Annotated in this window: 46 protein-coding genes and 3 pseudogenes (1 of these 49 cut by a window edge); 26 read left to right on the top strand and 23 right to left on the bottom strand. The window is 70.0% G+C overall.

Annotation, left to right across the window (positions count from 1 at the left end; translation table 11 throughout):
* Positions 1-488 precede the first annotated feature (488 nt).
* The 4 genes and pseudogenes from OHO83_RS41540 (at position 489) to OHO83_RS41525 (ending at position 6,688) form a co-directional block, all read left to right on the top strand.
* Positions 489-1,033 (top strand): annotated as a pseudogene (locus tag OHO83_RS41540) (flavoprotein).
* A gap of 405 nt (positions 1,034-1,438) precedes the next feature.
* Positions 1,439-2,269 carry a transporter substrate-binding domain-containing protein gene (locus tag OHO83_RS41535; RefSeq protein ID WP_266666378.1) on the top strand — a complete coding sequence of 277 codons (831 nt, stop codon included), beginning with the start codon at positions 1,439-1,441 and terminating at the stop codon, positions 2,267-2,269.
* Positions 2,270-2,699: 430 nt separating this feature from the next.
* Positions 2,700-4,535, top strand: coding sequence for a TerD family protein (locus OHO83_RS41530; protein WP_266666380.1), 1,836 nt, complete (start codon positions 2,700-2,702; stop codon positions 4,533-4,535).
* A gap of 1,937 nt (positions 4,536-6,472) precedes the next feature.
* Positions 6,473-6,688: a hypothetical protein gene (locus tag OHO83_RS41525; RefSeq protein WP_266666382.1), complete on the top strand. Its 216-nt coding sequence runs from the start codon at positions 6,473-6,475 to the stop codon at positions 6,686-6,688.
* Between the two features lie 114 nt (positions 6,689-6,802).
* On the opposite strand, the gene OHO83_RS41520 is transcribed toward OHO83_RS41525, so the two are convergent.
* The gene (locus OHO83_RS41520; RefSeq protein WP_266666384.1) at positions 6,803-7,330 is read right to left on the bottom strand and encodes a hypothetical protein; all 528 of its coding nucleotides are present in this window, start codon (positions 7,328-7,330) and stop codon (positions 6,803-6,805) included.
* A gap of 506 nt (positions 7,331-7,836) precedes the next feature.
* On the opposite strand from OHO83_RS41520, the gene helR reads away from it, so the two are divergent.
* Positions 7,837-10,020, top strand: coding sequence for an RNA polymerase recycling motor ATPase HelR (gene helR / locus OHO83_RS41515; RefSeq protein WP_266676075.1), 2,184 nt, complete (start codon positions 7,837-7,839; stop codon positions 10,018-10,020).
* Positions 10,021-10,135: 115 nt separating this feature from the next.
* Here helR and OHO83_RS41510 read toward each other — a convergent pair.
* Positions 10,136-10,293, bottom strand: a pseudogene (locus OHO83_RS41510) (transposase); the annotation flags it as partial.
* Positions 10,294-10,349: 56 nt separating this feature from the next.
* Here OHO83_RS41510 and OHO83_RS41505 point away from each other — a divergent pair.
* Positions 10,350-11,669, top strand: coding sequence for an RNA-guided endonuclease InsQ/TnpB family protein (locus OHO83_RS41505; protein ID WP_266666386.1), 1,320 nt, complete (start codon positions 10,350-10,352; stop codon positions 11,667-11,669).
* Between the two features lie 462 nt (positions 11,670-12,131).
* Positions 12,132-14,444, top strand: a complete 2,313-nt coding sequence (locus tag OHO83_RS41500; protein ID WP_266666388.1) for an MMPL family transporter — start codon at positions 12,132-12,134, stop codon at positions 14,442-14,444.
* Positions 14,445-14,532: 88 nt separating this feature from the next.
* Here the strand turns inward: OHO83_RS41500 and OHO83_RS41495 are convergent, their stop codons facing one another.
* From OHO83_RS41495 to OHO83_RS41440, 12 genes are all read right to left on the bottom strand, one after another.
* Positions 14,533-15,324, bottom strand: a complete 792-nt coding sequence (locus OHO83_RS41495) for an inositol monophosphatase family protein (protein WP_330280634.1) — start codon at positions 15,322-15,324, stop codon at positions 14,533-14,535.
* A 92-nt stretch (positions 15,325-15,416) separates the two neighbouring features.
* Positions 15,417-16,790, bottom strand: coding sequence for an NtaA/DmoA family FMN-dependent monooxygenase (locus OHO83_RS41490; protein ID WP_266666390.1), 1,374 nt, complete (start codon positions 16,788-16,790; stop codon positions 15,417-15,419).
* A 21-nt stretch (positions 16,791-16,811) separates the two neighbouring features.
* Entirely contained in the window at positions 16,812-18,044 is a 1,233-nt protein-coding gene (locus tag OHO83_RS41485; protein WP_266666392.1) for an LLM class flavin-dependent oxidoreductase, read from the bottom strand.
* Between the two features lie 74 nt (positions 18,045-18,118).
* Positions 18,119-18,235, bottom strand: a complete 117-nt coding sequence (locus OHO83_RS41480; RefSeq protein WP_323186825.1) for a putative leader peptide — start codon at positions 18,233-18,235, stop codon at positions 18,119-18,121.
* Positions 18,236-18,378: 143 nt separating this feature from the next.
* Complete coding sequence (locus OHO83_RS41475) at positions 18,379-18,603, bottom strand: hypothetical protein (RefSeq protein ID WP_100594425.1); 225 nt, start codon at positions 18,601-18,603, stop codon at positions 18,379-18,381.
* Positions 18,604-18,750: 147 nt separating this feature from the next.
* The gene (locus OHO83_RS41470; RefSeq protein WP_266666394.1) at positions 18,751-19,326 is read right to left on the bottom strand and encodes a cysteine hydrolase family protein; all 576 of its coding nucleotides are present in this window, start codon (positions 19,324-19,326) and stop codon (positions 18,751-18,753) included.
* Between the two features lie 91 nt (positions 19,327-19,417).
* The gene (locus OHO83_RS41465; protein WP_266666396.1) at positions 19,418-20,530 is read right to left on the bottom strand and encodes a C45 family autoproteolytic acyltransferase/hydolase; all 1,113 of its coding nucleotides are present in this window, start codon (positions 20,528-20,530) and stop codon (positions 19,418-19,420) included.
* 77 nt (positions 20,531-20,607) lie between these two features.
* Complete coding sequence (locus OHO83_RS41460; RefSeq protein ID WP_266666399.1) at positions 20,608-22,041, bottom strand: purine-cytosine permease family protein; 1,434 nt, start codon at positions 22,039-22,041, stop codon at positions 20,608-20,610.
* A gap of 402 nt (positions 22,042-22,443) precedes the next feature.
* A complete protein-coding gene (locus OHO83_RS41455; RefSeq protein ID WP_266676077.1) occupies positions 22,444-23,589 on the bottom strand; it encodes an agmatine deiminase family protein in 1,146 nt (381 codons plus the stop codon).
* A gap of 193 nt (positions 23,590-23,782) precedes the next feature.
* A complete protein-coding gene (locus OHO83_RS41450; RefSeq protein ID WP_266666401.1) occupies positions 23,783-24,877 on the bottom strand; it encodes an agmatine deiminase family protein in 1,095 nt (364 codons plus the stop codon).
* 399 nt (positions 24,878-25,276) lie between these two features.
* Positions 25,277-25,861 carry a TetR/AcrR family transcriptional regulator gene (locus OHO83_RS41445; RefSeq protein WP_266666403.1) on the bottom strand — a complete coding sequence of 195 codons (585 nt, stop codon included), beginning with the start codon at positions 25,859-25,861 and terminating at the stop codon, positions 25,277-25,279.
* 63 nt (positions 25,862-25,924) lie between these two features.
* Positions 25,925-26,482, bottom strand: coding sequence for a TetR/AcrR family transcriptional regulator (locus tag OHO83_RS41440; RefSeq protein ID WP_227300213.1), 558 nt, complete (start codon positions 26,480-26,482; stop codon positions 25,925-25,927).
* A 173-nt stretch (positions 26,483-26,655) separates the two neighbouring features.
* On the opposite strand from OHO83_RS41440, the gene OHO83_RS41435 reads away from it, so the two are divergent.
* The 11 genes from OHO83_RS41435 to OHO83_RS41385 all read left to right on the top strand — a co-directional run bounded on the left by OHO83_RS41435 (position 26,656) and on the right by OHO83_RS41385 (position 39,783).
* Positions 26,656-28,254 (top strand): serine/threonine-protein kinase, encoded by a 1,599-nt coding sequence (locus tag OHO83_RS41435; RefSeq protein ID WP_266666405.1) that lies wholly within the window; start codon positions 26,656-26,658, stop codon positions 28,252-28,254.
* Between the two features lie 201 nt (positions 28,255-28,455).
* The gene (gene ureA / locus OHO83_RS41430) at positions 28,456-29,169 is read left to right on the top strand and encodes an urease subunit gamma (protein ID WP_266666406.1); all 714 of its coding nucleotides are present in this window, start codon (positions 28,456-28,458) and stop codon (positions 29,167-29,169) included.
* The gene (locus OHO83_RS41425) at positions 29,166-30,875 is read left to right on the top strand and encodes an urease subunit alpha (protein ID WP_330280633.1); all 1,710 of its coding nucleotides are present in this window, start codon (positions 29,166-29,168) and stop codon (positions 30,873-30,875) included. The genes ureA and OHO83_RS41425 overlap by 4 nt, the downstream gene beginning before the upstream one ends.
* A 122-nt stretch (positions 30,876-30,997) precedes the next feature.
* Entirely contained in the window at positions 30,998-32,008 is a 1,011-nt protein-coding gene (locus OHO83_RS41420) for an agmatine deiminase family protein (protein WP_330280632.1), read from the top strand.
* Between the two features lie 47 nt (positions 32,009-32,055).
* Positions 32,056-33,711: an ABC transporter substrate-binding protein gene (locus OHO83_RS41415; RefSeq protein WP_266666411.1), complete on the top strand. Its 1,656-nt coding sequence runs from the start codon at positions 32,056-32,058 to the stop codon at positions 33,709-33,711.
* Positions 33,708-34,667: an ABC transporter permease gene (locus OHO83_RS41410; RefSeq protein WP_266666413.1), complete on the top strand. Its 960-nt coding sequence runs from the start codon at positions 33,708-33,710 to the stop codon at positions 34,665-34,667. The genes OHO83_RS41415 and OHO83_RS41410 overlap by 4 nt, the downstream gene beginning before the upstream one ends.
* Complete coding sequence (locus OHO83_RS41405; RefSeq protein WP_266666415.1) at positions 34,664-35,518, top strand: ABC transporter permease; 855 nt, start codon at positions 34,664-34,666, stop codon at positions 35,516-35,518. Before OHO83_RS41410 ends, OHO83_RS41405 begins: the two co-directional genes overlap by 4 nt.
* Positions 35,515-36,513 (top strand): ABC transporter ATP-binding protein, encoded by a 999-nt coding sequence (locus OHO83_RS41400; RefSeq protein WP_266666417.1) that lies wholly within the window; start codon positions 35,515-35,517, stop codon positions 36,511-36,513. The genes OHO83_RS41405 and OHO83_RS41400 overlap by 4 nt, the downstream gene beginning before the upstream one ends.
* On the top strand, positions 36,506-37,303 hold the full coding sequence (locus OHO83_RS41395) for an ABC transporter ATP-binding protein (protein ID WP_266666419.1): 798 nt from the start codon (positions 36,506-36,508) through the stop codon (positions 37,301-37,303). The genes OHO83_RS41400 and OHO83_RS41395 overlap by 8 nt, the downstream gene beginning before the upstream one ends.
* Before the next feature lie 56 nt (positions 37,304-37,359).
* Entirely contained in the window at positions 37,360-38,517 is a 1,158-nt protein-coding gene (locus tag OHO83_RS41390) for an agmatine deiminase family protein (RefSeq protein ID WP_266666421.1), read from the top strand.
* Positions 38,518-38,691: 174 nt separating this feature from the next.
* Positions 38,692-39,783 carry a hypothetical protein gene (locus tag OHO83_RS41385; RefSeq protein WP_266666423.1) on the top strand — a complete coding sequence of 364 codons (1,092 nt, stop codon included), beginning with the start codon at positions 38,692-38,694 and terminating at the stop codon, positions 39,781-39,783.
* Positions 39,784-39,816: 33 nt separating this feature from the next.
* Here OHO83_RS41385 and OHO83_RS41380 read toward each other — a convergent pair whose 3' ends face one another.
* Entirely contained in the window at positions 39,817-40,455 is a 639-nt protein-coding gene (locus tag OHO83_RS41380) for a maleylpyruvate isomerase N-terminal domain-containing protein (RefSeq protein ID WP_266666425.1), read from the bottom strand.
* A gap of 126 nt (positions 40,456-40,581) precedes the next feature.
* On the opposite strand from OHO83_RS41380, the pseudogene OHO83_RS41375 reads away from it, so the two are divergent.
* A pseudogene (locus tag OHO83_RS41375) lies at positions 40,582-41,491 on the top strand (endonuclease/exonuclease/phosphatase family protein).
* Positions 41,492-41,536: 45 nt separating this feature from the next.
* Here OHO83_RS41375 and OHO83_RS41370 read toward each other — a convergent pair.
* Positions 41,537-41,833 (bottom strand): YciI family protein, encoded by a 297-nt coding sequence (locus tag OHO83_RS41370; protein ID WP_266666427.1) that lies wholly within the window; start codon positions 41,831-41,833, stop codon positions 41,537-41,539.
* A 231-nt stretch (positions 41,834-42,064) separates the two neighbouring features.
* Between OHO83_RS41370 and OHO83_RS41365 the strand changes: the two genes are divergently transcribed.
* A complete protein-coding gene (locus OHO83_RS41365) occupies positions 42,065-42,394 on the top strand; it encodes a hypothetical protein (protein ID WP_330280631.1) in 330 nt (109 codons plus the stop codon).
* Positions 42,395-42,443: 49 nt separating this feature from the next.
* Here OHO83_RS41365 and OHO83_RS41360 read toward each other — a convergent pair whose 3' ends face one another.
* The 3 genes from OHO83_RS41360 to OHO83_RS41350 all read right to left on the bottom strand — a co-directional run bounded on the left by OHO83_RS41360 (position 42,444) and on the right by OHO83_RS41350 (position 45,642).
* Positions 42,444-43,370 (bottom strand): NAD-dependent epimerase/dehydratase family protein, encoded by a 927-nt coding sequence (locus OHO83_RS41360; protein WP_266666431.1) that lies wholly within the window; start codon positions 43,368-43,370, stop codon positions 42,444-42,446.
* Between the two features lie 152 nt (positions 43,371-43,522).
* Positions 43,523-44,749 carry a cytochrome P450 family protein gene (locus OHO83_RS41355; protein WP_266666433.1) on the bottom strand — a complete coding sequence of 409 codons (1,227 nt, stop codon included), beginning with the start codon at positions 44,747-44,749 and terminating at the stop codon, positions 43,523-43,525.
* A gap of 5 nt (positions 44,750-44,754) precedes the next feature.
* The gene (locus tag OHO83_RS41350) at positions 44,755-45,642 is read right to left on the bottom strand and encodes a patatin-like phospholipase family protein (protein ID WP_266666434.1); all 888 of its coding nucleotides are present in this window, start codon (positions 45,640-45,642) and stop codon (positions 44,755-44,757) included.
* Positions 45,643-45,741: 99 nt separating this feature from the next.
* Between OHO83_RS41350 and OHO83_RS41345 the strand changes: the two genes are divergently transcribed.
* The 4 genes from OHO83_RS41345 to OHO83_RS41330 all read left to right on the top strand — a co-directional run bounded on the left by OHO83_RS41345 (position 45,742) and on the right by OHO83_RS41330 (position 51,797).
* The gene (locus OHO83_RS41345; protein WP_266666436.1) at positions 45,742-46,479 is read left to right on the top strand and encodes a TetR/AcrR family transcriptional regulator; all 738 of its coding nucleotides are present in this window, start codon (positions 45,742-45,744) and stop codon (positions 46,477-46,479) included.
* Positions 46,480-46,807: 328 nt separating this feature from the next.
* Entirely contained in the window at positions 46,808-47,623 is an 816-nt protein-coding gene (locus OHO83_RS41340; protein WP_266666437.1) for an SAM-dependent methyltransferase, read from the top strand.
* Positions 47,624-48,415: 792 nt separating this feature from the next.
* Positions 48,416-49,573: a D-alanyl-D-alanine carboxypeptidase family protein gene (locus OHO83_RS41335; protein WP_266666438.1), complete on the top strand. Its 1,158-nt coding sequence runs from the start codon at positions 48,416-48,418 to the stop codon at positions 49,571-49,573.
* A gap of 142 nt (positions 49,574-49,715) precedes the next feature.
* Positions 49,716-51,797 (top strand): SpoIIE family protein phosphatase, encoded by a 2,082-nt coding sequence (locus tag OHO83_RS41330; RefSeq protein WP_330280630.1) that lies wholly within the window; start codon positions 49,716-49,718, stop codon positions 51,795-51,797.
* Positions 51,798-51,806: 9 nt separating this feature from the next.
* Here OHO83_RS41330 and OHO83_RS41325 read toward each other — a convergent pair whose 3' ends face one another.
* The gene (locus OHO83_RS41325) at positions 51,807-53,135 is read right to left on the bottom strand and encodes an APC family permease (RefSeq protein WP_266666440.1); all 1,329 of its coding nucleotides are present in this window, start codon (positions 53,133-53,135) and stop codon (positions 51,807-51,809) included.
* Positions 53,128-54,063 (bottom strand): carbon-nitrogen hydrolase family protein, encoded by a 936-nt coding sequence (locus OHO83_RS41320; RefSeq protein ID WP_266666442.1) that lies wholly within the window; start codon positions 54,061-54,063, stop codon positions 53,128-53,130. Before OHO83_RS41320 ends, OHO83_RS41325 begins: the two co-directional genes overlap by 8 nt.
* 141 nt (positions 54,064-54,204) lie before the next feature.
* On the opposite strand from OHO83_RS41320, the gene OHO83_RS41315 reads away from it, so the two are divergent.
* Entirely contained in the window at positions 54,205-54,936 is a 732-nt protein-coding gene (locus tag OHO83_RS41315; protein WP_266666443.1) for a TetR/AcrR family transcriptional regulator, read from the top strand.
* A gap of 31 nt (positions 54,937-54,967) precedes the next feature.
* On the opposite strand, the gene OHO83_RS41310 is transcribed toward OHO83_RS41315, so the two are convergent.
* Together OHO83_RS41310 and OHO83_RS41305 are read right to left on the bottom strand one after the other, a co-directional pair.
* Positions 54,968-55,858, bottom strand: a complete 891-nt coding sequence (locus OHO83_RS41310) for a TetR/AcrR family transcriptional regulator (RefSeq protein ID WP_266666445.1) — start codon at positions 55,856-55,858, stop codon at positions 54,968-54,970.
* A gap of 14 nt (positions 55,859-55,872) precedes the next feature.
* Positions 55,873-57,267 (bottom strand): flavin monoamine oxidase family protein, encoded by a 1,395-nt coding sequence (locus OHO83_RS41305; protein ID WP_266666447.1) that lies wholly within the window; start codon positions 57,265-57,267, stop codon positions 55,873-55,875.
* Positions 57,268-57,415: 148 nt separating this feature from the next.
* Here OHO83_RS41305 and OHO83_RS41300 point away from each other — a divergent pair, with 148 nt between their 5' ends.
* A protein-coding gene (locus tag OHO83_RS41300; protein WP_266666449.1) for an APC family permease crosses the window boundary here: on the top strand, positions 57,416-57,528 show its 5' portion. Its footprint extends 1,471 nt past the window's final position; the window shows 113 of its 1,584 coding nt (coding positions 1-113); it begins with the start codon at positions 57,416-57,418; its stop codon lies beyond the right edge, outside the window.

Below are 57,528 nucleotides of genomic sequence, written 5' to 3'. Positions count from 1 at the left end.
CTGCCCGGTGCTTGAGCTGTTTTACTGGCCTTCAACTGCACGAGGTCTGTTCAGCGCTTGGCCGCAGGTTGGAGTCATGCCGGGGCCCTGCTGACAGGCTCTGCTTCGGGAGGCCTTTTTGCTGGTCAGGGGCGTGATACGCAGGCAGCCGACCGGATGAGGTCTGCCAGACGGGCGCAGAGAGGGCTCCGGTTGGAAACGACTCCAGGCGGCTTCTGGCTTCCCGAAAAAGGCCGCCCTCGACTTGGTGGAGCTGGCTGTAGGAGAAGCCGATCACGTCGGCGAACCCGCGTTGCGTATATCCGCCGAGCTTGCGACCTTCCGCGATGCGCGCCCCTGCATGGTCGTCTCTGGGCATACTGGAACTCCGTTTCTGACTCACCGCCTGGAACAACACCCGCGCTCCGTGGCCGGACCGGCAATCGCCCTCGTTGCCCTCGGAGCGGGTGCGGTTGCGTGTGATCAACGGTGCGGGATGAGATGAGGGCATGCCCTCACGGACCTTGTACCTGTTCGTGTCAGCCGCACCCCCTGCGTTCGACGTGGCGCGAGTCATCGAGACAGCACAGGCCGACGGGTGGGACGTCTGCCTCGGGCTGACGCCGACCGCGGCGCGTTGGCTCGACGAGAGCCTTGACGGCTTGGAGCAATGACCAATCAACCAATGCGTAGCGAGTACAAGTTGCCGGGTCAGCCGGATGTCTGGCCCAAAGCCGACGTCATCCTGTTCGCCCCGGCTACCTTCAGCAGCATCAACTCGTGGGCGCTCGGCATCACGTCGTCATTCGTGGTCGGTGTCGTCGCCGAAGGCATCGGCAAGGGCATTCCGACAGTGACGATGCCGTGCGTGAATGCCGTGTATGCCCAGCACCGGCAGCTTGACCGCAGCGTCACCGAACTGCGCGAGCAGGGCGTCACGGTCTTGTGCGGCGATGGCGGGTTTGAGCCCAACCCGGCTGGATCCGGGAAGCCGAAGGCATACCCGTGGGATGCGGCGCTCGCCGCCGCGCGGGAGTTGGCCGAGCGGGCATGACGAAACGGCCCCCGTCGTCCGAGCGCGATGGGGGCTGCGCTGACGCTGGAAGGTGGCGTCCTGTCCGGCGTGGCGGGCGGGCCGGTTGGCGTCGGCCTGGTTGTCCATCGCGTCGTAGGCGCAGGTCTCGGTCGCCAGTTCGCCGCTCGCACGGGGCGTGACGCGGCCTGGGGGTCGAGGTCAAAGCGGCGCCAGTCGGCGTGGAGGTCGTCGATGCCGGTGAGGTGTCCGTCGGTGCGGTGTGTGTAGTAGCGGCGCCTCCATGCGCGTCATGCTTCTGTGTCCCAGGTAGGACGCGCCCCGCGCGGCTCAGTCTTCCCGACCCGTGGACGCCGTCTTCACCTGCGTGAACTCTTCTGTCAGGGTGATCACTTCATGCTGCAACTATTGTGCCGAGGAGTCGCGATGAGCCGCCGTGCGTCCAGACAACGTGCTGCCACCCTGTCCGCACTGGCCTGCCTGCTGGCCGTGACCGCCGCAGCGCCCGGCGAGCCGTCGGGAGTGGACCGCCCCGCGAAGAAGCAGCAGGGGAGCCTGCTGGACGCCGTGCCGAAGTCCAAGGTGCTGCGCGTGTGCACCACGGGCGACTACCGCCCATTCACGTACAAGGATCCGAAGGACGGTTCGTACAGCGGCATCGACATCGACATGGCCCGGGACCTCGCGAAGAGCCTGGACGCCAAGGCCCGTTTCGTAGACACCACATGGGCGAATCTCACGAAGGACCTGGCGGGCGGGAAGTGTGAAATCGGCGTCGGCGGCGTCTCGATCACGCTTGCCCGCGCCCGCCAGGTGTACTTCAGCGAGCCGACCCGCGAGGACGGCAAGACGCCGATCGTGCGCTGCGCGGACAAGGACAAGTACCAGACGCTCAAGGACATCGACCAGGCCGGGACGACCGTGGTCGTCAACCCGGGCGGCACGAACGAGCAGTTCGCCCGCGCGAACATCAAGCACGCCACCATCAAGGTCCACCCGGACAACACCACGATCTTCGACGAGATCGTGGCGGGCCGGGCGGACGTGATGATGACCGACGCGAGCGAGACGCTCTACCAGGCGAAGCTCCATCCGGAGCTGTGCTCGGTCCACCCCGACAAGCCGTTCACGTTCGCCGAGAAGGCGTACGCGACGCCGCGCGGCGACCGCGACTTCCAGGAGTACGTGACCCAGTTCGCGCATCTGGCGACGCACGACGGAACGTACGCCAAGTACGAAGCGAAGTGGATGAGTTGAGCCGAGTCGTGCTCCTCAGGGCACCATCAAAGTCACCCGGCTCGACCGGCTCTTCCACGCCATCCAGTACCTCATCATCGTGGGCATCGAACTAGGAGACCGCGGTATCCGCATCCAGGCCGTCGCGCAGAACGTCGGCTGCAACACTCTCGAGGGACGCGACTTGATGCCGCCATGGCAGATAATTCAAGACGTCCCCTCAGCGAGCTTCGCCAAGGCGAGACAGCCAAGCAATGATCACTGGTCACGAGCTGTGGGGGCTGTCCGCCAGCATGAGTCGCACGACCTGCCGGGGGCGCCTCATTCCAGAAGACGTCCCGAAGTTTCAGCGCACCCCCTTGGTTGCCGGGCCACCGTCGCCCTGTCTCATATTGAGATAAAAGTGCATGCCGGTTGAAGGTGGCGTGTATGCCCGTTCATCCTTGGCCTCATGAGTCTCGCCTCGCCCTTCTTCGACCTCATCTCTGGGGACGGTTACGCCCACGACTGGGCTCTCGTCGACGTGGAGACCTCCGGGCTGATACCTCGGCGGGACCGTGTGCTGTCGGTCGCCGTGGTCACCGTCGGGCCGGATGGCGAGCAGACCGGGGAGTTCTCCACGCTGCTTGATCCGGGGTGCGATCCGGGGCCGGTCGATGTGCACGGGCTGACCGCTGAGCGGCTGCGCGGGGCGCCGACCTTCGACCAGGTGGCCGAACGCATCGGCGCAATGCTGCAGAACCGCATCCTGGTCGCCCACAACGCACAGTTCGACTACGACTTCCTCGCCTACGAATTTGCCCGGGCCCGCATGTGGCTGCCCGTCTCGCAGCGGCTGTGCACCCTCACCTTGAACCGCCAAGTGGATCCGCCGACGCACGACATGAAGCTGGGCACGCTGGCCGCCCACTACGGCGTACCGCAGCAGCACGCGCACGACGCGCTGGACGACACCCGGGTGCTGGCCGGGATCCTGCGGGCGTCATTGCGTGAGGCGGCACGGCTCGCGCTGCCGTTGCCTTTCGTGAGCTGCCCGCCCCGGGCCGAGTCTCAGTTCACGCCGAAGCCGCCCAAGACACCCTGCGCCTACCGCAATCCCGGCCGGCTGACTCCGGGAGCACCGCTTCGGCAGGGCATGAAGGTCGCGATCACCGGTGAAACCGCCTGTGCCCGGGCCGAGTTGATCGGCCGGGGCGTTGCCGCCGGACTCAATATGATGGGCTCGGTCAGCCACCACACCAGCGTCCTCGTCACCAACGAGCCCACGTCCGGATCGGCGAAGGCTCGGCGGGCCGCCGCCGAGGGGGTGCCCGTCCTCGACGAGGACATCTTCCTCCAACTGCTCAGCCACGTAGAACCCGGAGCGACGCATCAGGCGCCCGGACCGGCACCGGCCATCCCTGCCCCACGCCAGACCAAGCCCGTTTCCGTCGGGTCGGGCGACAGGCCACTGGCCGGACATCGCGTACTCGTCCTGGGTGGTGCGCACGCGGAGGCAGCCGACGCGCGCGGCCGCGTCGTCGAGCTCGGCGGATCCGCAGCGGTCAATCTCTCGCGCAGCGTCACCGACGTCGTCGTCCTCTCCGGTGGGGAGAACGACCGTCGCATGCCCCGGATCACGCAACTGGGGCTCTCGGTGCGCGATGAGCGGTGGCTCGTCGATCCGTCTGTGACCGCCGCCACCGCGACCATCTCCGTCGCCAATGCCGGTGCCCAGGTGGCAGGGGCCAGAGCAGCGGAGACGTCCATCAATGCTGCGGCACCCCGCGTCCTTCCCCGCGGCGGCGTCATCGACCTGCCCACGTCTGTTTCCCAGTGGCATGTCACCGCGTCCTGGGCACCCCGGGAACACGGTGAGGTCGACGTCGTCGCCTTCGTGCTCGACGAGGACGAACAGATCACCTTCGACGAGGACTTCGTGTTCTACGGCGCCCCGGAGAACCCCGGCGGCACCGTTCACCTGCTCACCAACGGCCCGGCCGAACAGACCATCACCGTCGATGTCGCTTCCCTGCCCCCGTCCTCACGTCGGGTGGTGATCGCCGCGGCCATCGACGGCAGCCTGTCCTTCGGCGACGTCGGCGCTGTCCAAGTGGCCGCGGCGCCCGGCAGCAGCGCCGCCCCGCTGATGCGCGCGACACTGGACGCCGCCACCAGCGAGCGCACGCTGATCCTGGCCGAGCTCTACCGCCGTGGACCGCTCTGGCGGTTCCGCGCCGTCGGACAGGGATACGACCACGGACTCGACACCCTCGCGCGCGGCTACGGAGTCGACATCAACGACTGACGAGTACGGAGACGGCAAGGAATGACCCATGGGGACTTAGATCATGGCCGCCATCAGCCGGACAAGCCGATCCCTCGCCGCCAGGCTGGCAGGGCGCGTTGCGCGGCCAGCGCCACGTGGAGGCGCGTGGCTGGGAGAGCTGAGGGCGCTCGGCATCGATCCTGACATCGTCGGGCCGCCGGGTGCCTGCCGAAGCAGGGTGAAGGTGGTGGCCTCCCCCAAGACAGATCGCGGCTCCGAACCCCGAGCACGCACGCGCCGGCCCGGTCCTGCCGCCTGCTCTTTCTCTTCTTTCCCCACCTGGTGCCGGGCCGGAGTGTGCGTGAGAGGGGTTGTCGGCGAGACCGGTACGCCCGTACCAGTGGGCCTGACCTGCCGCTTTCCTGTTTCAGGCGGTGAAGGTTGCACTAGGGGCTTTGAGGACTGGTTTGCGGGTGACTTTGCTCCTGATTTTGAGGGTTACTTTGTCGGCGATGCCGGTTCCGGCGGCCGGGGTCGCCGGCGAGCGTTAAGCCTCCCCCACCCAGGCGCGACCGCTTCATGATCAACAGCTCGATCAGAACCTTCACCGGGTCCGGCGGGTCGCCTGGTCCCCATTGTCTTCCGTCCGACGTACCGGCTGATCCCGGGCAGTGAGGTTGTCCACCTGGCTTACAGGCCATCCCAATGGTGTCCGGATCCGCATCCCGACCGGGACTGCGGGCCTTGGTCAATGCCGGTGTTGACGCCCGGCAGGGCGCACCGAAGCCTTGCCGAAAAGGAGCCCCGCGATCACGGCTGAATCACCGTCCGTCACAGCCAGCCGTTACGCACACCGGTACGCTTCTGGCTGCCCCACGCCGCCGGGCGCCACTGCGCACTGGTTGCGCACCCGCCTGTCACCGGCTGCGCAACGGCTCGCGGATGGTTGCGCAGCACGACCCGATCGTCCACTGCGCAGCACCGGCCGGAACCCTGCGCGGCGGGGACCACAAGGTGCGCAGTCAGGGTGCGCAGCGGAGGTTGCGCAGCACCGTGGGCGCTCCTTTCGCGGCAACTGCGCACTGTCCGCGCCGGTACGCGTTTGGTTTCCCAACGCGTACCGGCAGCCTCGGCCGATTCCGTGCCACCCGGTTTCCAGGGCGCTGCGGCGACTGACCGCGCCCTCTGCCAACCGCCGACCGGTACGCGTTTTGCGGGGGCGGACAAGCACGTACCGAAACGCGTACCGGTCTACAGAACCCACAGGTCACAGACCTGTCAGATGACCCCATGGCCAGCAGAGAGCAACCGGTCGCTCAGGTACCGGTACACGTTCTTGCCGTACCGCTCCGGCCGCCCGGTACGCGTTTTGGTAGGCGCCACAAGGGCGTACCAACCGTTCACAGACGACCGGTGCGGGTTGCGCACTACCCGGTGCGCAACGCGCCTCAGTTGGCAGTGCGCAGCCGGAGTCAGTGCCGGGCGAGCGTGCTGCGCATCTCCCAGGACCGCGTTGCGCAGCGAGCTCGGGCACCTGCGCACTGCACCCCGAATACGAGTTCCATAGGACGCTGCGCAGTCGTGGGCCGCACCCCGGCACCGGTCACTGCGCACCGGGTCGTGTGGAGGCTGCGCACCACACTGCGCAGCTTCTGAGTACGAGGGTGCGCAGCGGCCGTCGGACGTCTTGCCGTCCCGGAGTTTCGACACGTTGGGTGAAGAAGTGCGTGCCGAAGCGCGTACCGGTTTGCGTACCGGTCCAACGCAACCAACTCGCAACTGCAGGCCCCAAAAAACCGGTACGCAAACCGGTACGCCCTGCTGGGTTGGTTCATGGCGTCAACCGCTGCTCTTGCTCCGGGAGTTCACCGATGCCGGCACCTTCCGTTGAGACCGCCGCCGACCGCGGCCGGTCTCGACCTCCACCGCACCCGCCGCAGCGTCCATCTCGGGCGAGCCGGTGTATGGGTCCGCTAATGGCCGGCGCGGCCGCATTCGCCCTGGCTCTCGCCCAGCCGACCACCACCGTGGTCACCCAGGGCGCCGCCGCACCAGCCCGCACCAGCTCTGCCGCGGCGGCGCCGGCCGACCCGTCCGGCGACTTCGCCGAGTTCGTCGACACCGCCGGCGCACGCCACCGCAAGACCGTGTCCGGGCGCACCAGCAGGCGCAGACGGTGCGGCACCTCGTAGAGCGGCGGTGCGAGGAGCGCGGCGAGCAAGGTCGCCTGGGGAGCGAAGTTCACTTTCTCCGGGCCGAGTTGCCTCAGTACGTCTCGCGATAGGGAACGTAGATGCTCCCAGCTCTCATTGCCCGCCGAGCCGGAGCGCAACGACCAAGTACAGGATCGCGGACGTCGTCACAAGCAGAAAGGCGAGAACCGTGTGGACGACGAGCCCTTGTCCCGGGGCGAGGCCCAGGAATGCCCGGGCCGCTCGGCTCACCCGGGGGCGGGGGACTCCTCGCGCGGCGTTCGCGTCGGCCTTCTCGATCGCACGGCGAACCTTTCCGCGGGCTCTCTTCGTCGTGATGCCCAGGCGCACACCATGGGCGTCGCACACCACCAGGGTGCGGTGCGGGCCGCTGTACGAAAAGGTCGTGAGCAGGCGGACGGTGGCGATGCGGTTCAGGTCGACGGAGCGTTCCCCGGTCAGCGTGTGCGCGGTCAGGTGCGACGACGAGTGCCCGAACGGGGCTCGTTCCTCGCCCAGTTCGGTGAGGAGGACGAAGCCAAAGATCCCGCACAGCAGGGCGAGCACGATCGGTGTGCCTTCAGGGACTGCCCCGGTACGGGCCAGTCCGTAGCCGGCGAGGGGCAGCAGAAGGACAGCCACCGCCAGTCCCGATCCCACGCGCGCACGCGTCACGCTGCGGGTTGTGCTTGCTTCCACTGCCGCCCCGTCTCTGCCGAAGGGCATCAGCATGCCTGCTCGGTGAGTCCTGCCGCACTGCCTGTGCCCGGCAATCTTCGGCGCGGGAACCCGCCGCTGTCTGCGCGCGTCGCCACTGCTTGAAAGATGTGCCCGTCCGTAGAGAGCAAGAAAGGCGTAGAGCGCAAGAAAGGCAAGGAGGTCTTCCCACTCCTTGCCACTCTTAACTTATAGCGCACTGGGGGGCTTGCGGCAAGGCCCCCACCTTGCCGCACAATCGCTGGCCGAGGCCCGAACCTGCGGAAATGGGAGATCAACGAAGTGCATGTGTTGTTGTCGGTCGATGGGTCGCGCGGTGGCGTCGAGCCGGTGGTGGGACTCGCGTCACCGGTGTGGACGCTCGGTGCCGAGGTGCGCGTGTGCGCACCGTCGGACTTCGCAGGCGTGACCTCGGATCGGAGCTGATGACCTTGACCTCCACGACCACCAGTGCGTTCCACCTTCCCGAGCGTCTCTCCTCCAAGGCCGAAGCGAACCTGATCTCCGGCGACGAGGCGCACTTCGCGGCCATCGCGAGCAGCCTCGACCAGACGATCACCGAACTCTCCGACCGTCTCGACACCCTGCGCAGGGCCCCCGGCGGCATCGGCCGCGAGGCGATGGACCGGGACTCGGAGATCCACCGGCTGACCGGCCGCCTGCGCGCCCTGCGCCGCTTCGGCCTGGATCTGTGCCTGGGCCGCGTCGTCGGCGCGGACGACGCAGAACCCCTGTACATCGGGCGGCTCGGCCTCACCGACAGCGAGGGACGCCGACTGCTCGTCGACTGGCGCTCCCCCGCCGCCGAGCCGTTCTTCGGGGCGACCCACGCCCACCCGATGGGCCTGGCGAGCCGCCGCCGGTACCGCTGGACCGGCGGCCGGATCAGCGACTACTGGGACGAGGTGTTCACCGCCGACGGCCTGGAGCAACGCGCCGCGCTCGACGACCAGTCCGCGTTCATCGCCAGCCTGGGCAGCAACCGCTCGGCCCGCATGCGCGACGTCCTCGGCACCATCCAGGCCGACCAGGACGCCATCATCCGCGCCGGTTCGCGTGGTGCCCTCGTCGTCGACGGCGGCCCCGGCACGGGCAAGACCGTCGTCGCCCTGCACCGCTCCGCGTACCTCCTCTACTCCGACCCGCGCCTCAGCCACCGCCGGGGCGGGGTGCTGTTCGTCGGTCCGCACCGGCCCTACCTGGACTACGTGGCCGATGTCCTGCCCAGCCTCGGAGAGGACGGCGTACAGACCTGCATCCTTCAGGACCTCGTCACCGAAGGCGCCGCGGCGACCGTGGAGACCGACCCGGACGTGGCCCGCCTCAAGTCGTCCGCGGACATGGTGCGAGCGATCGAGAAGGCCGTCAGGTTCTACGAGGAGCCGCCCACCAAGGGCATGACCGCCACGACGGCCTGGTCCGACATCTGGGTGAGCGCCGACGACTGGGCCGAGGCGTTCAAGGCACCTGGTCCGGGCGCCGCGCACAACGAGGCGCGCGAGCAGGTCTGGGAGGAACTGGCCTCGATCCTCATGGACAAGCAGGGCATGGACGAGGACGAGGACGGCGTCTCGCCCGATCTGTTCCTGCGCTCGCTGCGGCAGGACCGGGATCTGGTCGCGGCCCTCAACAGCGCGTGGCCGCTGCTCGAGGCCGCCGACCTGGTCTCCGACCTGTGGACGGTCCCCGCCTACCTGCGCATGTGTGCCCCCTGGCTCGACCGCGACGACGTGGCCAAGCTGCAGCGCAAGGACGCGCCCCAGGCCTGGACGGTGTCCGACCTGCCACTCCTGGACGCGGCCCGGCAGCGGCTCGGCGACCCGGAGGCCGCCCGGCGCAAGCGGCAGCACGACGCCGCGGTCGCCGCCGAGCGCGAGCGCATGGCCCTCGTCATCGACGACATCATCTCGGCGGCCGACTTCAACTCGGCCGGCGACGACAGCGAGGGCGCGGTGCGGATGCTGCGCGGGAAGGACCTCCAGGACAGCCTGATCGACGAGAGCGCGCTGCCCACCGCCGACCCGGACCGGCTCGCGGGACCGTTCGCGCACATCGTCGTGGACGAGGCGCAGGAACTGACCGACGCGGAGTGGCAGATGCTGCTCCTGCGCTGCCCGTCCCGGAGTTTCACCATCGTCGGTGACCGTGCCCAGGCGAGGCACGGCTTCACGGAGGCGTGGGAGGAACGGCTGGAGCGGGCCGGGCTCGACCGGATCAAGCAGGCCTCTCTGAGCATCAACTACCGCACTCCGGAAGAGGTCATGACGGAAGCCGAGCCCGTCATCCGGGCCGAGCTCCCCGACGCCAACGTTCCGACGTCCGTCCGCAGCAGCGGCATCCCCGTCGTCCACGGACCGGTCACGGACCTGGACTCGATCCTCGACACGTGGCTCGCCTCACACGACGACGGGATCGCCTGCGTCATCGGCCACCCCACGTTCCGGGCGACGTCACGCGTCCGGTCCCTGACCCCGGAACTGTCGAAGGGCCTCGAGTTCGACCTGGTCGTCCTCGTCGACCCGCAGGAGTACGGCGACGGTATCGAGGGAGCGGTCGACCGCTATGTGGCGATGACCAGGGCTACGCAGCAGCTCGTCATCCTGACGAGTTCGTGAGCTGGGAGAGCCGGTGTGATCGCCGTCGTAGGGTGAGTGCCCGAGCCTGCCGCGCACGTGGCGGGCTCGGGCACACCGCCGTGCCGGTCGGCGTGCCTCAGGTGCGGTCGTCGACGAACTGCTTGAGTTCGGTCTCGAAGTCCCCGCAGACCTCACGCATGATCTCCTCGGTGCGCGTCAGCATGGCATCGATGAATGCGTTGCGCCGGTACTTGGTGACAAAAGAACCAAGTGGATGAGCAGGTTGTAAACGACGTGGCACCCGGTGCGCATATCAGGATTTGGATTCCATCGTGGTGAGATAAGCCAACCGCAGTAGAGTGATCGTGATGGACGAACTTGTCTGGGAGAAGCGGCAGTTCGGGCATCGTGCCCGGCTGGCGCTGACGCCTGCACAGGCCCGGCTTATGGACGGCCAGGCGCACGCGGCCCGCACCATGTGGAACTGCCTGCACGACTGGTGGACGATGCTCCCGAAGGAGAAGCGTTCCCTGACTGCGGCTGATGCGGCGATCCGCCAGGCCCGTAAGGAGATCGACTGGCTCACCGTGCTCCCCGCCCAGGCCGGACAGGCGGTGCTGAAGACGTACGTCCAGGCGTGGAAGAACTGCTGGAACGGCCGCGCTGACGCACCGAACTTCAAGGCCCGTTTGCGCACCGTCATGTCCGTCGACATCCCGCAGGGCCGCGATCTCCAGATCAAGCGGGTGCACCGCCGATGGGGCATGGTCAACATCCCCAAGGTCGGACGTGTCCGCTTCCGCTGGACCAAGGACCTCCCTGTCGGCAAGCTCGCCGACAGGGAGAACCGGATCACCGGGGCACGGCTGGTCAAAGACGGACTCGGATGGCATATCGCCTTCCGCGTCCAGACTCTGGAATCAAAGCCTGCCCCGCACAAGGGCCCTGAGATCGGCATCGACGCCGGGGTCAGCCTTCCCCTTGCCCTGTCCGATGGCAACCATCAGGATCACGGACGGCCCGCCCGGCTCCCGGATGGCACTGCCGACCGGGACAAGTGGCTGAACCCGGAGGAAAAGGCCAAGCTGCTCCGCCTCGAACAACGGGCTGCGCACCGCAAGTCCTTCCGCAAGCCGAAGGAGCGCAGCTCCAACCGGCTGAACCACACCTACGACCAGATCAAGCAGCTCCGCGCAAAAGCCACGCGCCGTGCCGTTGACTGGCAGCACAAGACCACCACCAGCATCGCCAGGCAGTACGGCACGGTCGTGGTCGAAGCACTCACCATCACGAACATGGTCAAGTCGGCCAAGGGCACCATCGAGGAACCCGGGAAGAACGTCGCGCAGAAGTCCGGCCTGAACCGCTCCATCAGTCAAGAGGCATGGGGCCGCACCGTGACCATGCTGACGTACAAGGCCGCCCGTCAGGGCGGCACCCTCGCCAAGGTTCCCGCCCCTGGCACCTCCCTGCGCTGTTCAGCCTGCGGGTTGACCACAGCGGGCAGCAGGGAGGACCAGGCCACGTTCGTGTGCAAGAACCCCGACTGCGGCTGGTCCGGCAACGCCGACTGGAACGCGGCCCGGAACATCTTGCACCTGAACCGGATCGGCCTCGTGGCGATCCCGGCTGCCGGGAGGGCGGTCGTCAGGCGCACCCGTGGCGTCAAGCCCGCCGCCGCAAGGTAGGTGGGAATCTCCTTCCTGAGCTTGCGAAGGGAGGAGAGCACTTCAAGAGAAGAACGGGTTCCGGCGGCCGGCCACTTCGCCGGACCGGAACGGCACGCAGTCGCTGGACATGATCCTTTCACTCCCTTGCGCCTGCCCCCACAGCCCACCTGACCTGCGTAAACACTGAGGTCGGTGGCGGGCCCGGCGCCTGAGGCGGACTCGTCCTCAGGTCTTCGCCTCCACCCCGCGCCTGCACCCATCGCTCTACAAAAGGGGTTCTGCGGTCATACCGGGGGATGACCGGCCGCCGCGTCCGCCTACCGCAGGCGTGGGTCGGAGTCAGGCCCGGAGTCTGACATCCGGGCTCCGGAATGCGGCGACGATAGAGGGAGAAATCCTGCTGACTTCCCTGACGTGCCACGGGCACCGCCGGGCGGTCGCGCCTGCCTCCGCCTCCACCCGACGGGAGTCTCTTTCGCCGTGGCTACCTTCCTTTACAAACTAGGGCGCCTCTCCTTCAGGCGGCGCCGTTATGTGGCACTCCTGTGGGTGCTGCTCCTGGGCGGCATCGGATACGCGTCCTCGGCCGCGCCTGCGCCGCCCGCCGACTCGTTCTCGATGCCGGGTACGGATTCCCAGAAGGCCTTCGACCTGCTGGACGAGCGCTTCCCCGCCGCCAGCGCGGAGGGTGCCACCGCCCGAGTCGTCATCCGCGCGCCGGAGGGCGAGAAGATAACCGACCCCGCCGCGAAGGCGGAGGTCGATCAGCTTGTCGCGGCGCTCGGCAAGGGTGCGCAGGTCGCCGGTGTGGCCGACCCGTACAAGGCGAACGCCGTCAGCAAGGACGGCACCACCGCGTACGCGTCCGTCACCTACAAGGTGATCTCGACGGAGCTCACGGACAAGACGCATGACGCGCTGACGGACGCCACCGACAAGACCCGGGCCGAGGGCTTCACGGTCGAGACGGGCGGTGACGCCGTCCAGGCCGAGCAGGAGATGGGCGGCTCGGCCGAGCTCATCGGCATCGCCGTCTCCGCGGTCGTCCTCGTCATCACCTTCGGCTCGCTGATCGCCGCCGGGCTTCCGCTGCTGACCGCCATCATCGGCGTCGGGATCGGTGTCTCCGGCATCGCCGCCCTGGGCAGCGTCCTCAACCTCTCGGGCACGACCTCGACGCTGGCGATGATGATCGGGCTCGCGGTCGGGATCGACTACGCCCTCTTCATCGTCTCCCGCTACCGCGCCGAGATCGCCGAGGGCCGGGAACCGGAGGAAGCGGCGGGCCGGGCCACCGGAACCGCGGGCTCCGCCGTGGTCTTCGCCGGGCTGACCGTGATCGTGGCTCTCGCGGGTCTGTCGGTCGTCACCATCCCCATGCTCACCAAGATGGGGCTCGCGGCCGCGGCCACGGTGGCCATCGCCGTCCTCATCGCGCTCACCATGATCCCCGCACTGCTCGGCTTCGCGGGCAAGCGCGCCCTGCGCCGCAAGGACCGCAAGAACCTCAAGAGCCGCGCGGACAGCAAGGACTCCAAGGACAGGGGCCTCACGAAGCCTGGCGCCACGCACAGCACCACGGCCGCCGAGAAGACCAAGCCCAACCTCGGCACCCGCTGGGCGCGCCTCGTGCTGCGCCGCCCCGTCACCGTGCTGCTGATCGGTGTACTCGGTCTGGGGGCGGTCGCCGTCCCGGCGACGAGCCTGGAGCTCGGGCTGCCCGACGAGGGGACGTCGGCGCCGGACACCACGCAGCGCAAGGCGTACGACCTGCTGTCCGAGTCGTTCGGGGCGGGCTTCAACGGCCCGCTGATGGTCACCGTCGACACGGGCGGAACGAAGGACGCCGCCGCCGCGGCCAAGACGGTGGGCACGTCCCTCGCCAAGGTCGACGGCGTGGCGGCGGTCACACCCGCCTCGGTGAACCCGGCCGGTGACACCGCGATCATCACGGTCGTCCCGACCACGGGGCCGAGCGACCACAGGACCGAGGAGCTCGTCAAGACGATCCGCTCCGAGGCGAGCGGCCTGGAGGCGGACACCGAGTCCGATGTCCTGGTCACCGGGCAGACGGCGATGACCATCGACTTCTCCCAGACCCTCGACGACGCCCTCCTGCCCTACCTGGGTCTCGTCGTCGGCCTCGCCTTCCTGCTGCTGATGCTGGTCTTCCGCTCGGTTCTCGTCCCGCTGAAGGCGGCCCTGGGCTTCCTGCTGTCGGTCGCCGCGGCGCTCGGCGCCGTCGTCGCCGTGTTCCAGTGGGGCTGGCTCGCGGACGTCGTCGGCGTCGACCAGCCGGGCCCCATCATGTCGATGATGCCGATCTTCATGATCGGCGTGGTGTTCGGCCTGGCGATGGACTACGAGGTGTTCCTCGTGACGCGGATGCGTGAGGCGTACGTCCATGGAGCCCGTCCCGCCGAGGCGGTCGTCACCGGCTTCAAGCACGGCGGACGGGTCGTCGGCGCGGCCGCGGTCATCATGATCAGTGTCTTCTCCGGCTTCATCATGGAGAACGACGACATGATCAAGATGATGGGCTTCGGGCTCGCCATCGCGGTGTTCTTCGACGCCTTCGTCGTCCGCATGGCCATCGTCCCGGCGGTCCTCGCCCTGCTCGGTAAGTCGGCCTGGTGGCTGCCGCGATGGCTCGACAAGCTCCTGCCCAACATGGACGTCGAAGGCGAGAAGCTGCACAAGTCGCTCACGCCGGCGTCGTCACCGGCAGCCGAGGACGAGCGCGAGGACAGGGACAACGACGAGGATCGGGAACTGGAGCCCGTACGCGGCTGATCCCATACGGTCCGGCCCTGTCCGGGCCTCCTCCCCGCCATGAACCCGCCGCTCCGGTGATCACGGTCACCGGGGCGGCGGGCCTGTCTCAGCTGCGGATCATCGACATCAACTGCCCATGGGTCTCGGCGTCGGCGGCCACCACCAGCCCCCGCCCCTCGGCCCCGGCCGGGGCGCCATCGATCCCGGTGACGACGCAGCCGGCGGCCCGGCACAGGGCGATTCCCGCAGCGAAATGCACGCTGCCGGTGAGGTCGGCGCCGTCCGTGACATACGCGGCGCGCTTGCCGGCGGCGACCCAGGCCAGCGCCAGCGTCGTCGACACGACCCGCGGCCGGAACCGCTCGACGAACGCGGGGTGGGCCAGCAGGTCGACGGCCCGAAAGCCTGGTCGGTTGATGAACGGCGGGTCCAGGTTGACGTCCACGAGCGAGGTGGCGGACGTCGGGACCAGCGGCTCGTCCACCCCGTCGCGCCGCACCCACGCGCTCGTCCCGTCCGTGAAGAACACCTCGCCGCTGAACGGGTCGGCCACCGCCGCCGCCCCGTCGCGCAGCGCCACGTTGACGGCGACGAGCATGCTGCCGACGGCGTAGTTGAGGGTGCCGCACAACGGGTCCACGAGCCATTGGCGCACGGCGTCGGCCGCGCCCTGCTGCCCGCCTTCCTCACCGACCACCGCGTCGTCGGGGCGGGCGGCGCGGATGACGTCGACGATGGCCTTCTCGGCCTCCACGTCGGCAGCGGTGGCGAAGTCTCCCGCGCCCTTGTCGATGCGGGTGAGGCGTCGCCCGTACAGGCTGCGCACCACGTCGGCACCGGCACTCGCCGCGGCTGTCGCGACCACGGAATCGTCAGAACCAGCAGATGAGTTGATCACGCGGTGCAGAGTATCGGGCAACGCCGGAGACGGCGGCGAAAAGCCCACCGCCGTCTCCGGCACGCGTACCCGTCGCGTTGGGGGACGGGTCGTTACGACGTCACTCGGCGGGTCCCGGCCTCCACAGCGCTCGGCTCCGTCAGGCCCAAGTGGTCGCGCAGGGTGCTGCCTTCGTACTCCGTGCGGAACACCCCGCGTTCCTGGAGCAGCGGGACGACCGTGTCGGCGAAGTCGTCGAGGCCGCCGGGGGTGATGTGCGGGACGAGGATGAAGCCGTCGGCCGCGTCCGCCTGGACGAAGTCGTCGATCGTCTCGGCGACGGTGGCCGGGGAGCCGACGAAGGACTGACGGTTGCCGGTCTCGATGACAAGATCGCGGATCGACCACTTGTTGGCGGCCGCGCGCTCGCGCCACTCACGGGCCGTGGCCAGTGGGTCGCGGTACATGCGGACCTGGGCGCGGCCGCGTGCGATCGTGTGCTCGCCGAGGTCGGGGTCGATGTCGGGGAGCGGGCCGTCCGGGTCGTAGCCGGACAGGTCACGGTTCCAGACGAACTCCAGGTGCTTGATCGCGGTCGCGCCGCTGACCTGCTGACGGCGTACCTCGCGGGCCAGTTCCGCCGCTTCGGCGTCACTCTCACCGACTACGAACGTCGCGGCGGGCAGGATCAGGAGCTGGTCGGGCCTACGGCCGTGGCGGGCGAGGCGGCCCTTGACGTCCGTGTAGAACGCCTGCCCTTCCTTGAGGGTGCTGTACCGGCTGAAGATCGCGTCGGCGCTCGACGCCGCGAACTCGCGCCCCTCGTCGGAGTCACCGGCCTGGAAGATCACCGGGCGGCCCTGCGGGCTGCGGGGGACGTTGAACTGGCCGCTGATGTCGAAGTGCTGTCCCTGGTGGACGAAGGCTCCGGCCTGGGCGTCGCGCAGGAAGGTGCCGCTCGCCCGGTCGGCGACGATCTCGTCTCCGTGCCAGGAGTCGAACAGCTCGCTCGCGGTGGTCAGGAACTCCTTGGCGCGCGAGTACCGCTCGTCCTGCGGCAGGAACCCGCCGCGCCGGAAGTTCTCGCCGGTGAACGCGTCCCAGGAGGTGACGACGTTCCACGCGGCACGCCCGTCCGAGAGGTGGTCGAGGCTGGCGAACTGGCGGGCGACCTCGTAGGGCTCGTTGAAGGTGGAGTTGATGGTGCCGGTCAGCCCGAGGCGCTCGGTGACCGCGGCGAGCGCGGTGAGGATCGTGAACGTGTCGGGCCGCCCCACGACGTCCAAGTCGTAGATCTCACCGCCCTGTTCACGCAGACGCAGGCCCTCGGCCAGGAACAGGAAGTCGAACTTGGCCCGCTCGGCGGTCTGCGCGAAGTGCGCGAAGGAGCTGAACTCGACGTGGCTGCCGGCCTTCGGGTCGCTCCATACGGTGGTGTTGTTGACGCCCGGGAAGTGGGCCGCGAGGTGGATCTGCTTGCGAGGCATGGTGTCGGTGGTCCCTCCGGCTCAGACGGTGGCGGTGGCCGCGTAGCGGTTGGCGGGGCGTGTGAGCCCGAGGAGTCCGCGCAGGGTGTCGGCCTCGTAGGCGCTCCGGAACGCTCCGCGCCGCTGCAGCTCGGGGACGAGTCCCTGGGTGATCGCGGGCAGGTCGTGGCAGACGACGCCGGGACGCAGCCGGAATCCGGTGAGTCCCGCCTGCTGCAACTCCTGGAGCAGATCTGCCAGTTGAGCGGGGGAACCCGTGAAGATCCGGGCGTCGCTGGTGTGCGTGTAGCCCGCCAGGTCGTCGAGCCGCTCGCGCCGTGCCGCCGCCGCGGCCGGGTCGTCGTCCAGGAAGACCACCAGGTCGCCGAAGACGTGGACGGGCTCGTCCGCCCGTCCGGCCGCGGCCTGTGCCGTACGGATCTCGTCGACGACGGCACGCGCCTGGTCCACGTCGTGCGGGGTCACGAATCCGAGGTCGGTGGAACGCGCGACGAGCTGGAACGGAACGCTCCGGTGGGCCAGGGCGCTGACGATCGGCTGGCCCTGGGGCGGCCTGGGGGTGATCGAGGGGCCCTTGATGCTGAAGTGCCTGCCCTCGAAGTCGATGTAGTGCAGCTTGTCGCGGTCGATGAAGCGGCCGGTGGCGACGTCCCGGATCTCCGCGTCGTCCTCCCAGCTGTCCCACAGTCGCCGCACCACTTCGATGTGGTCGGCGGCCTCGTCGAAGAGGTCGCCCGTCAGCTCCTTCGCCTCCGGGCTGTCCAGCTCCTCGATGCGCAGGGCGGGGAACGTACGGCGACCGAAGTGCGCGGCCTCGTTCCGGCGTGCCGAGACCTGGACGCGCAGTCCCGCGCGCCCGGAGCTCACATAGTCGAGCGTGGCGATCGCCTTGGATATGTGGAACGGCTCCGTGTGTGTGGCCACCACGGTCGGCACCAGACCTATGTGCCGGGTCAGCGGGGCGACGCGGGCGGCGACGAGGACGGCGTCGAGGCGCCCGCGAACCTGATCAGTGCGGGAGTCGGGCTCCGTGAAGTGCGAGGACTGGAGCCCGAGTCCGTCCTCGATGGTCACGAGGTCGAGCAGCCCGCGCTCGGCCTCCTGGACGAGGTCGGCCCAGTAGCGGGCGGTGAACAGCTCCCGGGGCCGGGACACTTGCTCACGCCAGGCGGCCGGGTGCCAGCCGGCGCCGTCGAGGGCAACGGCGAGGTGCAGCACGGGAGTTGAAGAGGGCAGCGAAGAAGACGAGGACACGAAAGGGTGCCTTCCTGATCGACCGTACGAGATGAGCGACCCTCAGGCGGAGGGTGCGACGGCGAAGAATCCGATCAGGAACAACAGAGCGCGCCGGCGAAGCGCTGGAGGTCGATATGGGCGCGGGTGTACAGGTGCACCGGGCGGTACGGGGCGAGAACCAGGGCGCACAGGCGGGACACCTGGGTCATGACCGCCCTCCCCTCAACGCCGGCACACACTGCATTGTCAGCAAGAACGGTCCGCCCCCGCCGTCTGTTCCCGCTTCCGGCCCGAATCTCGCACGGAACCCATGGTGTTGGTATCGGGGAGGGCTACGACTCCCCTCGCCGGGTCAGTCCTCGGCGCGATGAAGCCGGATCTCACGGTTCACGAAGAGGTGCACATATCCGCACTTCCAGCAGATCAGACCCGTCGCCGTTTCGTCCGCCCACGCCAGCTTCATGAACTCCATACCGGTGCTGTTGAGTTTGATGCCCCGCTCACGGAAGAGTTCGCTGCGGCACACCTGACAGGTGATCCACATCTCCCCCAGCGACGCGCGTACCGGCTTGGCCATGTTCGTACTCCCCCGAGTCCGTCCGCCCGCCCCGAGCGGGGCAGCATGATCACCTTATCGCCCGGTAGCACCAGACCCCGACAGGGTCCATAAGCCCGAGTGCGGGACCCCGTCGGTGAGTTGACCTGCGAGATACGGCATGCGACGTCAGCTGCCACTGCGGGCCAGGGAGCCGACCCAGTCCTCGACGGTGACGACCTCAGCCCACTGCGGGAACAGCTTCTCGATGAGGGTCCGGTGCACCTCTGGGTCGAGGTCGAGGCAGGCGTCCGACAGGACGGTGAGGCCGAAGTCCAGGTCGTTGGCCTGGCACAGGGTGTGCAGCACCACGCCGCTGGTCGCGATGCCCGCCAGGACAAGGCTGTTGATGTCGCGAGCCCTGAGCACCGAGTCGAGGTCGCTGCCCGAGAACGCGCTCGCCCGCCTCTTGGCGACCACGATGTCCCCCGGCCGGGGCGCCACATCGTCGTGGATCTCGGTGCCGGGAGCCCCGTCGGTGAACAGGCCCGCCTGCAGAACGGTGGCGAGCGTCCTGTTGCGCGGGCTCACTTCGGGCTGACCCGGGCGCAGCCGCATGACCACGTAGATCACGGGGATATCCGCCGCGCGGGCGCCCGCGATCGCCCTTTTCAGGCGGGCCGTATAGCCGGTCCCGTCGTCGGCGATGCGGACGACGTCCCGCTGGACGTCCATCACGAGCAGAGCGCTGTTCGCCTTCACCATGCTTGCTGTCCCTTCCCTCATAGTGGCCCTCGAGCTGGGCCTCCATGCAATCAGAACGGGATGGGCAGCAGGGTCCGGTGCGATGAAGAGTTCACCGCGTACCGGATGCGGTGTCCGAGCCACGCTGTGCTGCGAGTTGGCGCCAGGGCCGTGAACCGGAGTCGGCCGGTGTGCCGTCCAGGATGCGGGCCGTGCTCATGGCCGGTTCGAGGATGACCGTGGCCAGGCTCGCCCACCGCTGTCCCTCGGGAAGGCTCATGTCGGGCAGGCAGGTGAGGGCCGCCTCGCCCTCACCCGATACGAGGAGAGCGACGAGGTCGTCGGGTGTCTGCGGAAGAGCGGTGGGCGTCAGGCGCTTGCGGATGAGGTCGTACCGCTCGCCCGAGTCCGGCTGGTAGAGCCACGTCTTCTCCCCGGCCGCGGGGGCCGGCGTGAGGAAGTGGTTGGTGCGCACGAGCGTGCCCGGGTCGGAGTCCACCGCGAACACACCCTCGGGACTCAGGTCGAGGAGTACGGCGTCGGAGGTGTCGAAGAGGGCGAACGATCCCGACGAGGCGATCGGAGCGCCGCGCACGATCTCCATGGCCTCCGCCACGCTCCCGGCTTCCTCCAGGACGACGGCGGCCAGGACGTGCATGGGAACGCCGCCGACTCCGTCTCGGCGGTGACCGAGGATGTTGAAGTGCAGTGCGAGGCCTGCGCTGTTGATGCCGATCTTGCCGAGGATGCCGTGCTCGGTGAGGCCGACCACGTCGTGGGTGCCGCCGCGGGATTCCAGGGTGTGCCAGTAGGGGTTGAGCTCGACATGCCAGTCCCACGTCTGGATGCCGAAAGTGGCGCATGCACCGTCCGTGCGGCGGACGATCGTCGAGCATTCGCCGGGTGGGACGGTGGCGCTGCGGGCGAGTATCTCGGTGCGTGCGTTGAGGGCCGCGATATGCCAGACGTCGACTGCGGCGCCGTGGGCGATGCCCTCGATCTCCGCCCGTGCATGGGGGCGGAACGCGTCGATGGTGTCGAGAGCACGCTCGGCGTCGTCGCGGACCTGCTGCGGGGTGATGGCGCCGAGCCGGAAGAAGCGGTCGTACGCGGCGATCCCTCCGGGCAGGGTGTCGCGCAGTCGCTCACCGCGGGCGGCTCCGCGCGCGAACGGGTCGGACGACGCGACCTCGACGTGGAGGCGTTCGGCGGGACGGGCGATCATGACTGCGTTCTCCTCGGAGGGTGTGGGGATGCCGGGGCGTGGGGACATGGCTGCCGTGCGTCGGTCACGCGCCCGGTTCACGGGGTCACCGCGCGGCGCCGGGTGCGCCCCAACCCCCCGTACACGACGGCGGAGACCACGAGTCCCGCGACGAGGGACAGGTTCGCGCCGCCGAGCGACGACGAGACGGGGCCGGTCCAGAAGCTCGTACTCACGCACAGAACCCCGGCGAGAGCACCGGCGAGGAACCCCGCCACTCCCGCCCGGTGTACGCCCGCGTCGTACCAGAACGGGCTGCCGCGCCGCTCGTCGAGCAGTTGCGGGCCGTCGTAGCGGTTGCGGCAGATCCAGATGTCGGCGACGTACACGCCGACGGCGGGTCCAGTGACCACCACGACGAGTTCGAGCATGGTGTTCACGCTGGTCAGGAAGTCGAAGACGAGGAGGGCGTACAGGGTCATCGCCGTGGCCAGGATGCCGATGATCAGGACGGACGGGATCCGGCCGAGACGCACGCCGATGGACTGGAGGGTCAGACCCGCGCTGTACGCGGTCAGCCCGTTGTTGGCGACGGTGTTGAGGACGACCGCGATGACGAACACCGGGATGAACCAGCTCGGGAGGATCCCCTCGAGCGCCGCCTCCGGGTCGTTCATGTCGAGTGTGGTGGCGGCCAGGGCACCGACGCCGGTGAAGAGCACGCTCGGCAGGAAGGCCCCGAGCGCCGTCCACCCTGCCACCGCCATCGGTTTGCTGTCGCGCGGCAGGTATCGCGCCAGGTCAGGGCTGTTGCTGTATGAGAGCGGGGTGGACGCGACGATCGCGAAGCCGCCGATGAGCGTCACCCAGAGCTGGGTGCCGTGCAGTGACTCGGCGGGCTGGTAGGACCAGTCGGTGTGCCCGAGTACGTAGCCGCTCACGACGACGAACACGACGGTGAGGGCGACGCTGAGCACGGAGTACAGCCGCACGATCGTGGCGTGGCCGTACACGCTGACCACGAGGGTGGCCGCGGCGATGGCGCAGATGATGACGCCGTCGAGCACGGGGCTGTCGGGAGCGCCGAGCCGCCGGGCGAGCCCGAACGCGGCGACCGAGGCTGCTGACCAGTTCAGCGCCAGATAGGCCGCGGAGATCAGCCAGCCCGTGAGCGCGATGACGGCCTTGTTCCCGAGGACTCCGTACATGGCACGGGAGACGACCGAGCCCGGCGTGCCCGCGGCCGGTCCGCTGACGGCCAGGACTCCGGTGAGCGCCCACAGCAGGTTGCCGGCGACGATCACCGCCAGCGCCTGGCCGAGGGTGAGGCCCATCAGGACCATCGCCGCACCCACGACGAGGCTCAGGTAGCTGACGTTGGGCGCCGCCCACACCGCGAACAGCTCTCGGGGGCGGCCGTGCCGCTCGTCCTCGGGGATGTAGTCGATCCCGTGCGCTTCCAGCTGTCCGGCCTGTTCCACGGCCGCAGCCGCGTCGCTGCCGACGGTGGCTGTCAGGTCTCTGGTCGCCATCGCGTCCTCCCTTGAAGCGTCACGGCATGAGCGAACGGCTTTATTGGCCGCATGCCCAATAGAGGAGATCTAATAGCGGAGGGTCGCGGGACGTCAAGGGTTCACCGGAAATACGATCGCGGTACAGCGGAGGCCGCACCGCCGATACCTCATGGTCAGGAGGCAGCCGGCCTCCGACGCTCACCCCGGCCCTGACGCCGACCGGAACGACGGTCACCTCACGGACCGCGACATCGAAGGCGTCCGCGCGGGAGCCGCCAGACCTGCCTGACTTGCCCGAGCCGCCAGACCGGACCGACCTGCCTTCCCCGCCAGAGCCGCCAGGCAGGGAACGGGCGGACGCCTGCCGCTCGGCATGCGACAGCTCGTCCCTGACCTGGCGGCCCCGTGCGTGGCGTGGGGTCAGGCGGCCGGCTTGCCCGGCTGGTCGTGGGTCGAGCAGTGGATTCCGCCGCCGCCTCCGGCGATGGTGTCGATCTTCACGGGCACGATGTCGCGCGTCGGGAAGTGGTCCTGGAGGATCCCCTTCGCGCGGTCGTCGGCCCGGGTGTCACCGAAGCGCGGCATGAACACGGCGCCGTTGGCGACGTAGAAGTTCGCGTACGTCGACACGAAGTCGTCGCCGATGCCGGTGATCCTGTCGAGGTCCGGCTGGGGCAGGTCGATGACTTCCAGGCGCTTGCCGCGGGCGTCCGTGGCTTTCAGGAGGACGGACCTGGCCTGGTCCGCCGAGCGCGACCAGACGTCCGGCGGGCTGCCGGGGAACGCCTGGTCCACGAGGACGACCCCCGGCGCGGTGAACCTGACGAGGCTGTCGACGTGCGCGTCGGTGATGTCCTGGCCGCGCACTCCGGCCAGCCAGAGCACCTTCTCGACGCCCAGGGTGCTCTTGAGCTCGGCCTCGATCTGGTCGCGGCTCTTCCCGGGGTTGCGGTTCTTGTTGACCACCGAGCTCTCGGTGACGAGCAGGGTGCCCTCGCCGTCGGTCTCGAAGGAGCCACCCTCGGCGACGAGCGGGGCCTTCGAGCGGGCGATGTCGTACTTCGCCAGCAGGAGCCGGCCGACCTGCGCGTCGTTGCGGTGCTCCTGCTTGTCGCCCCAGCCGTTGAAGTTGAAGTCCACACCCAGCAGACGGCCGTCGGACTCCTCGACGAAGACCGGGACGATGTCGCGCGCCCACAGGTCGTCCACCTCGAGGGGGATGACCTCGACCTGGGAACCGCAGGCACGCTGGGCGGCGTCGACCTGTTCCGGCCGTGCCATGAGCACCACCGCCTCGTACTCCGCCACGGCCCGCGCCACGCGGGCGATGTCCGCGCGCACGGCGGGCAGATCCTCGAACCACACCGACTCCAGGGCGGGCCAGGACATGAACGTGCGGGTGTGGCTGTCCCACTCCGCGCCGAACCTGCGGCCTGACGCCTTCGCCCCGCTCGCGGAGGACGAGGACGCGGAGGAGCCCGGTTCGTCGCCGGGACCGCAGGCCGCGGCTCCGAGGGCGAGCGCGCCGAGGCCGGCGAAGGAACGCAGGGCGCTGCGACGGGACATGGGGGGTTGGGGCACTGAGAACTCCGGAATTCGGCTGAGGGGCCACTTTCAGGATTGCCGGATCCTGAATCGTGCAGCCCTGGGGACAGAAAACATCCGACGCCGGCCGCCTTTTCGGCCGCCTGGGCGCGCCTTGAGACGGGCGCCCTTTGGGTAATCTGGATGCGTTTTCAGTTACCTGCGCGCGTGGGGGCTACGGCACGGGTTCGTGCATGGTGGAGCAGTGGATGCCGCCGCCTCCGCCCATGAGGCGGTCGACGTCGAGTTGGATCACCTCGCGTCCCGGGAAGGCGTCGGAGAGGGCCTGGCGGGCGGCGTGGTCCTTCGCCCGGTCCCCGAACTGCGCCGTGATGACAGCGCCGTTGACGACGTGGAAGTTGAGGTACGAGTCGACGAACTGAGAGCTGCGCGAGCGGACGGTGTCGGGGCCGTCGACCTGGATGACCTGGAGTCTTCTCCCTCGGGCGTCGGTCGCACCGGACATGATCGCGAACTGTTCGCGCGCGTCGCGGGCCCAGATGTCTCCCCTGTCGTCGGGCGGCATCTGCACCATGACGACGCCGGGGCGGACGAAGCGGGACGTGACGTCGATGTGGTTGTCGGTGATGTCCCGGCCGCGGACACCGGGGACCCAGATCATCTTTTCGGCGCCGTATGCGTGCAGTACGGCGTCCTCGATCTGCGTCCGGCTCATGCCGCGGTTGCGGTTCTTGTTGACGAGGCTGCTCTCGGTGGCCATCACCGTCCCGTCACCGTCGGTCTCGATCGACCCGCCTTCGCCGACGAAGTCCGCCCGTTCGAAGTCGAGTTCATTGAATTCGGCGACCCACTCGGCCACGGCGGCGTCGTCTCGATGGGTCTGCTTGTGACCCCACCCGTTGAAGTTGAGGCCTACGGCGTCACGGTTGCCCCGGCCGTCACGCCGGAAGACGGCGCAGGTGTCGCGCATCCAGAGGTCGTCGGTGGGGATCGAGGTGATGACGGTCACGTCCCGCCCGCAGGCGGCCCTGGCGTCCCCGGCGGTGTCTTCGTCCGGCGCACACATGATGACGGGCTCGCAGGCGGCGACCGTGCGGGCGATGAGGGCGATGTCCTGCTGGACTCCTGACAGTTGGCGGCCCCAGATGGATCTGCTCGCCGGCCAGGACATCCAGGTGCGCACGTGCGGTACGTCGTCCGCCGGCACGTGCCATCCGTCGTCGTCCGCGTTGCCGTAGCCGGCCTGACGCGAGGGGCTCGCCCCGAAGACCGCGTCGAGCAGACGTCTGCCGAGGGGAGGTTCGTTCATGGGGGCTCCACATCAAGTGCGGTGTAGTGACCGGCTGTTGGGGCGCAGGGAAACGCCAGGGAGGGATGGACGGCGACAGGGGATCCGTCGGGGGCTCGCACGGGGCGGGCCGGAAGCCTCTGCGGTGATCACCGTCGCCCCACGCCGTGACGGGAGCCGTCGGCCTGCGGCGCCTGCGCGGCTGCCGCACTCACCCGTATCCCCAGGGTCGCAGGACGCGGCCCGGGCAGGGAGCGAGCCGAGCGGCTCGGTGTCGCCATGCCCTCATTGTGACACTGACTGGATTTTCAGTCAAAGAGCCACGCGGGGCCCTGCGCGTCCAGTGCCGGTGAGGCCCGACGCTTCGTACAGCCTCGTGGACCAGTGCTGCTGATCAGCCCTGCGGATCAGCCCTGCGGATCAGCCCTGCGGATCGGGCTGCAGCTCGCGCTCCAGGGCGGCGGCCACATGTGACCTGGCCTCGGCGGTGGTGAGCAGGCCGGCGAGCCAGCGCCCGCTCAGCCCTTCCACCAGCGAGGTCAGCCGGACCGCGGCGGCCCGTGAGTCCACCGAGGCCGGGATGTCGCCCTCGTCCTGACCGTCCTCGATCACCTCGGCCAGCTCGACGAGCCAGCGCTCGGTCAGCGTCGCCAGGACCGGCCGCAGCCCCTCGTCGAAGGTGGCGGCCGCTCGCACCTCGCCCCACACCGCGGAGTTCTCCCGCACGGCCCGGTCGTCCTGGAACTCCCCGACCAGCAGCCGGAGCAGCAGCTCACGGACGGGGGCGTCATCGTCGCCGGGGACGCCCGCATACCCTTCGGCGCGGTCGTTGACGTACTCGAGCGCGCTCGTGACCAGTCCCGACCGGTCACGGAAGTGGTAGTAGATGAGGGTCTTGGACACACCCGCCTCGGCGGCGACCTCCTCGACCCGCAGTCCTCTCACTCCGCGCAGGGCGATCACTCGGCAGGTGGCTTCCAGCAGCTTGGCGCGTCGAGTACTCACGCCCGTACTGTAACCAGCAGGTCAGGGCGCCGGCGCGACGCACACCACCGGGGCGGGCAGCACCTACCGGCGCTCCAGTCGCCCCAGTTCGGCGTCGACGGCGTCCAGCATCAGCTCGCGGGCGTGCTCCAGCGGGAGGATGCCGCTGAGCCAGCGCATGCTGATGCCCTCCACCAGAAGCGTCAGCCGCTCGGCGGAGGTCGCGAGGGTGGTGACGGTGGCCATCGGCCGTACCTGGCCGAGCAGTTCGGAGATTTCCTGCACCCAGACCAACGTCGCCCTGGCCAGGTCTTCCCGCAGATCGGGGTCGAAGATGGCGCTGGCGCGCAGCTCGCCCCACGCGGTGCTGTTCTCGCGCACGACCGGATCGTCCTGGAGTTCCAGGAGAAGGGTGCGCTCCAGCTCCTGACGCGGGGTCAGGGGCTCGGCGTCCGCGTCGCGCTCCGTGGTGTAGCGCTCGGCGCGGTCATTGATGAACTCCAGGGTCCGGCGCAGGATCCCGGCGCGGTCCTTGAAGTGGTAGTAGATGAGCGCGGTGGACACCCCGGCCTCGGCGGCCAGCTCCTCCACCCGCAGCCCGCGCACTCCGCGGCGGGCGATGACCCGCGCGGCTGCCTCCATGATCGCTGTTCTACGGTCGCCCACGATTCCTACCCTAACCGCTTTCGCGGGCCGGACCTCACCCCATATTGACTGAAACTTCAGTCACGGGCACCATGCAGTCCCATCCCCTCCCCTGCCCCGCGCGTGCCGCACGCAGCCCCCTGTCCGTCACACCCCGAGAGAGCCACCGCATGACCTCCGACCGACGCGCCGCGCCACCCGCCTTCGAGGCCCTGTCCGCGGACGATCCGCACGAGATCGGCGGCTACCGGCTGTGCGCCCGGCTCGGCTCGGGCGGCATGGGCCATGTCTACCTGGCCTTCACACCGGGAGGCCGGCCGGTCGCCCTCAAGGCGGTACGCCCTGAGCTGGCCGGGGACACCGCCTTCCGCCACCGGTTCGCCCAGGAGGTGACGAACACGCAGCGCGTCCACGGCCTGTACACGGCCCCGGTGATCGACTCCGGCACCGACGCCGCGACGCCCTGGCTGGCCACCGCCTACGTGCCGGGACCCTCGCTGCACGAGGTGGTCCACCGGCACGGTCCGCTGCCCGTTCCGACGGTGCTGCTGCTCATGGCCGGCATCGCCGAAGCGCTGCAGGCGATCCACGCCGCGGGCGTGGTCCACCGCGATCTCAAGCCCGCCAACGTACTGCTGGCCTCCGACGGCCCGCGGGTGATCGACTTCGGCATCGCCCGGGCCGCCGACGCTGTCGCGCTCACCGGCGCGGGCCTGCAGATCGGCACACCCGCCTTCATGGCCCCCGAGCAGGCCCTGGGCAGAGCCGCCACGCCCGCGACGGACGTCTTCGCGCTCGGCGCTCTGGCGGTGTACGCGGTGTGCGGCGCGCCACCCTTCGGCGGCGGCCCCCAGTCCGCGGCCCTGTACCGAGTGGTGCACGAAGAGCCCGACCTCACGCACGTACCGCCCGAACTGCGGAACCTGCTGTGGCAGTGCCTGGCGAAGAACCCCGAGGATCGGCCCACCACCGGCGCCCTGATCGAGGCCGTGCGCCACCATCCGGCCGCGGGCGCGCAGCTGCGGTTCACCGACGGCTGGCTGCCGCACTCGATCCGTGCCGACATAGCCGGCCGCAGCGATCTGCCCGAACCGATCCAGCCGTCCCATGCGCAGCCCACGATGACAGCCACGGCCCCGGCCCGCACGGACACCGCCGTCACCGCACAGCCCGCACCACCTCCTGCGCCGCCCCGGCGCAGGAGGCGCCGTCGCTGGGTCGTGCCGGCGGTGACAGTGGCCGTCCTGGTCGCCGGAGCGACGGTCTACCGCCTGAGCGACTCGCACGGCGACCCGCCGATGGCGGCCGGCCCCGGCAGGCGCGACCGGGGCTCGGCCCCACCGTCGCGGCCGCACTCGTCGCCACCCTCGAAGTCGACCGCCTCGACGGGTGCCGGATACCGGCAGGTGTACGCCGAGACCGAGCTGACCTCGCCCGACCCGAGCTACGAGTTCGACCTCCGCAACGGCACCGTCGCCCCCGAATCCATCGCCGCCTGGTACCTGGCACGCACCGCCGACGAGTTCGAGTTCTCCGACGACAGCGACGCCTACATCGCCTACGACGACACCCTCTCCCCCGGCGGCTGCGAGGAGGGAATCGACAGCGAGCCGGTCACCACGCTGAAGTTCGACGACCTGGAGGAATGGCGTCCGTTCTGCGTCCGCAGCGCGAACGGCAAGGACATCGCGATCGTGCATCTCATCGATGCCCCGACGACGAGCGAGTCCGTGACGATCTCCGTCCGTCACTACCGCAAGACCGCCTGACGAACGGCCGCCGGACCGTCCGGCGGCCCCGCCCGGCGAATGCCCGTAGAACTCACGTCACATGTATTGACTGAATTTTCAGTCAGTGACATCTTCAGGTCAGCACGAGATGAACCGCCACAGAGAGCGACTCACCACCATGCACCTCGACGACTCCACCATCCACGAGCCCGCCCGGGGCAGATCCGCGGAGCCGCCGGTATGCGGCTGACCCCGACGGAGCGCGACCGGCTCCTGCTGTTCGGTGCCGCCGAACTGGCCCGCGCCCGACGCGCCCGCGGTCTCCGCCTGAACGTGCCCGAGGCGACCGCGCTCGTCGCCGACACGGTGTGCGAGGCCGCGCGTGACGGCGCCCGCCTCGCGGAGGCCGTCGCCGCCGCACGCAAGGCCCTCGGGCCCGACGACGTCCTGCCCGGCGTGCCCGACGTGGTCACCGAGATCCACGTCGAGGCCGTGTTCGACGACGGGACCCGGCTGGCCGTGGTCAGCGATCCGTTCGGCGGCGGCAGCCTGGGGGCGCAGGCGCCCGGTGCCGTTCTGCCCGCGGCGAAGGCCCCGGCCGGGCAGCCCGCTGCGGTCCGCACGGTCAGCGTCCGCAACACCGCCTCCGTACCGATCAGCGTCACCTCGCACTTCCACTTCTTCGAAGCCAACCCGCGCCTGGACTTCGACCGGTCCACCGCCTTCGGGATGCGTCTGGCCATGCCGGCCGGAGCGTCCACCCGGTTCGCGCCGGGCTCTCGGAGCGAGGTCGGGCTCATCCCCATCGGCGGCGACCGCGTCGTGATCGGGTTCGCCGGTCTGGTCGACGGACCGCTGGACGCGCCGGGCGCCCGCCGCGACGCGCTGATCCGCGCGGCCGCCTGCGGATATCTCGGCGCCAGGCCGGACGACGACCAGGAGGCTTCATCGTGAGCACCACCATCGATGCGCAGGAGTACGCCGCCGTGCACGGCCCGCGCGCCGGCGACCGGGTCCGTCTCGGCGACACCGGACTCGTCGTACGGGTCGAGTCCGACTCGCAGGCCCCGGGGGACGAGTTCCTGGCCGGCTTCGGCAAGACCGCCCGCGACGGACTGCACCTGAAGGCCGCCGCCGTCCGTGAGACCTGCGATGTCGTCATCAGCAACGTGCTCGTGATCGACGCGGCGCAGGGCATCCGCAAGACGTCGATCGGCATCCGGGAAGGGCGCATCGCCGCCGTCGGCCGCGCGGGCAACCCGGACACCCTGGCCGGCGTGGACGTCGTGGTCGGCACCGGGACGACGATCGTCTCCGGAGAGGGCATGATCGCCACGGCGGGTGCGATCGACACACACGTACACCTGCTGTCGCCGCGCATCATGGAGGCCTCGCTCGCCTCCGGCGTCACCACGGTCATCGGCCAGGAAATAGGGCCCAGTTGGGGCGTCGGGGTCAACTCGCCCTGGGCGCTGCGGCACGCGTTCAACGCCTTCGACGCCTGGCCGGTCAACATCGGCTTCCTGGGCCGGGGGTCGTCCTCCGACCCGGCGCCCCTGGTGGAGGCGCTCGCCGAGGGCGGCGCCAGCGGCTTCAAGGTGCACGAGGACCTCGGCGCGCACACCAGGGCGCTCGACACCGCGCTCCGGGTCGCCGAGGAGCACGACGTCCAGGTCGCCCTGCACACCGACGGCCTGAACGAGTGCCTCTCCGTCGAGGACACCCTCGCCGTCCTCGAAGGTCGCACCATCCACGCCTTCCACATCGAGGGATGCGGCGGCGGCCATGTGCCCAACGTGCTGAAGATGGCAGGCGTACGGAATGTCATCGGCTCCTCGACCAATCCGACCCTCCCCTTCGGCCGGGACGCGGTCGCCGAGCACTACGGGATGATCTTCAGCGCGCATGCCCTGCAGCCGGACCTCCCGGGCGACGCCGCCATGGCGCGGGACCGCATCCGGGCGGGAACCATGGGCGCCGAGGACGTGCTGCATGACCTCGGTGTCATCGGCATCACCTCGTCCGACGCCCAGGGCATGGGCCGGGCCGGGGAAACCGTGCGCCGCACCTTCGCCGTGGCAGGGAAGATGAAGGCCGAGCTCGGCCCGATGGAGGGCGACGGGCTCGACGACGACAACGCGCGCGTGCTGCGCTACATCGCCAAGCTGACCATCAATCCGGCGATCGCCCACGGCCTGTCCCACGAGGTCGGTTCGATCGAGAGCGGGAAGCTCGCGGACATCGTGCTGTGGTGGCCCGACTCGTTCGGCGCCAAACCGCAGATGGTCCTCAAGGCGGGCTTCCCCGCCTACGGGGTGACCGGCGATCCCAATGCCGCGGACGACCGGTGCGAACCGCTCGTCCTCGGCCCGCTGTTCGGCGGACACGGGGCGACCGCTGCGGATCTGTCGGTCGCGTTCGTCAGCCGGGCCGCCGCCGAGTCCGGCTCCTTCGGCCGGCCGTACGACGCGCTGGCGACCCGGCGCCGGCGGGTGGCCGTGCGCGGCACCCGCGGGATCGGCCCGGCCGACATGGTGAACAACGCGCGCCTGGGCGAGGTCCAGGTCGACGCCGACAGCGGCCTCGTCACGCTGGACGGGGCGCCGGTCCGCTCGGAGCCGGCGTCCGAAGTCCCGCTCAACCGCCTGTACTTCCTGTAGCGACGCACCGAGCCCGACCGGTGCGAAACCGCCGAGATTTTTCGGCTCCATCAACTGACTGAAATTTCAGTCACGTCATTATCTGCTGCGACCCCGGATGAATCCGGAGAGGGAGAACCCTGATGACCTTCCGCATGCCCGCCGAGTGGACCGAGCACGAGCGCTGCCTGATGGCCTGGCCGACCCGGCCCGACCTGTGGGGCGACGTCCTGGAGACCGTCAAGGGTGAGTACGCCGAAGTGGCCCGCGCCATCGCCGGGTTCGAGCCCGTGACCATGGTCGCGCCGCCCGGCCACGCGGCCGAGGCCCGCGAGCGGTGCGGCGACGACGTCGAGGTGATCGAACTGCCCATGGACGACTCGTGGTTCCGTGACTCCGCGCCACTGTTCGTGCTCGGCCCCGACGGCCGCCGGGCCGGCGTGGACTTCCGCTTCAACTCCTGGGGCGGCAAGCACCACCCGTACGACGCCGACGACCGGATCAGCGCTCTGCTGCTCGAACGGCTGGGTGTTCCGGCCGACCGCTCCGAGATGATCCTGGAGGGCGGGGCGATCACCGTGGACGGCGAGGGCACACTGATCACCACCGAGCAGTGCCTGCTCCACCCCAACCGCAACCCGGGCCTGACCAGGGCCGAGATCGAGGCGGAGCTGAAGGCCCGGCTCGGTGTCACCAAGGTGATCTGGCTGCCGTACGGCGGGCTCCTGGACACCGAGACCGACGGTCATGTGGACGGCGTCTGCGCGTTCGTCGCCCCCGGCAAGGTCGTCGTACAGCTCCCCGACGATCCCGAGCACCCCGACTACGCGCGGATGCGCGCCAACCGGGCGGTCCTCGAGGCCACGCCCGATGCGGCGGGGCGGACGCTGGAGATCGTCGATCTGCCGCAGAGCGCGTTCGTCGAGGTCGAGGGACAGCCGGTCGAGGTCGGTTACCTCAACTTCTACGTGGCCAACGGCGGCGTGGTCGTCCCGGTCGCCGGGCTGCCTCAGGACGCGCAGGCACTGGAAGTCATCGAGGAGGCCTGTCCCGGGCGCAAGGTCGTCGGCGTGAACGCGCGCGTGATCGCCCATGGCGGCGGCGGTGTCCACTGCATCACCCAGCAGGTACCCGCCGCGCGTCCGCGCGCCTGAGCAGTTCCTCACCCTCGGCGACGAACGTACGGAGAGGAACCGCGCCGATGCACACCACACCACCCAGGCCGGGAAGACGCAGAGCCGGCCGTCCGGCCCTGCTGGCCGCCGCCCTGTCCGCCGTCCTCCTCGTGCCCGCGTGCGCGGGACCGCCGGGCACCGGCGCCTCGGGCGCGGGTACCGACTTCCGGCTGTCCGCGAGCACGCCACGCGCGAAGGGGCGGATCGACTCGTTCACCTGGGCGCTCTACGCGGAGCCCCCGACGCTCGACTACATCTCCGCGTTCGACTACCCGCAGAACATGATCCTCTCCAATGTGTGCGAGAGCCTGATGCGGTGGACGCCCGACCTGAAAGCAGCGCCGGGCCTTGCCAGGAAGGCGTCCAATCCCGACCCGCTGACCTGGGTGTACGACCTGCGCGACGGCGTGCGCTTCCACGACGGGCGCGTCATGACCGCCGACGACGTCCTGTTCAGCCTCGGCCGGCAGATGAACCCGCACAACGGGGCGGCGTGGGCGCAGGTCTTCGAGAACGTCGCCTCGCTCGACAAGACCGGGCCGCTCCAGGTCACCGTCAAGCTGAAGCGGCCCGACTCGCAGTTCCCCCAGTACATGGCGACCGCCGCCGGGGTCGTGGCGAGCCGGTCCGGGGTCAAGGCCGCAGGCCGGAACTACGGCACCTCCGGCGGGCTCGCCTGCACGGGACCGTACGAGCTCGGCAAGTGGGACAAGGGGCAGTCGATCGAGCTGCGGCGCTTCGACCGCTACCGGGGAGCGAAGGCCAAGTCCGCGAAAGCGGTGTTCCGCTTCCTCAGCGACTCCTCCGCGCGCACCAAGGCCATGCTCAGCGGTGAGGTCGACGGCGGATACCTCATCCCCACCGAGAGCTACGGCGCGCTGCGCTCCAGCGGCGTCGGGACCCTCTACTTCGGCGAGGGCCTCAGCACCGTCAACGTCAATGTCACCAACATGCGGGGACCCCTCGGAGACGTCCGGGTCCGGCGGGCGCTGTCCCTGGCACTGGACCGCCGGGGCTTCCTCAAGACGGGCCTGAGCGGCGCGGGAACCGTCACCAACTCCCTCACCACCAAAGCCGCTTGGGCCGCCGCCCCCGAGTCGGTACGGAAGGCCGCCTTCGACGGACTCCCGTCGGCCGAGCCGAACCTCGACAAGGCCAGGAAGCTCATCAAGGAAGCCGGCGCCACCGGCAGGACACTCACCGTCGCCACCAGCTCGATCGGGCAGGACGTGTCACTGCTCGCCACCGCCGTCCAGGCGGCGGGCAGCGAGATCGGGCTCGACATCAAACTCAGGACCGTCGCCCCCAACGCCTTCACCGCGCTGTTCACCGACCCGCAGGCGCGCAAGGGCATCGACATGTTCCCCGAGACGTACTACGACTCGATCACCGACCCGCTGGACCTGCTCAGCAACTTCCGGACAGGCGCCTACCAGAACTTCGCCGGCTACAGCGACCGCTCCTACGACCGCCTGGTCGACCGGGCCCGCGCCACCTACGACCCGGTCGAGCGACTGAAGAAGGAAGCCGAGCTCCAGCGCAAGGCCGCCGATCAGGTGCTGTGGATCCCGGTCGCCGAATGGCCCACAGCCCTGTTCCTCAACAAGCGCATCACCGGCGCCCCCACCACCATCTCCTACCTCTACTCCCCTTGGGCCGCCGGCATCGGGGCCGCGCAATGAACTTCCTCAGATTCACGGCGCGCAGGCTGGCGGAGATGGCCGCCACCCTGCTCGGCGCCTCGTTCGTGATCTTCGGTGCGATGTATCTGGCGCCCGGCAGCCCGGCGAGCTTCCTCCTGTCGGGACGCTCCGCCTCACCGGACGCGCTGCGGGCGGTCAACGAGCAGTACCACCTGGACGACCCGTTCGCCGAGCGGTACTTCCGCTGGCTCGGCCGGCTGCTGCACGGCGACTTCGGACGCTCGATCACGTACCGCACCGACGTGTCCCGGCTCCTGGCCGACCGGCTGCCGAGCACCCTGCTCCTGGTCACCATGGCGCTGGTCCTCGTCGTGGTCGTCGGCATCGCTCTCGGCCGGATCGGCGCGGTCCGCGGCGGCGCCACCGACGCCACGATCCTGGTCACCACCACCCTCGCCGTCGGCACCCCGTCCTTCGTCGCCGCGGTCGTGCTCCAGGGAGTGTTCGCCGTGCGGCTCCACTGGTTTCCCGCCGGTGGAACCGGCGAGGGGTTCGGGCAGCTGCTCTGGCATCTGACCCTCCCGGCCGTGGCTCTCTCCCTCTATCTGATCGGCATGCTGGCCCGTGTCACCCGCAGCGCCATGCTCGACGTCCTCGGCCAGGAACACGTCACCGTGGCCCTCAGCCGGGGTGTCCCGAAGCGCCATGTGATCAGCAGGCATGTGTTCCGCAACGCGCTCGGCACCGTGCTCACCACCGGCGGGCTGATCGTCTCCACCCTGCTGGTGTGCACCGTCCTCGTGGAGTCCGCGTTCGGTGTCGGCGGCATCGGCCAGCTCCTCGAACTGTCCATCACCACCAAGGACTTCCCCACCGTGCAGGCCATCTCGCTGACCATGGTCGGGCTGTTCATGGCGGTCAACCTCGTCGTCGACCTCGTCCACCCCCTCGTCGACCCGCGCATTTCCCTCGGCCCGGGGAGGTCTGCCGCATGACCGTCGCCGTTCTGCGCCGCCCCGGCCTCGTCCGGCTCCGCACCAACCGTCCACTCCTCCACGTACTCTGCCTCGGTTTCGTCGGTCTGGTCGTCCTCACGGCCCTGCTCGCCCCTTGGCTGGCCCCTGCCGACCCCAACGCGGCCGACCTCGGCAACGCGCTCGCGGGCACATCCACCGCCCACCCCTTCGGCGTGGACGCCTCGGGCCGCGACACACTTTCCCGACTGGTCACGGGCGCCCGGACCTCCCTCCTCGGTCCGCTCGGCGTCGTCGCCTTCTCGACCGTCGCCGGAGTCGCCATCGGGATCGCGGCCGCCTGGCGGGGCGGCTGGCTCGACTCCGTGCTGTCCCGCTCCACCGAGCTGGTCTTCGCGTTCCCCGGCATGCTCCTGGCGATCCTCATCGTCTCCGTGTACGGCGAAGGCCTCTTCGCCCCGGTCATCGCGCTCGCCGTCGCCTACCTCCCCTACGTCAGCCGGCTCACCCGCTCCCTGGCGCTGGCCGAGCGCGAACGCCCCTACGTCAGCGCCTATTCGGTGCAGGGGCACTCCGGGCTCCAGGTCTGCCTGCGGCACGTCCTGCCCAACATCGCGCCCGTCGTCCTCGCCCAGTCCGCCATCAACTTCGGCTACGCCCTGATCGATCTCGCAGGTCTGTCCTTCCTCGGGCTCGGTGTCCCCGCGCTGACGCCCGACTGGGGCCGGATGGTCTTCGACGGCCAGACCGCCATCCAGCGGGGTTATCCCCTGTCGGCGTTCCTGCCGTGCGCCGCGATCGTGCTGACCGTCGTCGCGTTCAACGTGGTCGGCGAACGCTGGGCCGACCAGGTCGCCAGGAGGGACAGATGAACGACATCCCGCCCGTGCTCGACATCAAGGGGCTTCGGCTCCGACTCCCGGACACCGCACGGCCGGTACTCGACGGCGTCGACCTCACCGTCGCCGCCGGGGAGACGGTCGCCCTGGTCGGCGAGTCCGGCTCCGGAAAGTCCCTCACCTCCCGCAGCATCCTGGGCCTGCTGCCGCCGGGGGCCACGACCGAGGGGACCGTTCGGGTCTCCGGCGACGACGTCCTCACCATGACGCCGCCACGGCTGCGCAAGCTGCGCACCGGCACGGCCGCCATGATCTTCCAGGACCCCCGTGCCGCCATCAACCAGCTGCGCCGGATCGGCGACTTCCTCACCGAGAGCCTGCGCCTCAACAGCCAGATGCGCGCCGAGGACGCCGGCCGGCGCGCCGCGGAGATGCTCGCCGCGGTCGGCCTCTCCCCCGACGTCCTTCGCCGCTACCCGGGCCAGCTCTCCGGCGGCATGCTCCAACGCGTCATGATCGCGGCCGCGTTGATGGGCGACCCGGCACTGCTCCTCGCGGACGAGGCCACCACGGCACTCGACGTCACCACCCAGGCCGAGGTCGTCGCCCTCCTCGGTGACCTGCGCGAACGGTTCGGCACCGGCCTGCTGTTCGTCACCCATGACCTGGGTCTCGCCGCGACCATCAGCGACCGGGTCTACGTGATGTACGCGGGCCGGATCGCCGAGACCGGCCCCGCCGACGCCCTGTTCGACCGGCCCAGGCACCCGTACACGGCCGCCCTTCTCGGGGCCACACCGCGCCTCGACGCACCGCAGGGGCGACTGGCCGCGATCGACGGTCAACCACCCGATCTGCGCCAGGAGTTGACGGGCTGCCCGTTCGCGCCACGGTGCGCGTACGCCACCGGCATCTGCCGGGACGAGGCGCCCGTCGACCGGCCGGCCGGCGACGAGGACGGGCCGCTGTGGCATCGCGTCTCGTGCCACCACAGTGAACGGCTCGAAGGGAAGTCCGGCCATGAGTGAGACCGTCCTCGAAGTGACCGGAGTGAGCCGCTCCTACCGCAGCGTCCAGGCCGCGGACGACGTCTCGTTCACGCTCGGCGTGGGCGGGTCACTCGGCATCGTCGGCGAGTCCGGCTCCGGCAAGACGACCACCGCCCGCATCGTCGTGGGCCTGGAGCGCGCGGACGCGGGCGAGGTCCTCGTGCGCGGCGTCCCGCGGACGGTACGGGCGCGTGGCCGCGCGGCCCGGCTTGCGCGGGCCCGCGACGTCCAAATGGTGTTCCAGGACCCGTTCCTCTCCCTGGATCCGAGAATCACCGTCGACGCGGCGCTGCGCGAAACGCTGCGGCTCCACTTTCCCGACGGGGACCACTCGCGCCGCCTCGACGAACTCCTCGACCAGGTAGGGCTCGGCAGCCGGGCGGCCGGCGCCCTCCCCCGGCAGCTCTCCGGCGGACAGCGCCAGAGGGTGGCCATCGCACGGGCACTCGCGGTCGAACCGGCCGTACTCGTACTCGACGAGGCCGTCGCCGCGCTGGACGTGTCGGTGCAGGCACAGATCCTCAACCTGCTCGCCGACATCCGCGAACAGACCGGCATCGCCTACCTCTTCATCACACACGACCTCGGCGTGGTGCGCTGCGTCACGGACGACGTGATCGTCATGCGCCAGGGCCGCGTCGTCGAGTCAGGACCCACACCCCAAGTCCTCGACGACCCCCAGCACCCGTACACACGACTGCTGTTGGAATCGATCCCCCGCCCCGGATGGAACCCGCAGGCCATCGCCTTGGCCCGCCGCGCGCTGTAGCCCCGGCCCCGAGACCACCGTCCAGAGATCCGTACACGACAGATCGGAGATCACAGTTGAACGACCACCGCGCACCTCAGAGCCCGTCCCACCGCCTTCTCGACAGAAGGAACTTCCTCGCCGCGACAGGGCTGGCGGCAGCCGGCGCCGCCTGGGCCCTGACCGGCGGCGGCAAGGCGCTCGCCACCCCGGTTCCGGCCGCCGGCTCGGGATTCGCCGTGCCGCTCGACACCGTCCCGCACACCCGGACGTGGATGGCCTGGCCCGACAGCACCGCCATCTGGGGCCGCAAGCTGGCCGGCGTCCAGGCGAACATCGCCCTCATCGCGAAGACGATCGCCAAGTACGAACCCGTCACCATGTGCGCCAACTCCGCCGCCGTCCCCCAGGCCCGGAGCGCCTGCGGACCGGCCGTCACCGTGATCGGTTCGATCCCGGTCGACGACTGCTGGATGCGTGACAGCGGGCCGGTCTTCCGCACCGACGGGGCCGGCGGCCTCGACGCCGTGGACCTGAACTTCAACGGCTGGGGCAACAAGCAGACCCACGCGAGGGACTCGCTGGTCGCCGAACGCATCGCGGCCGAGGCCGGGGTGCGGCTCACCACCGCCGACTTCGTCGGCGAGGGCGGCGCGGTGGAGACGGACGGCAACGGCACGCTCATGGCCACCAGGAGCAGCCTCGTCAACAAGAACCGCAACCCGGGCATGACAACCGCGCAGATCGAGGCCGCGATGTGCGACGCCTTCGGGGCGTCGAAGGTGATCTGGTTCAACGGAGTGACCGGGCGGGACATCACCGACGACCACGTCGACGCCACCTCCCGCTTCCTCGCCGCCGGTGACGGCCTCGTCCAGATGCCCCTGGCCACCGACACCGACGCCTGGTCGAAGGACGCCCGCCAGCAGTACCAGATCCTCTCCACGTCCACCGACGCCGACGGCACCCCGATCACGGTCACCAAACTCCAGGGCCCCGACTACTCCCGCATCCGGTCGAGTGACGTCAACTTCGTGGCCGCGTACGCCAATTACTACGTGTGCAACGGTGCAGTGATCTCCGCCCAGTTCGGTGACACCCGCGCGGACGCCGGGGCCAAGGCGGCCCTTCAGCGGCTGTTCCCGGGCCGAGTCGTCGAGCAGCTCAACATCGACAGCCTCGGAGCGGGCGGGGGCGGCATCCACTGCGTCACCCAGCAACAGCCCCGCCCGTAGCGACCGGTACCGGTGCCCGGCCACGGCTCGGCACCGGTACGCCGGGACACCCCGCCCCACGTGCACACGGTTTAGGATCAGCGACGCCGAGGCGGCAACCATGCCCTCGGCCTACTCGACGCGGTGAAGGTGGAGCACCACGTCAAGTGCCGCGGAAGGGGCAGGGAGCAGATCGTGAGCAAGGGTGGGGCGTCCATATCCGACGAGGAATGGGAGAGATTCCAGAGGGAGGCCGAGGCCGGAACCCAGGGTGCGCCCCAGGAACCGTCGGCCAGGGCCCGGATGGTGACGCGACGACTGCGGGAGGAGAGCGGCCGGCCCGAGGGGTGGCGGACTCACGAGCCGGCCCGGAAGCCGCGCGGCAAGGGCCGGTACGTGGTCGGCGTAATCCTCGCCGCGGGCCTGCTGTTCGTGGCGCTGGATCCCGGACGCGTGACCGACTGGTTCGCCGGTGGAGGCGGCGACGACACCCCGCTCGCCGCAGAGTCGGAGCGTCCCGGCCAGCCGCCCGCGACGGAGTCCGTAGACCAACAGCCCACCCTGCAGCACCCGTTCAGAGGATCGCCGGCGGCGCGATGGGGTGACGGCACGGCGGGGATCACCGTCCCCGAGGCCCGGGCGACCGGCTGGATGAGCAAGGCGCAGGTCTCGCAGGCACTCGACAGGTCCCGGGACTTCCTCGCCGCGTCCAATCTGGATTCCGGCGTGCTGCTCGGACAGCAGCCCGAGAAGGCCATCGCGTTGATCAATCCCAAGCAGAAGGATGTACAGGACTACCTGACGACCGCGTTCCGCGCACCGGGCAAGGACTCTGATCCGCTGCTGCTGTTCAGCCGTTTCGCGACGGAGAAGGTGCGCCTCGTCGGGGACGTGGTCAAGACGCGCGGGCGGATCACCTACCGGGAGGGCAAGCGCGGTGCGGTCGAGGTGAGCACCGACGTCACCTACGTCTACCCGCTCGCGCACGCCGCGCAGGGAAGGGACGAGGTCGCGCGCACGATCGTGCGCCGCGAGGTGGTGATGAGCTGGGACGATCCGGCGAAGGTGATCACCGAGCCGGGGACGTTCTCCCTCGTCTCCTACAAGTCGGACACCGCCAACGGCGGCTGTGACAACGACACCGGGTTCTACCTCCCGGAGTTCCGGTCCGCGGCAACCGGCTCGGGATCCGGCCCCGAGGTCGACCCGTACGACCGGAGTACGTCGATGGACGCGCGCATGCAGGGCGCCGACGACACGGAGTGCGGAACCGCGACACGGTCGTGAGCGGTGCGGGGCGCGAATGAGCCGGCGCGGGGACTACACGCTCCGCGTCCCGTACCAGCGCCACTCGGTGAGTCGTGGGCGATCGGGCAGTGCGGCGCGTCCGGTTGCCCACAGCAGGTTGTCCCAGGCGTCGCCGCGGAGGGTGACGTGAGGGAAGAGCTTCCTCAGGACGCGTTCGCACAACTCCCTGGGCGGCGACCACTGCCGGTCAAGTCCCTGGGTGATGTCGTGGGTGTGCACGAGCGTCTCGACCACGGCCATCGCGGCGAAGCCTTCCGGGTCCGAGGGCCCGAAGACATGGTAGGAGACGGTGGTCGGCGGGGCTGTGCGCAGGACGGACGCCATCAGGCCACCACACGCCTCCAGGACGGTGAGGAGGCCGTCGGGGCCCGCGGCCCGGTCGACGAAGACGACGTTCGCCGGCCCACCGCTTCGGTCACTGCTCGTCCGGAACGGCAGCAGCGTGTCCGTCGGCGGCTTCGCGAGCCCGAACCTCGCCGCGTAGGTGAACAGGTCGTCGGCCAGGTGCTCCAGCGTCTCCCAGCAGGTCCACTCGAGCGTGCCCGCCTTGGCCTCCCAGGCCGGTGGATCGGCACCTTTCAGGACGTCGACGGCCAGAGAGACGACCCGGCGCACGTCCTCGCCGTCGACGGTGGTGTCCGCGCTGTCCATGCCCAAGATCGTAACAACGGGCGGACGGTGGAACCTGATCCGTCCGACGGCTCGTCCTGAGAGGCGATGCCGAGCAGAGGGGAAGCCGTGGTGCAGTGGGATCGGCCGACCTGGGAACGGGGGCGTGTGCTCGCCGGGCTCGCCGTCGTGACGGCCGGGATGGTGGCCTTCCACCGGGCCGTGCCCAACTCCGTGGGTCACCTGGGCAGTCTGCTGGAGCAGTTCCTGCCGTGGCTCGGCCTGGTGGTCGTGGTGCTGCTGGTCCTGGCGCTGCTGCGCCGTTCCACGATCGCGTTGGTGACCCTGCTCCTGCCGGTGGCGGCGGACGTACCTCTGCGGCGGGCTGCTGTTGCCGGGGGCCGCACGCGGCGCACACGACCTGGTCGTGGTGCAGCACAACGTCAGTGACGAGAACGCCGACCCGGCGGGTACCGCGCGCTCCCTCGCCGACGCCGATCCCGATCTCATCGCGCTGGAGGAGTTGGTCCCGGCGGCGCTGCCGGTCTACGAGAAGACGCTGGCCCCGCAGTACCCCTACCACGCGGTCCGCGGCACGGTCGGACTCTGGTCGAAGCATCCGCTGACCGGGTCCCGGGCGGTGGACATCAAACCCCATGGAATCACGGAGAGTTGGCAGCGCGGGTTACGAGTCGTGGCGCACACTCCGCACGGCGAGATCGCGGTGTTCGTCGCTCACCTGCCGTCGGTCCGCGTCGGGGCGAGCGGTCTCGGATCCACGTGGCGCGACGAGAGCGCGGGCAAGTTGGGCCGGGTGGTCGCTGCCGAGAAGGTGAAGCCGGTGATCCTCATGGGCGACCTCAACAGCACGGTCGAAGATCGTGGGTTGGCCCCGCTGACCTCACGCTTGAACACGGCGCGACGCGGCTTCGCGTTCAGCTTCCCCGCCGCGTTCCCGGTGGCCCGGATCGACCAGGTGATGGTCCGCTCGGCGACCGTCACCCATATCCGTACGCTGCCCGGGACCGGCAGCGACCATCTGCCCGTGGCCGCCCGGATCGCGCCGGGCCAGGGATGAAAGCGTGCGGCTGCCGGCGCGGGTCGGTGGCAGCCGCACAGGGTCTCAGGACAATTGGTCGGCCAGCGGCCCCAGTACGGGGATCCACTCCCTGACCGAGACGTCACTGACGAGCCCGTTCAGGCGGAACGGATCCTTCTCCGTGGCAGCCAGCGCCGACTGCTTGTCGGCGGCGCGGAACAGGAGCAGCGCGCCGGGCGCGTACTCCTCGGCGAAGGGGCCAGAGACGAGGTTGATCCCCTGCTCGATGAGCACGCCGAGGAACTCCCGGTGAGCGGGGCGGACGGCGTCGCGGGCCGCGGAGTCGTCGGTGTACGTGTAGGTCACGGCGTAGATAGGCATCGTGGTGTTCTCTCCTGTGAGTCCGATTCCGAGTCCGCGGCAGGCCCGAGGTAAGTCTGAGTCTGCGGCAGGCGGGGGCGATCGCTGTGCGATTATGCTGCCCGGCTTGTCGAAAAGATCAGTACCCCGTCCGTGGGGCCTGCCTTCCGGGCACGCCACGCCGGTGGGGCGGCTGGGGGGATTGCGGTGCGGGGACGGCTGGGCGGATCTCATTTCGGGCGGGCGGCGGCAGTGACCGGGGCGGTGGCGCTCTGCTTGGGGCTGACCACCGGGTGCTCGTTCGGCGACAGCTCGGACCCCAAGAGGGCTGCGGCCCAACAACAGCGTTTCTGTGCCCAGTTCGGCCAGTGGCAGCAGGACGTCGACACGCCTGACGCCGATTCCGTCTCAGGTCAGATGGTGATCGACGCGGCGAAGGTGCTGGACCGTGAGCACCTGGACACGGGTGGCAGTCACATCCTGCGTGACGCCGAGGCGGCCGTTGTGTACCGCATGCACGACAGCGGAGCCAGGGTGGTCGCGTACTGCGACCAGGCTGGTTTCGAAACGCTGGTCGGCTGACTCAAGGGCGTTGATGCACTGACCAGGGCGTTGGGCTCCTCCGTCCGGGTCACGCGAGGCTCTCCCGGAAGCCCTGCCGCCATGAGCGGCAGCGCGGCTCCCAGCCGAGCTCCCGCCTGGCCTTGGCATTGGAGAAGCCGCGCCCCTCGGTCATCATCCGCACCGCGACCTCCCCGGCCAGCAGCCGGGCCGGCCACTTGGGAATCCGCAGGGGAGGCCTCGCACCCGCGCACCGGGCCAGGTACGGCAGCCACTCGGCGGCCGGGGCGGGTTCGTCGTCGACGATGTTGAACACGCCCGTCGCCTTCTGCTCCACGGCCAGTACGGTGGCGCTCGCCGCGTCGTCGACGTGCACCCACGAGCTGTGGCCGGTGCCGCCCCCGACGAGCGGGAACTGACGCCTGCGCACGAGTTCGACCTGGTCGTCGGTCGCGCCCGGGCCGTACAGCGCGCCGTATCGCAGAGCCGCGCCGCCGGCCTGGAGGACCACGTCCTCTACATGCCGGACCGCCGCCATCCCCGGTCCGGCCGCCGTCCCCGCCATCAAGTCGAGCGGGTCCTCCTCGGTCTTCACCCATCCGCCCTCGTGGACGCCGTTCCAACCGGCGAAGCTCTGCGCGACGAAGTGGGCCACGTCGGTCGCCTCGGCGGCGGCCAGCAGGTGGTCCGTGCCCTCGGTACGCAGCCGGTCGGTGGTCGCGAACCAGCGGTCCATGTGTTTGATGTCGGGCTTGCCGGCGATCGCGGTCATCTGGTGCACGACGACGTCCGGCCGGGCCTTCGCCACCGCCTCGCCGACCGACACCGCGTCCAGACCGTCCATCACGACAGCCTCCGCGCCCAATTCGGCGAGCAGGCACAGCTTGGCCGCGTTCGTCGTCGTAGCCGTCACCTGGTGCCCCCGGGCCACGAGCCGCGGCACCAGCCGCCGTCCCACGACCCCGGTCCCACCTGCCACGAATACCCGCACAGCCATCACCTCTTGATTCCGATTCGGCGGCCCCTCGCACCTGAGACGAGACGGCGCGGCCGTCTGTGACATGCGCAGCCACGCCTCCCCCGCCTTGCCGCACACCTGCGGGGTGGGCCGACCCGTGTCCTGCGGGTCACGCTGCTGTCCGGGGTGGTTCAGCCGACGTGCAGGGGGAGTGCGGTCAGGCCTCTGAGCAGGGTGCTGGTGCGCCACGTGAGGGTGGCCGGGTCGGTGGCGAACGCGAGGGTGGGGCGTTCGTGGAGGAGTTGGCGGAGGGCGGTGGTGGCTTCGGCGCGGGCCAGGGGCGCGCCCAGGCAGTGGTGGAGGCCGTGGCCGAAGCCGAGGTGGCTGTTGGGCGCGCGGCGTATGTCGAACCGGTCCGGGTCGGGGAAGTGCAGTGGGTCCCGGGACGCGGCGGCGAGGGAGATGAGTACGGCGTCTCCCGCAGGGATGTGCGTTCCGGCGATGTCGAGCGGTTCGGCGGCGAAGCGGAAAGCGGTTGCGTGTACGGGTGAGTTGTAGCGCAGCGATTCCTCGATGGCCGCGCCTGTCAGCTCGGGCAGGGCCCTGAGGAGGTCGAGTTGTTCGGGGTGGGTGAGCAGGGCGTGGAGTGTGCCGGAGATGAGGTTGACGGTGGTTTCGTGGCCCGCGACGAGGAGGAGGAAGGCCATGCCGAGGAGTTCCTCGCGGGTCGGAGGAGCGTCACCGGTCTCGGTCGCGGTGGCGGTGGTGGTGGCGGCGGCGGCGGCGAGGATGCTGAGCAGGTCGGAGTCCGGCGTGCGGCGCTTGTGTTCGATCAACTCGGCTAGATAGGTGGTCAGTTCGGTGGCCGCCGAGGTCGCGCGCTCGGGGTTCTCCGGCATGACCAGCGCGTTGGACCAGGTGTGGAATGCAGTTCGGTCGGATGCGGGGATGCCCAAAAGGTCGCAGATCACGGTGATCGGCAGGGGCAGCGCGTAGGCGCTGACCAGGTCGACGGTCCCGTGGTGCGGGAGTGCGGCGAGCAGGTCGGTGGCGATGGCTTCGATCCGCGGGCGCAGGGCGGTGATGCGCCCCGGGGTGAAGTGGCCCGCGACCAGGCGGCGGAGGCGGGTGTGCTGGGGTGGGTCGGTCTGGAGCATGTTGCGTCCGATGGCGTGTCCGCCGTCGTCGTGCCAGGAGGACGAGTGCCGGATGTCGTTGCGCAGGCGCGGATCGGTCAACGCGGCGCGTGCCGCGTCACGTGTGACGACCAGCCAGGCCTCTCCGCTCTCGGGGACGAGGACGCGGTGCACGGGACCCTTGGCCCGTAGGGTCGCGTAGACGGGGTAGGGGTCCGCGGCCACGTCGCGCCCGTCGGGGGCCAGGTCGTCGAGGGTGGGTGGCTGAGGGCGCTTTCCCATCTCGGTCACACCTTCCAGAGACGGGACACCGCGTCTGCGAGCGCCGTGGCCTGGGCGTGGCCGGCGCGTGCGGCGCCGGGCCTGGGAGCATCCGCGGCCATGTCGCGTCCCATGGCGCGGCGGGCGGTACGGTCCGGGGACATCAGCAGGATGTCGGCCCCCGCTGCCGCGAGTTCGGCCGCCTGCTGCTGGGCGCTCGGGTGGGGGCCCGGCGCCGAGGTCAGCGGAGCGATGGCCAGGACGCGTCGGTAGCCATGGGCCAGATGGATGTTGGCGGTGGCGCGGCTGCCGCCGTCGATCCAGCGACGTCCGGCCGCCGAGGCCGGAGGCCAGACGATGGGGACGGCGCAACTGGCCGCGACCGCCTCCGCGAGAGTGACCTGTCCGGCGGCATCGAACGCCTCCAGGGATCCTGTGTGCGCGTCGATGGCCGTGATCCGCAGGTCGGTGTCGGCGGGCCAGGCCGTGGCGTCCCGCAGCAGAGTGGCGAGGGTGCGACGGACGTCGGACTCGGGTGCTGTGCGAGCGGCGAGGGCGGCTCGTCCCAGTCGTCGTACGGACCGCTGCGAGTCACGGGAGCCGAGCGCCGCCCACAGAAACCGCAGGGTCTGGGCGGTGGTGACCGGCAGGTCGATGCGATCGGCCCGGGCCAGCTGCCGCTCGTACAACTCGCGTGCGGATTCGCCGCAGGCCATGCGTGCACCGTGGATCGCGCCCGCCGACGTGCCGATGACCACGTCGGCACTCAGGAGATCGATGCCCGCGTCGGCGAGACCGGCGAGCACTCCCGTCATCCAGGCCCCGCCCACGGGCCCGCCACCGCCCAGCACCAGCGCCGTGCCGTGACGGTCGCCCTTGTCGCCGATCCCGCTCTTGTTGCTCACGTCGCTCATGCCGCAACCCCTCAAACCCATAAACGGGGAGCACTCCCCACTTCTCGTATCGACGTTAGCATCAGTACCGGGGAGCACTCCCCGGTACCGTGAAGGGCGATGAAGATGGCAGACAGCACGGACCGCCCGGACGGAACCGCGGACACCGGAACCGGCAGAGGCAGCGGCACCGTCAGCGGCAAGGACGGTTCGGGCGCCGGCGCACCCGTCCGCCGCCGGGACGCGCGGCGCAACAGAGACCTGCTGCTCGAAGCCGCCCACGAGGTGTTCACCGAACTGGGCCTCAACGCGCCGCTGGACGTGATCGCCCGGCGCGCCGGCGTGGGAAACGCCACCCTGTACCGGCACTTCCCCCACCGCGCCGCACTCGTCGACGCGGCCTTCCGCGACCAGCTGACCGGCACCATGGACGCGGGCGACCGCGCCCGGGACGTCGACGATGCCTGGACCGGGCTGACCGGCTACCTCCAGGCCGTCTTCACCGTCCTGGCCACCGACCGCGGGACGAACGACCTCATGACCACCCACATCGAGGGCGTCGAGTCACTGGAAGCCGTACACGCCCACAACCACCGCACCATGGAACTCCTTCTCGAACGCGGCCGCGACCAGGGCACCGTCCGCACCGACGTCACCACCGAGGACGTGCTGTTCGCCCTGGCCGCACTCGGCCGCGCGGTCCCCGCGCTCACCACGGCGACCACCCCCGACGCGTGGCGCCGACCCCTCGCGCTCCTCTGCGACAGCCTCCGCGCCGCACCGACGTCGCCCCCACTCCCCTCCCCCGCGCTCACGCCCGAGCAACTCGACGACACGCTGCACCACTTCAACCGCTGACGGCCGAAGACGTCCGCCATGACCGTCCGCGAAGGCACCCCACGTCCGCTGCCAGAAGGCTCCCTCAAGGCCTCCCGATGCCGGCCCGGCCGCCCGGTGCGGCTCGCCGGAGCGTCCCGCTGCCGACCGGCGTGCCGCGCGCGGCCGACGGCGGTGAAAGTCATCGACTCCGTGAGGGGCACGCCGTGCTCATGCCCGGCTGTCCGCGGCGACCGTTCGAGCACCAGTTCCGTCCGATCACGTGAACTGGTGTGCGGGCCGGGTTTGTTGGGACGTAGGTTATGCCGTGGAAACAGTTCACGCCTCGGTTGGAAGACGGACGGTAACCATGACGGACCACGCGACGACGCCCGGAGCTGCGGCTCACCAGAAGATCGACACGTCGGTTCCGCATTCGGCCCGGATCTGGAACTACTGGCTGGGCGGCAAGGACAACTACCCCGTCGACGAGGAGGCGGGTGACGCGTACAGCGCGCTGTTCCCCGGCATCTCCACCATCGCCCGCAGCAGCCGCGCCTTCCTCCGCCGCAACATCTCGTACCTGGTCACGCAGGCGGGCATCCGCCAGTTCCTCGACATCGGCACCGGCCTGCCGACCGGGGACAACACCCACGAGGTGGCCCAGCGGATCGCCCCCGAGACCAAGATCGTGTACGTCGACCACGACCCGATGGTCCTCGCACACGCCCGCGCGCTGCTCACCTCCACCCCCGAGGGGGCGACCGCCTACGTCGACGCGAACCTGGCCGACCCCGACCGCATCCTCGCGGCGGCCGCCGAGACGCTGGACTTCACCCGACCCACGGCCCTGATCCTCAGCAACATCCTGGGCCACATGGGCGACTACGAGCAGGCGCGGACCATCGTCAAGCGGCTGATGGACGGACTGCCGTCGGGCAGCTACCTCTCCATCAACGACGGGTCGCGCGGCATCGACCCCGGCTTCGAGCAGGCCCAGGACGGCTACAACAGCTCGGGCGCCGTCCCCTACTTCCTGCGCCCGGTCGAGGAGATCACGGCGTTCTTCGACGGCCTCGAACTCCTGGAACCCGGCGTGGTCTCGGTGCCGTTCTGGCGCCCGGAGTCCGACGCCCCGGCCCCGCAGCTCATCGCCGAGCACGGCGGCCTGGCCCGCAAGCCGTGACCGGTAACTCCCTTTCCATGAACGGGAGTCACTGACCAAGCACTTCCGGAAGCCGAGGCCGGCCGGCGTCGCCGGGGGCGGATCGGGCTACGCGCCCGGATCGTCGTTCCGCCACGACGGACCGACGCCAAGTCTGCGCCTGCCGGAGTCCGTCAGCTCCGTATCGTCGGCGGAGGGCGGCTCGGGGTCAAATGGCTGCGGGGCGGCGCCTGCTCGCTCCGCGGCCGTGCGGCCTCGTGCGGCGCGCGCCGGCTCAGTGGCCTCGTCGAGGCTCGGTCCGGTGCCCAAGGGGCGGCGGGAATGGCTCACGCGGCAAAGTCTCGCAGGTCACCGCGGCAGGTTGCACCACGCCCAGCGCCTCGTCACAGCGTCCTCACGACAGCGCGGTCACGACAGCGCGGAGGGACACCTCGGTGGCGGGACCTTGGCGACCTTGGGGGCAGTCCCCGCAGCGGTCGTGACCGCGCTGTCGTGATCCGGCTTCCCGCGTCGCCGAGGTGCGGAGATGGACCGGGCACATCCCGCGCCGCCGACTTGCTGCGCGTCGCCACGGACGTCACGCCGCATCAGATCCCGTGCCGCGCAATCGACGTCACGAGGGTGCGGGGAGTCCAGCAGGGGCAGCGCATACCGGAGACCGTTGACTGCGTGCTCGCGCGACAGGCCCCCGTTGCACCCACCGCCGCCACCAGGCGAGGCGAGGGCCGCGCAATGTGACATGGAGTCATCCGGCCCCCGCCGAATGGCGTAAGCGCGATGGCAGGGGCAAGGAGGCGACCCTAGATTTCCGCCATGGCGCGATTCGTAGGCTTTTACCCTTGTATTACCAAGTCAGTTGTCGTCTCCTTCGCCGGTGCGGCGATCGCGGTCGGCCCGGTCGGCGGCGTCGCGGCCGCGGTGCCCCGCTCCGACGGTGTGAGCGATCAGATCCAGACCGCGCCGGGGACGTCGGACGCACCGGAGGTGTCCGCCCTGTCCTGGACGGTCACCGACGTCGGCACCGGCAATCTGCTCGCCGCCAAGGAGCCGCACCTTCGCCTGGCGCCGGCCAGCACCCTCAAGACGCTGTTCGCGTTGGCCCTGTTGCCGCAGTTGCCCGCTTCCACAGAACACACCGCCGTCACCGCCGACATCTCCGACGTAGCTCCCGGCAGCAGTCTCGTCGGCGTGAAGGAAGGAACCAACTACACCGTCGGCGACCTGTGGCGCGGTGTCTTCCTCAGCTCCGGCAACGACGCGGTGCACACGCTCGCCCGACTGAACGGCGGAATGGATCTCACGCTCGCGCGGATGCAGGCCACCGCGGACAGGCTCGGCGCGCACGACACCTCGGTACGCACCCCCGACGGGTACGACACTCCAGGGCAGTACTCATCCGCGTACGACCTGTCGCTCTTCGCGAAGGCCGGATTGCAGAACCCGGACTTCCGTCGCTACTGCGGGACGAAGTCGGCTCTGTTCCCGGCGGCGGGCGGCCCCAACTCCTTCGGCATCCAGAACACCAACCGTCTCCTGGTCGGATCCCACGGAGTGGAGCCCTATCCCGGGCTGATCGGCGTGAAGAACGGATACACGTCCGAGGCCGGCAACACGCTCGTCACCGCCGCGACCCGGCACAACCGCACGATCCTCGTCACCCTCATGAATCCGCAGGACAAAGACACGGCCAACGCCGTCTACGAAGAGAGCCGCGAACTCCTGGACTGGGGCTTCGACGCCGCTCCGCAGGCCATGGCGGCAGGGCAGCTGCGAAAGCCGTCCTCGCCCGCCGCGCCGCGTCACCCCGAGGCGGCCCACCACGGTGCGGGCGCCGCGCAGGCTTCCACGTCCGGGAACGCGTCGTCCCGCCTCACCCGCCATCTGGAAGCGGCCGTCGCCCTGCTCGGCCTCGTCTGTGTGCCCTTCGTCCTCAAAGCTGTCCGTCGCAGGCGCAACCGCACCACCAGGTGACGGTCCGCGCGCGCACCGGGGCGCGGCGCCTGACAGGCGACCCTCCGCGATTCCGCGCAGAATGAGGAGGTGAGGCCACGCCCGGCGCAGCCGTGAACCGGCGCGCCCACGGTTACCGAGGGCGTACGGGCCTGGAGGTTTCATGGATCGCCCCTTCGAACCGAGCGGCGTGCCCGATACACAGAGTGATCCCGAGGCTGCCGCGCACGTCGCCCTGGCAGTCAACGGCATGGGCACCTTCTCGTGGGACGTGGACGCGGGACTGATCCACTACGACGACGGGGGCCTGGCCGTCATGGGGTTCCGGCCCGGCGAGTTCGACGGCCGCCCGGCCACCCTGGGTGAGCGAATCGTGCCCAGCGAGGTGTCGGCCATCGAGGACCTGGTGGACAGGGCGCTGCGGGAGCGCTCCGGATTCAGCCTCTACTTCCGGGTGCGGCTCCCCGACGGGCGACTGCAGTGGACACACACGCAAGGTCACATCGTCCGGGACGAGCAGGACCGTCCGGTGCGGGTCATCGGGATCATCCGGGACGCGAGCCAGGAGCTGCGGGCGGTGGACCAGACGGAGCTGCTGCGGCAGGCCAGGGAGGAGCACCACCGTCCGTCCGACGCCGTCGTCCACGTCAGCGACGCCCTCGTGCCGACCGTCACCGTGGAGGACGTCGCGGAGGCCCTCACCGACTCGCGGCTGATGGAGCGGATCGGCGCCTCCAGCGTCCTCCTCGGCCTGATCGACAACGGGCGCATGGAGCTGGTGGGCTCCAACGGCGTCCACGAGGGCCTCATCCAGGACTTTCACCTGGCCCGTCTGAGTGAGCCGCTGCCGCTGACGGAGGCGGCTCGCACCCGCGAGGCGGTGTTCGTGACGAACAGGCTGGACTTCGTCACCCGCTTTCCGGCGCTGACGCCGTACCTGGCGCATTTCCCGGACGCCGCGGCAGCGGTGTATCTGCCGCTGATCGCGCAGGACACCCCGATCGGTGCCGTCGGGCTCACCTACGAGGGGCGGGCCAGCTTCCCGCCGGACGAGCGGACCGTGCTGACGGCGCTCGGCAAGGTCATCGCGCAGTCGCTCCAGCGGGCGCTGCTCTACGACCAGGAGCACGAGCTCGCCGCGGGACTGCAGACGGCGATGCTTCCCGGGATCCTGCCGCACGTGCCCGGCGTGCACCTCGCGACCCGTTACCGGCCCACGCGGGCCCGGGGCGGCATCGGTGGCGACTGGTACGACGCGCTGACTCTGCCCGACGGCCGGATCGCCGTCGTCGTCGGCGACGTGCAGGGCCACGATGTGACGGCCGCCGCTGTGATGGGGCAGTTGCGCATCGCTCTGCGCGCGTACGCCGCCGAGGGGCATCCGCCGTCCACGGCCATGGCGCGCGCGTCCGCCTTCCTCGCCGAACTCGACACCGACCGGTTCGCCACCTGCCTCATGGCCCTCGTCGATCCGCTCACGGGGATGACCTCGGTGGTGCGCGCGGGCCATCCCGAGCCCGTGCTGCGCAGCCCGGACGGAAGCTGTGCCTGGCTCGACACCCCAGGTGGCCTTCCCCTCGGTCTCAACACGCCGGGCGGCCAGCCCGCGTACCCGGTCTTCGAGACCGTCGTCGAACCCGGCTCGACTCTGGTGATGTGCACGGACGGGCTCATCGAGTCGCGCGTCGAGGACATCGACCAGGGGCGTGAGCGGCTCCTCGACGCGCTGAGCGCCGGGCCGGGGTCGCCCGACGCCCTCGCCGACCATCTGCTGGACACCATGGCCACCTACACCGGCGAGGAGGACGACGTGGCTCTCCTGGTGCTGCACCGGTCCCGGGGGAAGCCGTCCCCGGCACCGCGTATGGAGGCGGTCATCACCCCCAGCGATCCCGACGCCCTGCGCAACGCGCGGATCTCGTTGCGCGAGGCGCTGCACAGCTGGTCGCTGGAGGCTCTCAGTGACACGGCGGAACTCCTCGCCTGCGAAATGGCCACCAACGCCCTGGTGCACACCGACGGCAGCGCCACACTGACGGCCAGACCGGTACGGCACAGTGGCCGGGGTCTGCGTCTGGCCGTCAGCGACACGTCGACCGCGTCGCCCCGGCGCCGGGCCGCCCCGGAAAGGGCCACCTCCGGCCGCGGCATGATGCTCATCGAGGAGCTCGCCACCGCCTGGGGCATCGAACCCCGTGGCAACGGCAAGACGGTGTGGTGCGAGCTGTCCCTCGATCTGGTCTAGCCACGGACCTCACGAGCCCTCCCCCATGCTCAACTCCGGTGTGGGACGGCTGAATCCGCGGGTGAGCCAGAGCAGGTGGGCGCCTCCCACGGCGAGCCAGCACAGTCCGATGGTGAGGGCGACCGCGCTGAGCCGGGTCATCAGGTAGATGGTGACGCAGGCGCCGAGCGCGGGCGCGACGACGTAGCCCAATACCTTCACGCCGCCCTCGCCGCGGTTGCGGACGAAGTGGACGACGACACAGGCGTTGACCGCGGTGAAGGCGAGGAACGCCCCGAAGTTGATGAACGATGTCGCGGTCGCGAGGGAGATGTTGAGGCCGAGCACACACATGGCGCCGGTGAGCAGGAGACAGAGCACCGGGGTCCCGGTCCTCGGATGCAGCGCCCCGAAGAACCGCTTGGGCAGCACACCGTCACGGCCCATGGTGTAGAGCAGGCGGCTGGAGCTGAGCTGTACGGCGAGGCCCGAGGCGAATCCGCCGATGATGCCGGCCATGTTGGTCCAGTCGGCGAACGTCTGGCCGCCGACCTCGATGGACATCGCGTACGCGACGACCTCCGGGTCCTCGAACACGCCGCCCGGGTGGACGAGTTGCATGACGTAGGCCACGGCGGCGAAGAGGAGTCCGCCGGTCGCGATGACGAGGACGACGGCCCGGGGGATGGTGCGCCGCGCGTCGCGGGTCTCTTCGGAGAGCGTGGTCACCGCGTCGAATCCCAGGTAGGAGTAGGCGGCGATGGCGGCGGCCGTCGAGATGCCGCCGAGGCTGCTCCCGCTGTTCCACAGCGGCTGTGTGTAGGACTTCGGGGTGTGGTGTCCGAGGTGGACCAGGCAGTACGCGACGAAGAGCAGCACGATGAACACGGCCAGGCCGGTCAGGACTTTGTTGACGCGGTCGGTCAGGGTGAGCCCGATGATGTTGACGAGCGTGGTCAGGCCCGCGTTGAGGAGCATCCACCCCCAGACCGGGATGCCGGGGAACTGCGCGTTCAGGTAGATCGACTGGACGAGCCAGGCGACCATGGGCAGGAAGAGGTAGTCGAGCAGCACGGCCCAGCCGACGAGGAAGCCGACCGGTGAGCCGAACAGGTTCCTGGTGTAGACGTACGCCGAGCCGGACGTCGGGTAGTGGCGGGCCATTTTCGCGTAGCTCAGCGCGGTGAGGAACATGGCGCCCGTGGCGACGAGGAACGCGGTCGGCGCGGCGCCCGAGCTGGCCGCGGAGATCACGCCGAAGATCACCATGACCATGCTGGGCGCCATGTAGGCGAGGCCGAAGGTGACCACCGACGTCAGCGACAGCTTCGGGGTGAGGCTCACGGAGGTGTCACTCATCGCCGGACTCCGCGGCGGGGCGCTCGAAGACCGTGTGTCCGGTGGGGCGCAGGTCGTGCGGGGTTTCGCGGGAGACGGCGGGCCGCCAGGTGGCGGGGTCGATGCGGCCGTTGTAGAGCGGCAGCTCCAGCGGGGCGTCACCGGCGGTGAAGTGGTCCCAGGGCCAGGAGTCCCCACAGGTCCCGTACTTTCGCGCGGCCGCGACGCGGTCGAAGTCGACGACGCTGGTCAGTGTGACGTCCTCCATGCCGGCGGCGGCGACCTGGACGTGTCCCTCGGGGTCCACGAGGATGCTGCGGCCGTGGGCCGTGGGGCCCGCGCCGTTCACGCTGGCCACCCAGACCTGGTTGACGATCGCGTTGGCCTGGTTGACCGGGATTTCCTGGGCGCGTCCCGCGGTCGGCGTCTGGACCACGTTGATCACCAGCTCGGCGCCCATCCACGCGAGGTGGCGGGTGAGCTCGGGGTACCAGCTGTCGTAGCAGATCGAGAGGCCGACGCGGCCGTGTCCGGGTATGTCGAAGACGACGAAGTCCCGGCCGACGCAGACCGGTTCGTAGGGGCGCCAGGTGAAGATCTTCCGGTAGCTCGCGACGAGTTCGCCGTCCGGGTTGTAGACCACGGCGGTGTTGTAGACGCTGCCGTCCGCGTCGCGTTCGAGGACCGTCCCGGGCACGAGCCAGATCCCCAGCTCGCGCGCCAGGGCTCCCAGCGCCTTGCCGCGCGGGCCGTCCAGCGGCTCCGCGTGGGCGTCGTACAGCTCCTCGGCGGAAAGCGAGGCCGTGCCCAGTGAGTAGAGGTGCGCCTCGGGATAGACGACGAGGTCGGCCGCGTCGGGCGACTTCATGCGCAGCCGCAGGCCCTCGGCGAACTGCTCGAAGGACTCCGCTGGTGCCTGGACGAGGGCAAGACGTAGATGGCGGCTCATGGGGTTCCTGACTCTGGTGGACGACCGGCACGGGCGCTCGACGGCCTGCCGATCGGTGTGACGGGGACACGGAACCCGATGCGCAACGACGTTGTCAACGGTGTTGTCAGTTCTGCTGACCAACCTTGGTAAAGTTCCGCCATGGCGAAGAACACCGCGACCGCGGCCCCGACCGAGCGGTCCGGGGGCGACGCCGCCCGGCAGCCCACGCGGCGGGAGCGCAGGACCCTGCGGCAGGAGGCAGCGGTGAACGCCGCGTTCACGCTCGCCGAGCGGGAGGGCGTCGCCGGCCTGACGATGCGCAGGCTGGGCCAGGAACTGGACGTCGACGCGGCCGTGCTCTACCGGCTGTTCCGTGACAAGGACGAGCTGCTCCTCGCCGTGTGCGAGCGCACCATCGAGACCATCCTCGACGAGATCGGCGAGGTGCCCGGCGACGAGCCCTGGCAGGACACGCTGCGCCGGGTCGCCGAGGCCACCTGGCAGGTGCAGACCCGCTTCCCGGCGATCACTGTGCTGACCTTCGCGCGCACCACGGGAGGGCCGTGCGAGGCCCGGCTGGTCGAGCTTCAGCTCGCCACGTTCACACGCTCGGGGCTCGCCCCCGCCGAGGCCGTCCTGTACTACAGGACCTTCGTCGACACCGCCCTCGGACTCTGCGCCCACTCCGCGGCGCTCAGCTCACTGGACCCCGAGGTGCGGGAGAAGGACGCCACCGCGTGGACGCGGGTCTACGCGCATCTGCCCGCGGACGAGTACCCGGCCACCCGGGCCCACATCGACCAGCTCGGCTCCGTCAGCCAGAAGGCCCTCTACGACACTGCGGTGGAAGCGGTCGTCTCCGCGATCGAGCGGGCCGCCGGCGGCGGTTGACGCAACGCCCGAGGCACCGCGTCAAGTACCGCTAGCGCAGCGTGATGTACGGCTCGAAGGCGTCCAGCAGCAGCTCGCGCATCCGTGCCGCGTCCATGTCGCCCGTCCCCGCGAGGACCTGGATGGCCATGCCGTCGACCATGCTGGTGAAGCGGCTGGCCATGGCCTCCGTGTCCGCGCCCTGCGCCATCCCCTCCTGCTGGCAGGTCCGCAGCAGGTCGAGGACGATCTCGCGCCAGCGGACGTGGACCCCCTTCTGGCCTTCCCTGAGGGTCGGGTCGAGGATGGCCTCGTTCCACGACTGCACCCACACCGACCACTCGTCGGCGTCCTCGTCGGTCGTCGTCAGCTGTACCTCGATCAGCCGGCGCAGCTTCTCGACGGTGGTGTCGGCCGTCCTGAACTCCTCTTCGAGGCGCGCGTGGAAGCGGTCGGCGTAGAAGACGAGGGCGGCCCGCAGCGCGTGGTCCTTCGTCGGGAAGTGATAGTGGACGGTTCCGGTGCTGGTACCGCATGCGCGGGCGATGTCGGCGACCCGTACCTTGTGGAACCCGCGGCGGGCGATGAGGCGGGCGGTGGCTTCCAGGATCTGGGCGCGGCGGAGGTCGGCGTCCACGGCGTCGGCGCGGCGGCGGGCCGGCTGCCCGCCACCCGCTCCGCCGCGCGCGAGGGGCGGCCTTCCCGCGCCGGTCCGCAGATACCGCTGCGACACCTTGCCGACCTGCGCGATCGCGGCGACCTCGTGGTCCTGGAGACGGCGGTTGCCGCGCAGGGCCTTGGACAGCGCGGTGGGATCCATGCCCACGCGGTCGGCGAATTCCCGCTGGCTGATGGGCGCCGAAAGCACCACGAGCCGCGCCCGGTCCGCGAGGGTAGCGGTCTCGTCCGCGATGTCCTCCGCCCCGCCTTGGATCGACGTCATTGCGCTGGGTCCGTTCAGCCTTCCGCTTGCGATGAGAGTGCCGACACGACCTCGTCGGCCGCTCGCAGGCCCGACGAAATGGCACCGTCGATGTAGCCGTTCCACACACTAGCCGTCTCCGTTCCGGCCCAGTGCACGGTCCCGGTGGGTTCCCGCCAGCCGCGACGCCCGTATCCCGTCCAGCCGCCGGGAGTTACGTACGCCTCGTAGCCGCCCCTCGCGAAAGTGTCCCGCGACCAGACCTTCTCCGTGTAGTCGAGCGGGCGTGCCGCGCGCTCCCCGACGACGGTGGTGAAGCTCGCCAGGACGGCCGCGCGGCGGCGGGCGTCGTCGAGGTCGTTCCAGTCGCTGACGCGGTCGCCGTACACGAAGCCGACGAGCACGCCCCGGGAGGCGTCGTCCGGCGAGTTGTCGAACACGACGCCGACCGGTCCGTCGTCGTAGAGCGTGGCGACGCCCGAGAGTCCGGCGGACCGCCAGAACGGGTCGTCGTACACCGCGTGGACCTTGGCGACGCGTCCCATCGGACTGTGGGACAGCCAGCCGTCCCTGCTGACGGGGAGCCCGGGGGTGAAGCGGATGGTGCGGACCGCCTGAGGCGGCAGCGCGACGATCGCCCTGCGGGCCTCGAACACGGTGGACGCCGTCCTCACGCGGACGCCGCCCTCGTCGTACTCGATCGACTGCACCTGCTCGCCGAGCCGGACGCGCCCGCCGAGCAGGTCGGCGACGGCGCGGGCCGGACCCGCCGCACCGGTGACGAAACGGCTGTCCTGGGCGCAGCCCCGCGTTTCCATGAGCTGCTCGTACCCGCCGGCGGCGGCGATGTAGAACAGCACGTGGAACAGGGAGATCTCGTACGGCTCCGCGCACCACAGGCCCTGCACGGCGAGTGCCAGGCGGCGCCGGGCGTCGGGGTCGTCGGTCTGCGCACGGAAGAACGACTCGGCCGTCTGGGCGTCCCACTCCGTGAACCGGCGTGTGCGCCAAGGCTGTTGGGTGTCCACCGTCCGGGCGAGCTCGTCGAGGACCTCGCTGACGCGGGTGTACTCCGCGATGCCGGGGCCGTCGGCCGGCGCCGCGCCGAGGTAGGGCACGGTGCCGCCGTCGTGCCACACCTCGACGTGCTTGCCCGTCTCCCACGTCGGGAAGGTGGCGCAGCCGAAGCGGTCCGCGAGGGCGAGCAGATGTGTCTGGGTCGGGCCGACCCACTGGCCGCCGTGATCGAGTGTCACGCCGTCGGCCCGGATCTCGGTGAGCACGCGGCCACCCACCCGGTCGGCGGCTTCGACGAGTGTGAAGTCGACGCCCGCGTCGTGGAGTCGAAGAGCTGCGGCCAGCCCCGCGTAGCCGCCACCCACGACGACCACCTCGGATTCGACCAGGTCCATTTCGGTCTGTTCCCACATGGCCGCAGAGCATGTAGCAAGACTGATCCATCAGTCAATCGTTGCGATGATTCTGTCCGGAAACCTTGACACACTCTCCCCCGTCAGCATCATTGACCCACGCATCAATCTTGCGATTCGCCGCCCACCCCGGACAGGGGGTTCGCCCATGGCAACGTCACCTGACACCACTTCGGAAGCCGCACCCGACAGCTCGCAGGAAAAGGGCCTGCGCACCGGTGCCCTCGGCATGACCACGAGCCTGATCCTCTCGGTGGCATC

It is taken from the genome of Streptomyces sp. NBC_00569, assembly GCF_036345255.1.
In the GTDB taxonomy this organism is placed as follows: Bacteria; Actinomycetota; Actinomycetes; order Streptomycetales; family Streptomycetaceae; genus Streptomyces.
This window is presented reverse-complemented; position numbering and strand designations above follow the sequence as displayed.

What these genes read in the sequence shown, in the direction of transcription:
- OHO83_RS41355 (WP_266666433.1), bottom strand. Translation starts at nt 44,749, where the DNA reads ATGGGAAAGCGCCCTCAGCCACCCACCCTCGACGACCTGGCCCCCGAC.
- OHO83_RS41480 (WP_323186825.1), bottom strand. Translation starts at nt 18,235, where the DNA reads ATGACCCAGGTGTCCCGCCTGTGCGCCCTGGTTCTCGCCCCGTACCGC.
- OHO83_RS41325 (WP_266666440.1), bottom strand. Translation starts at nt 53,135, where the DNA reads ATGAGTGACACCTCCGTGAGCCTCACCCCGAAGCTGTCGCTGACGTCG.
- OHO83_RS41475 (WP_100594425.1), bottom strand. Translation starts at nt 18,603, where the DNA reads ATGGCCAAGCCGGTACGCGCGTCGCTGGGGGAGATGTGGATCACCTGT.
- OHO83_RS41340 (WP_266666437.1), top strand. Translation starts at nt 46,808, where the DNA reads ATGACGGACCACGCGACGACGCCCGGAGCTGCGGCTCACCAGAAGATC.
- OHO83_RS41350 (WP_266666434.1), bottom strand. Translation starts at nt 45,642, where the DNA reads ATGAGCGACGTGAGCAACAAGAGCGGGATCGGCGACAAGGGCGACCGT.
- OHO83_RS41395 (WP_266666419.1), top strand. Translation starts at nt 36,506, where the DNA reads ATGAGTGAGACCGTCCTCGAAGTGACCGGAGTGAGCCGCTCCTACCGC.
- OHO83_RS41440 (WP_227300213.1), bottom strand. Translation starts at nt 26,482, where the DNA reads ATGGAGGCAGCCGCGCGGGTCATCGCCCGCCGCGGAGTGCGCGGGCTG.
- OHO83_RS41315 (WP_266666443.1), top strand. Translation starts at nt 54,205, where the DNA reads ATGGCGAAGAACACCGCGACCGCGGCCCCGACCGAGCGGTCCGGGGGC.
- OHO83_RS41335 (WP_266666438.1), top strand. Translation starts at nt 48,416, where the DNA reads ATGGCGCGATTCGTAGGCTTTTACCCTTGTATTACCAAGTCAGTTGTC.
- OHO83_RS41530 (WP_266666380.1), top strand. Translation starts at nt 2,700, where the DNA reads ATGAGTCTCGCCTCGCCCTTCTTCGACCTCATCTCTGGGGACGGTTAC.
- OHO83_RS41490 (WP_266666390.1), bottom strand. Translation starts at nt 16,790, where the DNA reads ATGCCTCGCAAGCAGATCCACCTCGCGGCCCACTTCCCGGGCGTCAAC.
- OHO83_RS41305 (WP_266666447.1), bottom strand. Translation starts at nt 57,267, where the DNA reads ATGTGGGAACAGACCGAAATGGACCTGGTCGAATCCGAGGTGGTCGTC.
- OHO83_RS41505 (WP_266666386.1), top strand. Translation starts at nt 10,350, where the DNA reads ATGGACGAACTTGTCTGGGAGAAGCGGCAGTTCGGGCATCGTGCCCGG.
- OHO83_RS41320 (WP_266666442.1), bottom strand. Translation starts at nt 54,063, where the DNA reads ATGAGCCGCCATCTACGTCTTGCCCTCGTCCAGGCACCAGCGGAGTCC.
- OHO83_RS41400 (WP_266666417.1), top strand. Translation starts at nt 35,515, where the DNA reads ATGAACGACATCCCGCCCGTGCTCGACATCAAGGGGCTTCGGCTCCGA.
- ureA (WP_266666406.1), top strand. Translation starts at nt 28,456, where the DNA reads ATGCGGCTGACCCCGACGGAGCGCGACCGGCTCCTGCTGTTCGGTGCC.
- OHO83_RS41380 (WP_266666425.1), bottom strand. Translation starts at nt 40,455, where the DNA reads ATGGACAGCGCGGACACCACCGTCGACGGCGAGGACGTGCGCCGGGTC.
- OHO83_RS41465 (WP_266666396.1), bottom strand. Translation starts at nt 20,530, where the DNA reads ATGATCGCCCGTCCCGCCGAACGCCTCCACGTCGAGGTCGCGTCGTCC.
- OHO83_RS41435 (WP_266666405.1), top strand. Translation starts at nt 26,656, where the DNA reads ATGACCTCCGACCGACGCGCCGCGCCACCCGCCTTCGAGGCCCTGTCC.
- OHO83_RS41535 (WP_266666378.1), top strand. Translation starts at nt 1,439, where the DNA reads ATGAGCCGCCGTGCGTCCAGACAACGTGCTGCCACCCTGTCCGCACTG.
- OHO83_RS41450 (WP_266666401.1), bottom strand. Translation starts at nt 24,877, where the DNA reads ATGAACGAACCTCCCCTCGGCAGACGTCTGCTCGACGCGGTCTTCGGG.
- OHO83_RS41360 (WP_266666431.1), bottom strand. Translation starts at nt 43,370, where the DNA reads ATGGCTGTGCGGGTATTCGTGGCAGGTGGGACCGGGGTCGTGGGACGG.
- OHO83_RS41470 (WP_266666394.1), bottom strand. Translation starts at nt 19,326, where the DNA reads ATGGTGAAGGCGAACAGCGCTCTGCTCGTGATGGACGTCCAGCGGGAC.
- OHO83_RS41345 (WP_266666436.1), top strand. Translation starts at nt 45,742, where the DNA reads ATGAAGATGGCAGACAGCACGGACCGCCCGGACGGAACCGCGGACACC.
- OHO83_RS41330 (WP_330280630.1), top strand. Translation starts at nt 49,716, where the DNA reads ATGGATCGCCCCTTCGAACCGAGCGGCGTGCCCGATACACAGAGTGAT.
- OHO83_RS41420 (WP_330280632.1), top strand. Translation starts at nt 30,998, where the DNA reads ATGACCTTCCGCATGCCCGCCGAGTGGACCGAGCACGAGCGCTGCCTG.
- OHO83_RS41415 (WP_266666411.1), top strand. Translation starts at nt 32,056, where the DNA reads ATGCACACCACACCACCCAGGCCGGGAAGACGCAGAGCCGGCCGTCCG.
- OHO83_RS41405 (WP_266666415.1), top strand. Translation starts at nt 34,664, where the DNA reads ATGACCGTCGCCGTTCTGCGCCGCCCCGGCCTCGTCCGGCTCCGCACC.
- OHO83_RS41310 (WP_266666445.1), bottom strand. Translation starts at nt 55,858, where the DNA reads ATGACGTCGATCCAAGGCGGGGCGGAGGACATCGCGGACGAGACCGCT.
- OHO83_RS41410 (WP_266666413.1), top strand. Translation starts at nt 33,708, where the DNA reads ATGAACTTCCTCAGATTCACGGCGCGCAGGCTGGCGGAGATGGCCGCC.
- OHO83_RS41460 (WP_266666399.1), bottom strand. Translation starts at nt 22,041, where the DNA reads ATGGCGACCAGAGACCTGACAGCCACCGTCGGCAGCGACGCGGCTGCG.
- OHO83_RS41455 (WP_266676077.1), bottom strand. Translation starts at nt 23,589, where the DNA reads ATGTCCCGTCGCAGCGCCCTGCGTTCCTTCGCCGGCCTCGGCGCGCTC.
- OHO83_RS41370 (WP_266666427.1), bottom strand. Translation starts at nt 41,833, where the DNA reads ATGCCTATCTACGCCGTGACCTACACGTACACCGACGACTCCGCGGCC.
- OHO83_RS41525 (WP_266666382.1), top strand. Translation starts at nt 6,473, where the DNA reads ATGGCCGGCGCGGCCGCATTCGCCCTGGCTCTCGCCCAGCCGACCACC.